This window comes from Shimia isoporae, from assembly GCF_004346865.1.
Lineage (GTDB): Bacteria > Pseudomonadota > Alphaproteobacteria > Rhodobacterales > Rhodobacteraceae > Shimia > Shimia isoporae.
The window spans coordinates 2326229-2383899 of the sequence record NZ_SMGR01000001.1 but is presented as its reverse complement, the minus strand read 5'-3'; the positions used below and the strand labels follow the sequence as shown (position 1 = coordinate 2383899).

Below are 57671 nucleotides of genomic sequence, written 5' to 3'. Positions count from 1 at the left end.
TTTCGTACGGCCAAAAGTGCCGATACCGTCGCTAATCGGGATGTGTTGGGTGGCATCTTGGCGGGCCTAACCGGCGTCCGACTGTTCTTGTGGCAAAATGCCAAGATGAGGGATGCCTGCCATGATCCAGTCCTCTACCGGATCGGGCCGTGCCTGACACTTGCAGGTGTTAGGGGTTTAGATGAACCTCCGGAAAGAGAAGATGGGTTATTGGGACCCTCCATGTCTTTTGGGGGGCTGATGCAAGCACTCATGTTTGCGCGTGCAACTATCGATACTTGATCTGTGAGCCAAATGCCCCTTGCTTTCGTAAAAGGGGACATGCTCTAACATTCTTACAATTTACACGAGATTAAGGCTTTCCATTCATGTCGGATGAGGTTCAACCGTCGTTTGGCGACTGGATGAGGAAAATCGAAGCCTTGATAAAGGAGGGGAACCTTGGCCCGGTTGCCGAACTTCTGCGACGCACTCCCGAGAAATGGCGCGAACGCCCACGTTTTCTGGCCTCAATTGCAAGATTACGTTTCAAAAGCGGTGACAGCTCTGGCGCGCTGAGCGCAGTTGAATCAGCGATACATGCTGGAGCATCTCAGCCTGGGATTTTTCTATTGAAAGCTGAGGTGCATAAACGCCTTGGGCAATCAGATGAATATCAGCAAACCCTGAAGTCAATGCTTGCACAGTTTCCGGGAAATCCGGTCGCTTTGAAGCGCCTGACGGTTCATCATCTAACTGAGAATAACCTCGGTGCTGCGCGAGCCTGCGTAGCCGAGTTGCCGGATACTCCGGACATGGCGGATTTTCGAATGTCAGTAGACTACCGAATTGCAGTGTGTCTTGGAGACGTGGGCGGAGTTGTGGCTGCTTTGGATCAAATTGCCTTGGGTGCTTTGGCTTTACCTGCACTGCCCGAGTTACGAGGTGTCCTTCTAGAAATACCAAAAGAAAAAAGGGACGAGCTGGTTCAAAAACTAACGGTTAAGTGGCCCGACCTGAGCGACAAAATTGAAACCAAGAGCTATTCCCTTACCGCCCGCTTGTCAAAACGCAGTGCTAAAGATCAGGCCATGGCTCTTGCTTTGGGGGGACAAACTCAAAAGGCACAAAACCTTCTCAAAAGAACTTTTCCGAATGGGAAGATGGATACGGGAACGATGGCGATGATAGATTGTCTGCCACCTGAGTCTTCGCAAAAGAGGCCCATTGTTTTTGATAACGGCGGTGATGTCGTTGCGAGCAAGAAAGGGAAAACTGGCACGACATTACTTGTGTTCACCGGCTTGCGGGATCGGGCCATGATGCCGATAGAGTTTATCGACAGGTTCTGTGCGGCAGAAGGGCATTCGGTAGTCTATATAAGGGATGTAACCCGTAGTGGGTTCATTGGGGGTGTACCGGCACTCGCCCAAGATTTTTCTGGGAGCCTTGCCGCCTTGTCAAAGCTGGTGGACGACTTCGACACGAAGAAATTACTGTGCTTGGGAACTTCGTTTGGCGGCTTCGGTGCTATTCGACATGCAATTCAATTGAAGGCTGATCGGGTCCTTGCCGCGTCCGCTCCGACAAACGTAACATCTGAGTTTTTGGCTGACATAGACGACAAACGTGGGCGTTTGGTGGCACGGCGTTTGCACAGGACCTTTCCTTTCGGCCGTCTAGACCTGCTTCCTGAAGTCGTTGCAGCACAAGGCCGGTGTCACATTGATCTATGGTTTGGCAGCGAACACGAGGTTGATGTGCAACATGCGCGTTATCTGTCGGATTGTCCCGGTGTCAGCCTATTTCCTATTTCCGAGCTGGGTGAGCATCTCTCGTTGCCACACGTAATCGCAAGCGGTGCATTCGAGGAGTTTCTCAATAGATGAGCCAAGTTGAAACCCAGTCCCGATCGGACCGTCAAAGAAGTTTATTCAAACGAATTGGGAGGCTCCAAACCAGCAATTACGACATAAGCAACACGTGCAATTTGCAGTGTGAGGGATGCTTGTACTTCTCTGGAGCGGGCACCGAGATCGCAAAAGCAGAGGAAGACGTTGGCGTTTGGCGGACGTTTTTTTCAGACGAAGCAAAACGCGGTGTAACTTTCGCATATTTGGGCGGAGCTGAACCCTCTTTGGCTCCGGATCGCATCCGAGCCTGCCACGATCACATTCCCATGGGTTGTATCTTTACCAACGGCACCAGGAAAATTCCTTCTGATATCCGATATAGAATACATGTCTCTCTGTGGGGTGACGATGAGAACTCGAAGACGTATCGCGGCGCTAGTGTAAATCGGAAGGCGATGCTGAACTATAGTGGTGATGACCGTGCGGTGTTTGTCATGACGCTCAACGCCCTAAATATTGGAGAAATCTCCACCGTTGCGCGCGCCTGCGAAGATCACGGATTGCCTTTGGTCTTTAGTTTGTTCTCACCAACGCTGGACTACAACAAGCGCATGACTGATGTGCACTTTGATGAAACCAATTACTTCCGCTTTAGCTCTGCGCAAAAAGATATGCGGCTGGACGATGACCTGCTGCTCCAGGCGCGAGATGCGATCTTTGAGGCCGCCGCGGTCTCCCCGGAAACAATCCGGATCTCGCCTGCTTTTATCAATTGGGTGACAGAAAAGGGCAGCCTTTATACCCTTGATGAAAGCGGGGTTGCAAAAGACTGTGGTAACAGGCTGACACGCCGCCACGTGCATTTCAACGCTGACCTAACTCGCAATAGCGAGAAGTGCTGTTCGCCGAATATTGATTGTAAGGACTGTCGCCCCTATGCCATGAGCCTTGCGACCTATTTTAGCCGACGGCGCCAAATGCCCAAAGACTGGGAAGATGTTTGGCACCATTGGTGCGATATCTTTGGCCCAGTTTAGTCTATTTCCAAAGGATGCCACCTAATCTGAGCTGATCCCAATGAGCAGAAAAGTCAGTGTCTGGGAGCTTGGATGTGCTTGGGATTGGCCGAAATTGGCATCAGTGACGTCGCTGTCAGTCTTCGGGTGCCGCAACGCGAGCTCAATGCCGAAATGGGCTTGAGTATCCGTCGTTGCTACCGGGCATATCCATTACCTTTTGCAGCGAAGGACCGCTTCCCGACCGCAATCTAAATCCCGGAAAGCGTTGGTGCTTTTCATGTGCGCGTCGCTCGACAACGGCGGTAGCGTGCTCCTGTAACCAAACAAAAGCTGCCCACATGGGGCAGCTTCGTTTGTTTGCGCGCTTTGGCTACGGACAGTTGGTCATTCCAGATAGAAGACTTGTTCCATCGAAGCCCACCATTCGCCTTCAGAACGCGTCTCAAGCGGTGTCTGCATTGGTCCGCAAACCGCCCACCACTTTTGGGTCGTTTCATCTTCCGCCATTGCAGCCATGTCGGCGGCAAAATCCGTTCCAGTGTATTCCCAGTAGCTAAACATCAGGTTCTCCGGCTCTCTCAGGAAAATCGAGTAATTTGTGATGTTTGATTTCCGGAGCTGCGCGAGCACTTCGGGCCAGACGTCTGCATGAAGTCGCTTGTACTCGGCTTTGTTGTCTTCGGTGAGGCCGATCACCATTCCCATTCGTTGAACCATTGTGCCTGATCATTCTCTTTGTCGTTAGAGGTCATAAAAGCGGGCAGCGTTAGCGCCCAGAATTTTTGCTCGGTCTGCTTCTGAAAACGGCGCAAGCGCGTCATCGACTACCCGTCGCCAAGTGCCATAGTCGCTCGCGAGGTTCACGACCGGCCAATCGCTGCCGAACATAACCTTGTCGACCCCAAAAGCGTCGAGTACGTGGCGCATAAAAGGACTGATGTCCTCGATCTGCCAACCGGGTCCGACTTCGGTCACGACTCCCGAAAGTTTGCAATGAACGTTGGGCAGGGTCGCCAGTTCCGATATCCCTTGAACCCAATCATGCGCCGGCGCTTTGGCGCCGCCCATTGCAGGTTTCGCAATATGGTCGACCACGATGTTCAACTCAGGATGCTTGACGGCGATCTTGTGTATTGCTGACAGATGCCTCGGTTGGATCAATGCGTCCAACCGAAGAGCGGTTCTTTCCATGTGGGCGAGGGAGGGGGCCACTGCGTCTTGCAAAATCCAATCAGTGTCTTCGATGGTTTGTAACATGGGGCGCAAGCCCTTTAGGATCGGGTTCTTGGCCAAACGATCGATCTCCGAAATGGCATTGTTGGCCGCAAGGTCTACCCATCCAACCACTCCGGCCACCCATTCGGTTTGTTCAGCAATGTCCAAAAGAAATTCCGTTTCCGCGACCGTATCAGTGGCTTGGACAATAACCGTCCTGTCAACGCCAGCGTTTGACAGAAGGGGCGCAAGATCGGCTGGACCAAAATCCCTGAAAATTGGAGCGACGCTTTCGTCGGGCCAAGGGTAGTCGCCGCGTGACAGTGTCCAAAAGTGTTGGTGGGCGTCGATGATCAATTGTCGTCTCCGATATAGCCTTCGTTGCGCAGATGTTGCCAAAGCGCGCTGGGCAAAGGGTGTTGGAATTGTGCGATGTTTCGTTTCAACGAGCCCGCCTTGGTCGTTCCAATCAGGGTCGATGCCACAATTGGGCTCTGGTCTGGGTATTGAATGGCCGCTGCCGGCAAAGGCGTTCCATGTGCCTCACAGACAGCCTGGATCTCAGCGACACGGTCGAGAATGGCCTGGGGCGCAGGGGCATAGTTGAAATGTGCCCCTGGCACAGGGCCAGTGGCCAGAATACCCGAGTTGAAGACGCCGCCGATAACCAATTTGATATTGTGTTGTATCAGCTTGGGAAAGAGGCGGAGCCGCGCGGATTGATCCAGAAGGGTATAGCGTCCGGCCAGGAGAATCAGATCCATGTCGAACTGCCCGATAAGCTCCTCGCAAATCTCCACGGTGTTCACGCCGAGCCCTACGGCCTTCACTGTCCCATTAGCTTTCAGTTCCTCAAGCGCCTTTATCCCGCTTCCAAGTAATTGGGAGCGGTGTTCTGCGGTATCGGTGCCTGCGTCCGGGTCGCCGATGTCATGGATGAAGAGAATGTCGATGCGGTTCAGCCCGAGACGCTGGAAACTGTCTTCCACCGATCTCATGATGCCATCATAGGTATAGTCGTAGTGCTGTTTGAACGGCCAAGCGTTGTGAAAACCGTTCACCACGGCCGGAGGATTTGCATCTGGTGACAAAATCCGGCCGACTTTCGTAGAAATCACCCATTCCTTTTTGTGGCGCAGAAAGTCACCCAAAAGGCTCTCGGATGCTCCATGACCGTAGTGTGGCGCGGTATCGAAATAACGAATTCCGCTGTCCCATGCTGTTTCCAGGACGTCCTGTACAGCTTCAGGAGTGACTGGTCGGTAAAGGCCGGCAATCGCTGCTGTGCCCAGAGACAGGCGATGTGCGTCAGTAAGCATGAATTTTCCTCAGTTCCGGTGGCAGCCGGGGTTTTCTTCGGAGCCGGCTTTGTAGGTTAGAACAAATTCTACGTGCCCAAGTTCTTCGGAAACGGTGCGCCCGCCAGCACCCAAGGCAAGCAGCTTGTCGTATATTTCTGTTCCAATTTCATGCAGTTGGGCACCGCCATCCAATACGCGTCCCGCATTTACATCCATGTCGCCCGACATACGCGCGAATGTTTCGGGGTTGGCGCATACTTTCAAAACCGGCGAAATCGCTGACCCCACAACTGATCCTCGTCCGGTTACAAAGATCACGGCATGCGCGCCGCAGGAAATCAGTTCAACGATCTCAGCATTGTCGTTGATATTGGGAAAGCCGAACCTCGGGGGGCCATCCGGTACTACATCCAGAAGGTACAGGCCTCCTGTCGCAGGCCGTTGAGCGGGACGGATAATGCCGCTGATTCCACTCTGGCCGGACTTGGCGTATGCCCCGAGCGATTTTTCTTCAATAGTGGAGAGGCCGCCGGTAGCGTTGCCGTTGGAAAACGACCCATAGCCCATGTTTGCGTAGTAAACGGCGGCTTTTTCGACGGTCTTTACGATCTCATTGCGCAAGCCGTCACCAATAGCGCGTTCCGCCATAACATGCTCGCAGCCGATCAGCTCTCCGGTTTCTTCAAAGATGCATGTGGCACCTTCAGCCACCAGACGGTCAAATGCGAGACCCGCCGCAGGATTGCCCGTTATTCCGGATGTGGCATCAGAACCGCCACATATCGTTCCGATCACCAATTCAGACACGTCCATTGGAATTCTGTCTTGCTGGTCCAAGTCGGCCTTCACGTTTGTGATCCAATTTCGGCCAGCTGAAACCGCTGACGCTGTGCCTCCCACGTCTTGTATTGTGACGACGTTCACCGGCCGGCCGGATGCACGAACAGCGTCTTCTAAAGTCCGTTTCTTGAAGTTTTCACACCCCAGCGAGACCAGTTGAACAGCGCCCACATTTGGGTGTGTACACAGCGCCTCCATCATCTGTTGCGCATAGTCGGAAGGAAAACACCCAGGAAAGCCAATCACTTGCACGTCGGATTCGTCGAACGGGCGCGCGATCTGCTTGCAAACATGATGTGCGCACTCCACCAAGTAGGCGACTAGGATCACATTGCGAATACCTTTGCGGCCATCTCTACGCGGCCAAGCCATCATTGCAGTCATAAATTACTCCATGATCTCGACCGCTGTGTAGCGACTGGACAGGTTGTGCACGTGTACATGTTCTCCAATACCAACATCTTCGGCCGCAAAACCTATGGGAAAGCCATATTTGACCACGTCCTTGCCTTGCGGAATGGGGGTCACGGCCAGCTTGTGACCGAGGCCAAGCGTTGCGGAAATGGTGACCGGTTCACCGGCCACCAGAATGACCTCACCGGCTGCGATTGTGGCTTTGAGAACTGCGATGTTGTCCCCGTTGGCAAGGACCAACAGGCGTGGGTCAAAAATTGCTTCGCTCATTGATCGCTGTCCCATGTGACGGAGTTCAAGAGGGTTGTACGCGCGGCCTTCAGATGCGTTTTGAACAACGCGAGTGCTTGGGCCCTTTCACCGGCTTGAAGGGAGCGGATAACGGCCAGGTGCTGCTCGGCTGCTGCATGGTTGCGTTCGCGCTCATCCTGTTTGTTCCAGCGGTAGTGATAGTGGAATATCACTGAAATCAGTTCGTAGAAGTCATCCACAAAACGGTTGCCCAACCCATCGGTCAATGCGCGGTGAAACTGTTCGTCCAATCTAGGGAAATTGAGGTACTCGGCGTCGATGTCTGCCAGAATCCGCTCATGATCCTCGACCAAATCAACCAGTTTGCGAAACGCAGGAGCGCTTTCACCAATCTCGACCATCTTTTGGAACGCGCGTAGCTCAAACATTTCCCGCACATCAAATAGCTCGATTGCAAACTCGCGTGTAAACCCGCGCAGCACCCAATGTCGGTTGGGTTCCTTCTCGATCAACCCAAACCTCGAGAACTTTATCAGACATTCACGCAGAACCGAGGTGCTGGCACCGAAGGCTCTCACCATTTCGCTTTCATGCAGGATTGCTCCGGGCTTCAAATCGCCGCCCAAAATAAACTCCATGAACTGTGTTTCGACCCGCTCGCTGGTCGACAGCGTTTCTTCTTTGGCGAAATAGTCCGCCGCCCGCGGTTTTCTCAGAACCATTTTGCTGCGCCCGGACCACCGGATCACTCCGATTTCGTCCAGATGCGTAAGTACCGCGCGGACAGTAGTGCGGCTGATCCCAAGGCGTTGGGTCAAGTCCACCTCCGAAGGCAACGTGTCCTCAACCGAAAGCGTCGCAACATAGTCGAGGCTTCGGTTCAGGCTGTCCTTGTAAGTTGATTTATCGCGCGACATGGAAATCTCTGATGGTCTTGGTGTGGTTCTAGAGTATTTACATAACGCCAAAGGTCGCAAAAGCGTCTTGCGAAGACATGCCCTTGCGGATCGCGTTGGCCACTTCGTTCTCCGTGGCGACTTTCTCCAACGCCAGAGCAATTGCCTCCTTTTCGGCCTCCTGAGGCACAATCAGCACGCCTTCATCGTCAGCGAAAACCAAATCGCCATCATTGATGCGAATGCCTTCGATGTCGATGGGAACCCGGTAGTCGATGACCTTGCCTCGGACCCCCTGATCTTGTGCAAAGGCGCCGCGGGAAAACACCGGAAACCCTAAGTGGAGGATTTCACTGGTATCACGAACGTATCCGTTCAGAATCGCGCCCGCCGCTTTCAGGTGCAACGCGCGGGTCGACATCAGCCCTCCCCAAAGCGCATATTCAAAGGACGAGCCTGAGGCGATGTAGATTTCGCCTTCCTTCAAATCATCCAGAGCCGCGAACATAAGACCAAACGGCATATCCGCCAGAGGTCCATGACCCTTGCCTTCTGGAAAGTCCGCTTCAAGCACAGTCATGGCTCTTCCTGCCAGCTTTGTACCTTGGGCAAGCGGTTTGATAGGCTGGGGCAAGAATTGCCGGCGATGGCCTAGCACATCCAAAACGTCGCCTAGTACCGCCGTAAACAACTTCTCTTTCATAAGTGCAAAGAGGTCTTTATCGGTCATTGGTGGCTCCTTCAAAATCCAGTCGCGCCGCCGCCATCGACCAGCAGCACCTGACCTGTGATATATTTCGCGGCAGGCGCACAAAGAAACGCACAGGCCCACCCGATGTCTTCAGGCGTGCCAAGGTGTCCCATCGGAATACGACTCATAATCTTGGCCTTGCGCTCGGGATCACCCTTTGTCGCTGTTCTGAAAACGTCTGTATCGATCCATCCAGGGGCCACCCCGTTCACCCGAATGCCTTTTTCGGCAAATTCCGCCGAGAGCGCGCGAATAACGCCGTTTATCGCTGTTTTTGCAATGGTGTAGCCGTGTACATTGGGCTGCCCGATGTAGGCGGTCATGGATGAGATGAACAGCACAGAGCCCGCTTTGCCAGCGCTTTCCATACGCGCCATTACGACGCGGCTCAGTTCCAGAGCTCCGCGTACATGAACATCAAAGACGCCGTCGAAATCTGCCAGCGACGAGTCAACGAAGCGCTTCTTTACCGTGTTGCCGGCATTGTTCACCAAAATATCAAATGTGCCGAAGTCTTTGTGGAGCTCGCCGGCAAATGCGCCGAGCTCTTCTGTTTCCGTCAGATCCAGAACACGGTACTGCGCTCCGTGACCGATCTCCTCGCATGCGGCATGCAATACATCCTCACGGCGACCGACAATCACCACTTTGGCGCCGCTTTGAGCAAGGCTCGTGGCAATTGATTTGCCCAATCCTGTGCCGCCGCCTGTGACCAGTGCGGTTTGACCGCTCAAACCGTATTGCTTTGCGAGCGTCGCATGTTCACTCATTTTCTGCGCCCTGCATGTCGACCAAGATTTTGAAAGTGTCGTGACGGTTTGCTTCCCAGTGTCCGAAAGCTTGATCGGCTTCTGACCAGAGAAAAACTTTTGAAACCAGTTGTCTGGACATGTCTGGGCTCTTCTCGAGAAATTCGATAACAGCCTCGAAGTCCACGCGATTTGCGTTGCGAGACCCCAAGATGTCGAGCTCTTTCAAATTGAAGAGCGCCGTGTTGTAGCTCACTTCGGTTTTGGCGTATCCGACATACACGACGCGACCTGCAAAACAGGCGAGGTCGATGGCGGATCGGAACGTCTCCGGTAGACCCACGGCTTCGATGACAACATCTGCGCCATGCCCATTTGTGAGCTCTTCTATGCGCGCGGACAGGTCCTCGCGGACGGGATTGATCACCGCGTCAGCCCCCATGGAAGAAAGGGTTTCTCGTTTGCTGTCGCTGATTTCAACCGCAATGACGCGTGCACCCGCGGCAATTGCACCCAAAATGGCGCCGACGCCGATCATGCCTGCCCCAAGCACCACCACCGTGTCTCCTTCGCACACAGCGCCACGGCGAACCGCATGAAAGCCGACCGAAAGCGGCTCTACCAGTGCCAAGTCCCTCATCGGCAATTTGTCGTTTAATATTAAATGCGTGTGAGGCACAGCAATTTGTGTGGCCATACCGCCGTCCCGCTGAACTCCAAGTGTCTGGTTGTGTTTGCATGCATTTGTGCGCGATTGCCGGCAGGCAGAACACCGACCGCAGGCAGTATAAGGAATGACCACGGCGCGACGCCCAACCATGGACGTTTCGGTCGGTACGTCTTCACCGGCTTGGAGGATTGTTCCTCCGATTTCGTGACCGGGAACGCGTGGCAGATTGGCCAAAGGGTTTGCGCCGCGAAACGTGTTGAGATCACTGCCGCAGAGCCCGACAACCCCGACCTTGAGTAGCACCTCGTCCGGACGCGGCCGTGGCGGTTCAACCGATTGAAACGCGGTTCTGCCAATTGATGTGATAGCCAGTGCTCGCATAAACGTCGGGGTCCATTGCATGAGTAGAGGAGGCTGTCCGCCGCTGGGCGGACAACCGATCTTGTTGCGCGTTACTTGAATTCTGCCACGTTGTCAGAGGTGATCAGAATGCCGTCGATCGGTGTGAACGCAGGCACACTTTCACCCTTGATCAGGCCGATCAGATTGGACACTGCTTCTGCGCCCATACGGGTATTGTCCTGTTTGATCGTCGCAGCCTGTTCGCCAGCCTCGATGGAGACGAGATTGGCAGGGTTGCCGTCAAAGCCGACGATTACGAGGTCTTCCAGTTTTCCCAGCTCACTGGCCGCAGATACGGCCGCTAGCGCGCCAGGGTCCCAAGCTGAAAAAATCGCTTTGATATCCGGGTTGGATTGCAAGAAGTTCACGGTCGTTTCATAGGCACAGGCGTCCTGCCAATCACAAATCTGGAAGATCACTTCGTGGCCTGCCGCCTCGGCCGCATTTTTGACGCCGTCACGGCGAGCGTTACCGGTTTGGTGTCCGGCGCTGCCACCCAGGATGAGAACTGTGCCCGCATCAAGTTGATCAACGATATAGCCACCGGCAATGGTTGCCGCCGCGAGATTGTCGGTCTGAACTAGGCTCGAGACATGGTCATGCTCAATTCCTGTGTCCACAGCGACAACCGGAATTCCCTTGCGTTTGGCTGAATCGAGTGACGCATCAAACGCACGGTTGTCTACGGAACCAATGATAATGCCGTCTACCCCCATGTTGATCGCCCGATCCACAGCGTCTTTCTGGGCGGCTGCGTCTGGAGACGAGGCGGTCAAATCGAGCAATTCTACGCCCATTTCGTCTGCCCGTGCCGCGGCAGCTTTCGCCACGCCGATCCAGAAGGTGTTGTCGGTGGAATAGCCTGTGTAGGCAATACGCAGGTCCGCAGCAAACGCTGCTCCTGCCATAGATACGCCGAGGGCAACAGTGGCTGCCATCGTTTTCAGAGCTGTCAGTTTCATGGGTCTCCTCCCTTTGATTTTGTTGCCCGGTCGCAGGCCGGACTTGTCCCGTGGGCGCTCCTCCTGCCCATCAGAATTCGTTTTTCGGTGACTTAGCGGGCAGGGCGTCGCCAAACGTCCCAGTAAACCGCGAGTATGATGATGATGCCGATTGCAATCCGCTGCACGGACGTGCCGACGCCGAGATACGACAGGCCAACAATGATCGTTTGCATAATCAGCATCCCGATCAGTGTCTTGCCAACCCCACCGCGCCCGCCAAACAAGCTGGTGCCTCCAATAACCACTGCTGCGATGGCAAAGAGTTCATAGCTTTGTCCGCGTGCAGGCATCGCAAAGTTCAGTTTGGAAACTTCCAAAATGGCTGCCGTCGCCGCCAGCAAACCACCAATCATGTAGTAATAAATACGGCTCTTGCGCACATTGACGCCGGAGAGCCGAGCAACTTCTTCGTTGCCTCCGACCGCGAACGCATGATTGCCCAGTTGTGTTTTCGTCAGAAACAACCCTGTCAACAATGCTACGCCAAACATGATGGTCATTGGCACGAGGTAGCCGGAGCCAAGCATCTGAAAACTCTCCGGAAACCGCGAAAGGTCGCGACCGCTGGCGAGGATTTCCGCGATCCCCTTATAGGCTGTCAGCCCACCTAAAGTGACGATGAATGCCGGAACTTTTGTAAGGACTTGTATTGTGCCGTTCAGGGCGCCCAAAAACGCGCCGGCTGCCAAGCCGATGATCACAGCGACCAAAACAGGCAGTTCGTACTCCGCCAACGCAATTCCAACGATGACCCCGACCACAGCGAAAATCGAACCCACCGAGAGGTCCAGCCCACCTGAAATCAGCACAACAGTGGTGCCGCAGGCGAGGATCGCCAGAATGGACGCCTGCCCGAAGATCGAAAGCAGGGTGTCTAGGCTGCGGAAAGGCTCCGATAGAATGAAAAACACGAGGTAAATCAGCACCAAAGCCGCAAGAACCTGCCAGATTTGCAGGAACTGGTGACGCAGAACATCGAAGCCAGAGCTCGTCGCGGACGGTGTTGAAATTTGGTTCGATGAGTTGTTTGTCATGTCACTCATCTCACGCGGCCCTGTCTTCCACGGCGCCAGTGATCAACCCGACAAGTGTGTCCCCATCGACGTCGCGGACATCCTTTACCGCCGCCAACCGTCCAAGCCGCAGAACCATAACCCGGTCGCAATAGTTCATCACGTGTTGCATGTTGTGGGTGATCATGATGACCGAAAGGCCATGATCTTTCAGCGAGTTGACCAAATCCATGGCCATCTTGCTCTCCCGAACGCCCAACGCCGCTGTCGGTTCATCCAGAATTGCGATGCGCTTGCCGAACATGACTGTTTTTGCAAGCGCCACTGCTTGCCTTTGCCCGCCAGAGAATGCTTCGGCCTCCCGGTAAATATCTGCAATTCGAATATCGAGTTTCTGGAACAGGCTGCGGATTTCCGCATCCATTTTGGGAAAATCCAAAGCCCCGAACAGGCGCCCGAACAGGTCTTCGCGTATGATTTCGCGACCCAGGAACATGTTCTTTGTTATTGAAAGCTCGTTCACGAGTGCGAGGTCCTGATAGACGGTTTCTATACCGGCTGCCTTCGCATCAGACGGCGAGTCGATGTGCACTTCCTTGCCGTCGATCTCAACAGTTCCAGCTGTTTTAGAAATCGCCCCAGTCAACGTCTTGATCAGAGTGGACTTTCCTGCGCCGTTGTCGCCAACCACGGCGAGAACCTCGCCCTGTCGTAATTCAAGGTCGACGTCTTCAAGGGCCACAACGCCGCCATAACGTTTGCTCAAGCCGCGCGCCTTCAGGATGGTGTTAGCACCCAGTGTTTGTGTCATCTGGTCCTCCCCGAAAGACGCGGAACGTCTAAATTTGGTTCTTACTCCATAAAAAACATTTTGCGAGTCGGTCAACGGTTTTTTTTATTTAAAATACATTTCTGATCTTCGCGCTGATTATGTTCAGTCATAAAACCTGTCCAATTCACGAAAATCTTTGGGTGTGTAGCCCGTGTGGTGTTTGAATTCCCTTGTGAGATGGGACGCACTGGAGAACCCGAAATCCTCGGCCAGTACCGCGAGGGGGAGGTGAGAGGTGTGTAGCTCCCTTTTTACCAGTTCCACCCGCTGTTTGCGGATGAAGTCCTGCGGCGCCATGCCGTAGGTCGCGAGAAATTTTTTGGAAAAGTAACTCCTGCTCATACCGGCGATCGCAGGTAGTTCCGATATTGAAACCCCGGTCCGCAAATTCTCCGATATGTGTCGCAACACCCCCGCCAGACGCTGCACATCTTTGCGTCGACGTCGGTCGTGCTCAGTTTCGCGTGCGCGAAAATGTGGACTGAGCAAAGTCATGATCTGACCCCGTAGGGACAGTTGGTGTGAAAAGCCGTCTTTGCCTACACACGCATCTATTCTGGTCATAGCATCCAGAGTCGCAGCCATGTCCATAACCGGAACTTCAACCGCCCAAGGGTGAAGGTCCAGTACGTCAATTCCTCCATCAATTGTCATTTTGAAGCAGATATTCAAAAGCCGCAGGCGCGAAGGGCAGCGATATCGGAAACTGGTCGTTGTCGGAAACAAATATGTGTGCCCGGACAGAAGGGTGCGTTCCGTACCGTTAAACACGACTTCTGCTTCTCCTCCCGCGATCAGATATAGCCGATGATAATCATCGTTGAGACGCAGGCCTTGCCACTCTGTCCCGTAGTCAGAGTTGTCAGAATGGTAGATTTCAAAATGAATGGGCCCGATGTCTGATGTCATCACTTGTCCTCCTGGAAGCAATCACATGAGAAATATAAGTATAGTGAATGTCAATAAATAAAGGGCGCAGACTTGAAAAGAAGACATGAATGAAAGTATTGGCGCATCTGGTGCATGGACAAGGTGTGCTGCGGAGTGAGAATGTCCCTACCATCGCCGAGTACCACTCAAGATCGACAGCCGCGGCGACACGGGAGGGAATATGATAATCGAATCGTTCGAAACCTGGATCTGCTCTAGGGATCAGGGGGTATTTGACGAGGCTCGCGAAGGAGCTGCTCCCATGCCTTGGAGCTATGGGGTTGGCAAGATCACCACCAGCGATGGCGTCGAAGGTTTGGCCACTTTCTGGGCCTCCCGATCTGGCGCTGTTACGGATGCATACCTCAAGGATGTGATCGCTCCCGTCATTTTGGGGCGCAACATCTCCGACCGAGAAAAAATCTGGCACGATTTTTGGAACATCGACCGTCACGGCGCCTTTTTTCCGGTGTTTCTGCCGGGGCCGATTGACGTTGCCCTATGGGATGCCGCTGCAAAGACCGCTGAGCTGCCTTTGCACCGATTTATAGGCAGCTACCGAACGAAACTGCCCGTCTATGCAAGCAGCCTGTGGCTCGAAACCGTCGAGGAATACGTTGAGGAAGCGCTGAAATATCAGGCCAAAGGGTTCAAGGCATATAAGATACACCCCTGTGGCCCGAGCGAAATGGACATGGAAATTCACGCCGCCGTTCGAGCCGCGGTCGGTGATGAGATGATCCTGATGTCCGATCCGGTTGCCGAATACTCTCTCAGCGAGGCAATTAAGGTCGCTCGGCAGCTTGAGCAGTTGAATTTCCGATGGTTCGAGGAGCCGTTCCGCGATTACGAGTTGGACAAATACGCCAAGCTCACGGCTGCGACAGATATCGAAATCGTTGGCACGGAAACCACGCGGGGCGGCCCATGGGGCATTGCTCAGGCAATCAAGTCGGATGCGGTAAATACGGTTCGCGCGGACGTAAGTTGGAAGGCGGGCATTACGGGAACGCTCAAATCATGTCACCTCGCAGAAGCGCACGGCATGAATTGCGAGCTGCATACGACCACCATGGGGCCGATGGATATGGCCAACGTGCATGTTAGCTGCGCCGTGCGTAATTGCGACTACTTCGAGCTCTTCGTGCCGGAAGAAACATTTCAGGCTCCGATGAAACAGTCTTACTACGAGTTCATCGACGACAATGGGGACATCCATGCCCCGGAACGTCCAGGTCTCGGCATAGACATCGATTGGGACCTCGTAGACGCCAATTGTGTGTCCCACAACAGCTTCAAACGATCAAAATAACGGCCCGAAAAGGGCCGCATGAGTAACAGAGGAGGAGAACTCATGACTTCATTGGTGAAAAAAACCACCGGATTGCTCGCGGGCCTGCTGATTGCAGGAGCCGCAAGCGCCGGAGAAATGAAAATGGCGTGGTACGCCTCTACGGTGCACCCCTATTTTGACGAGGTTCAAAAGGGAGTAGACCAGTTCGCCGCGGACTATGGCGTCGAAGTCACCAAACGTCTCGGACAGGATTGGACGCAGGACAATCAGAACGAAAACGTCACGGCCATGGCGGCACAGGGCTTCAACGCCTTCTCGATCTTCCCGTCTGACGTGGCTGGCGCCCACAGCCTTTACGAGGAGCTGGACGCCAACGGCATCACCATTGTCGATTTCGGCCAACCCACGCAACAGCCGACACCAGCCAAATTCTTTGTTGGCACGCAGCTGAAAGAGGCAGCGATGATCGCCACCGAACAGCTTATCCAGGCGATGGGCGGGAAGGGCAACATCATCAACGTGCTTGAGGTGCCCGGCGAGGCGACCCGTCTGCGACAGGAAGGCGTAGAAGAAGTTGTCGCGAAATACCCTGACGTACAGATCATTCAGACAGTCGGCGACCTTTCTTCAATCGAGGACAGTGTCGAAAAGGTACAGAACGCCATCGCGGCCAATATCGGCAAGATCGATGGCATGATCGCGACCGGATACACCCCGACAGTTGCGATTGCCCAACTGCTGACGGAATACCATGAGGGCGGCGGCGATAAGATCCACTTCTTCGGCATCGATACAGACGCCGTTGTTATGGACGCGATCCGCGCCGGCCACATCGATGGGACGATGGCACAAAACCCTTACGGTCACGGTTACATTCCGATGGTTTTGCTTAAGTTGATGGGCGAAGGTTATACCAAACGCGACGGCGTACATGCAATTGACGCCGGTGTCGTTCCGGTGACGGCGGCGAACATCGACACCTATCAGGACGACATCTCGGCACTGACCAAATCGATCATCGCATCGCTGGAAACCGAGTACCTTCAGAAATAAACCCACTGGGGCGGCCAAATACGCGCCGCCCCTTTCTGCCTTTGAGGAAATAAACGTGGCTCTCTCAACCCTGAAATCCGGCAAAGTGATCACTGGCGCAGATGCCGGCATCCTTGGTGCCGCCGGCGTGCTGATCCTGTTGTTCACGCTCGCTTCCGACAGCTTTCTGACGCAATACAATATTTTCAACCTGACAAGGACGCAGTCGCTCTACATCTTTGTCGCGCTTAGTCAGGCTGTCATGCTGGTGACAGGCAACATGAACCTGTCTGTTGGGGCCATAGCAGGCCTGACAGCCGTTGTGTTTGGGTATCTTGTGGACACGATGGGACTTCCGCTTCCCGCTGCGCTCGCAGGAGCCATGGCCGTCGCGCTGTTTTGCGGATGGTTCAACGGTTTCGTGATGACGACTTTGGGCATCAACTCCTTTATCGTTACGCTTTCCACGCTCTTTATCTTTACGGGCTTCGTTTACGGTATCTCCGAAGGATATTCCTATCGCGGCATCCCCAAGGAATTTGTCACCATCGGGCGCGGAAAATTCATGGGCCTGCCTTATCTCTTCTATCTGATGCTCGGAACACTCGCCGTCGTCTGGTACATGTTCCGCTATACCGTATTCGGGCGGCAACTTCTGGCGACCGGTTCTAACCAGGAAGCCGCGGAACTTTCCGGTATCAACACCCATCGCGTCATCATGGGCGCGAACCTTTTGTCGGCATTCTTTGCCGCCGTTGGCGGTCTTCTTTGGGTCTCCCGTCTTGGCACAGCCCAACCTGCCATTGGTCAAAACTGGCTGATCATTTCCTTCGCGGTTGCGATTATTGGCGGAACGGCGTTGCAAGGGGGGCGCATAACGGCAATTGGTCTTTTTGGCGGTGGCCTGATCATGGTGCTGATCAAGAACGGCCTCATTCTCGTGCAAGCCAACGTCTATTTTGAACAAGCCTTCCTCGGCGCAATCATTCTGCTGACGATCCTTTTGGATCGAGGCCGTGAAATCTGGGCGCGGAAGGGTCGCAAGAAATGACCTTGGCGCTTTCCAACATTTCCAAGTCCTTTCCGGGGGTGAAAGCCCTGGATGATGTTTCAATCACTTTCGAACCAGGGCACGTGCACGCGCTTCTTGGCGAAAATGGCGCCGGCAAGAGCACGCTGATCAAGGCAATTTGTGGAATCCACAAACCTGATCAAGGCAGCGTTTCACTGGATGGTAAGAAGCTGTCTCTTGGGTCGCTCAAGGAAGGTATGGCCGCCGGTATCACCATTGTTAATCAGGAAATCCAAGTCTTTTCCGAGAGTTCGATCGCGGAAAACATTATGATGGACAAGCTTGAAATCTATCGCAAACGCGGCGGTCTGGACTGGGCGCAGATGAACCGTGACGCTGCCCAGTATCTGGCAAGAGTAGGTCTGCACCTCGATCCGGAATTGCCGATCGGAGGATTGAGCGCGGCGCAAAAGCAACTAGTGCAAATTGCAAAGGCGCTCAGCCGCGAGGCACAAGTGATCCTGTTGGATGAACCTACATCATCTATCACCGCCAACGAGGTCGCAAAGCTCTTTGAGCTGATCCACGAATTGCGGGACAAGGGGATCACCATGATCTTTGTCTCTCATAAGCTCGAAGAGGTTCTGGAGATCTGCGATATGGTTTCCGTGCTACGTGACGGTCGACATGTTGGCACGCGCCCGATTGCGGAGATGGACAAGGAAAAGATCATCGAAATGATGATCGGCCGTCGCATCCAACTAGAGAACTTCGGGGCCTTGACTGCCGATGACACTGTTATCGCACTGCGAGCCAATGGCGTTACCTCGGACGGCCTCATAGAAGACGCCAGTTTCGACCTGCGCAAAGGAGAGATCCTGGGTTTTTACGGGCTCGTCGGCGCTGGGCGGTCCGAGTTGGCCAAAACCATTATTGGTCACTACCCCAAAACACGGGGAAAACTGTTCAAGGATGGGCTGGAAATCCATGCAAAAAGCGTTGGGGAGAGCATCCGCAAGAACAGCATCGGTTATGTTTCGGAGAACCGCAAAGAAGAGGGGCTTTTTCTCGACTTTGATATCGAAACCAACATGACAATCACGATCTGGAAGCGCTTGCGTAATGCCATTTCCCGAAAGATCGACCCAAGGCGTCAACGCGAGATGGCAGACGGGATGATGGACGCTCTCGATGTGCGTGCAACCGGAGTGGATCAGCTTGTCGGAAATCTCTCAGGTGGCAATCAGCAGAAGATTTCTATAGCAAAATGGCTGGCCGCCGATTGCGACATTCTGATTATTGATGAACCCAGTGTCGGCGTAGACGTCGGTGCCAAGTCTACGATTCACAAGATCATTTGGGACCTTGCGAATGAGCAGGGTAAGTCCATCATTCTGATATCTTCTGACATGCCTGAAATGATCTCTCTCGCGACCCGTATTCTTGTTTTCAAGGAAAAGCGCATTACGGGCGAAGTGGATGGAATTGCAACTTCAGGCCTACCTTACGAGGACGTCAGCCGCGAAATCGGGAGGCTAATGGCATGACCGGTTCGCCTTTTGATCTTGATGGCAAGATCGCGCTGATCACTGGAGGTGGTAGCGGCATCGGGTTCGGAATTGCTCAGTGTTTTGTAAATTCCGGCGCCCGTGTTCTGTTGATCGGTCAAACCGAGTCCAAACTTGCAGCAGCGGTCGAACAGCTTGGCGATTCTGCGAGGTACTTCGTAGCCGATGTGACGAACGAGGCCGCTTGTCGGTCAGCGGTTGATTGTTGTGTCGACATGTTTGGCGGTCTGGACATTCTGATAAACAATGCGGGCAATCACCTAAAAAAGTCGCTCTTGGAAACCTCGCAAGCTGACGTTCAGAGTGTTTTGGATGTCCACGTGCTCGCCGCGTTCAATCTAACACGTCTGGCCTTGCCAGCGCTGGCGGAGAGAGAGGGCAGCGTTCTCTTCATTGCATCAATGGCATCCTACCTCTCGATCCCGCAGGTGATCGGATACACTGCGGCTAAATCAGCCGTTTTGGGATTGGTGCGCGGCACAGCTGCGGAGGCCGGCCCAATGGGTGTCCGAGCAAACGCTATCGCGCCGGGATGGATCAGTTCAGCCATGACGGACGCCGCGCTCAACAATGACCCACCTCGCAAGGCAAAGATCCTTTCCCGAACACCTTTGGGTGGCATGGGCGAGCCATCAGACATTGGATGGGCCGCTACTTATCTTTCATCTCGCGCCGCGAAATTCGTCACAGGTCAGGTGTTGGCCGTGGACGGTGGCGCAGTCTCCGGATTCTGACACAATGCGCGCTTTTTATATCGACGGCCCGGGCCAAACCCGTTTTGGGACTGCCAATGTTCCCGTACCCGGGGTAGGTGACATCTTGTTGCGAGTAGAGCGGATCGGCCTTTGCGGGTCGGATCTCAACACTTACCGCGGGCGAAACCCATTGGTGAGTTATCCGCGTATACCCGGGCATGAAATTGCGGCGACCATTGTAGAAACCGGTGCAGATGTGCCCGAGAAATTCTTCGTCGGACAGGCTGTCACTCTCAATCCCTACAAAAACTGTGGCAACTGTCCTGCCTGCGTTTCAGGGCGGATAAATGCCTGCCGCAACAACCAAACGATGGGAGTCCAGCGCGAAGGTGCGCTGACCGATATGATTTCCGTGCCGTGGCAGCGGATTGTGACTTCCAGCGTTAGCGATCTGAACCACTTGGCCTTGATCGAACCGATGGCCGTAGGTTTCCACGCCGTAAGCCGAGCCGAAGTCGCAAAGGGCGAAGTTGTGGCCGTGTTCGGATGTGGTGCCATTGGCCTTGGTGTGATTGCCGGTTGCGTTCGGCGCGGCGCCGAGGTGATTGCGATCGACATCGACGATGACAAACTTGGGGTCGCAAAGAAAGTTGGAGCAACCCATGTGGTCAACAGTCGTAATACCGACGTAATACCGACGCTGAACAGCCTGACGGAAAACCGTGGTGTTCCTGTGGCCATTGAGGCTGTCGGCCTCGCGGAAACCTTCACCGCCTGCGTCGACGTTGTCGCTCCGGTCGGGCGCGTTGTCTATATTGGCTATGCAAATACTCCGGTCACCTATGAAACCAAGTTGATCCTGACCAAGGAATTGGACGTCCTCGGCTCACGTGGTGCATTACAGCAAGATTTCGAGGATGTGGTCTCATTCGTGGAAAGCGGCGCGTATCCGTGTGACGAAACCATCACTCAAGTCTTCCCTTTCTCGAAGGCAAATCAAGCACTTGAGATGTGGGATGCTATGCCGTCAAAGATCACTAAGCTGATTGTGAGGCTATCCGAGGAGGATGCTTATGCTGGATGAGCGTCACCGTCTTTCCTTCGGTTGCTCGGCTCTGGCCGGTCTATACCATCCAATCTCCGAGGCTGGCTCCCGACAGGTCCTTCAAGCAGCCTGGGACGAAGGTTTCCGGTATTTCGACACAGCGCCACACTATGGAAATGGAATGTCTGAACGGCGCGTAGGCGATTTTCTGAGAGACAAGGACGGATGGCTTCTTTCCACCAAAGTAGGCCGAATACTCACGCCGGATAGATATCCCAGGACACCAACAAACGGGTTCTTTAACCCATTGCCTTTCCAACAACATTTCGACTTCTCATATGACGGCATCATGCGGTCTGTTGAGGGTAGTTTTCAGCGCCTTGGTCTAAATCGTATCGACATTCTCTATGTGCACGACATAGGTGATCCAGCTGTTGGCACCGACACGCCGGAGCACATCTCGAGTCTTCTGGAAGGTGGCCAGCGGGCACTTGTCGAGCTCAAATCAAGCGGTGTTATCAAGGCCTTTGGCTTGGGCGTGAACACAACAAGAATCTGCGAGGATCTGGTCGGTCGGATGGATCTGGATTTGATCCTGCTCGCCGGCCGATATACTTTGCTCGACCAGTCCGCGACCAAGCGACTCTTTCCACTTTGTGCGGCGCACGATGTCGGTATCGTAATTGGCGGCGTCTACAATTCCGGAATTCTGGCAACCGGAGCCATCGAGGGAGCGTTTTTTGACTACGCCCCGGCCAATACCGACGTGTTGGAACAGGTGCGTGAACTGGAAGCAATCTGCGCGCGGTTCGAAGTTCCGCTCGCAAGCGCAGCGCTTCAATACCCGGCGCGCCATCCGCTAGTGGCGTCGACACTTCTGGGCACGTCCAAGGTTTCTTCCGTTTCCAGAAATCTGAGGTCCTGGTCACATCAAATTCCCGAGGAATTATGGAGCGCCCTCGAAGCGAAATTTGAGGCGCAATCGCAGGTGTGTAAACCGGAACACACAGGTTTTCCGGAAGATACCAAAAACGGGTAAGTTCGCTCGCGCTCCAGCCCAAGATTGAATAATACATTTAGCTGCTGCATTGTCCGCTCTATGGAATTCTTGGACTTCGGACATAACCCGTGGCTAGTCGCCGTATCATTCGTCGTGGCGCTCGTTGCGGGTGCAACTGGGTTGTCGCTGACGCGCGATCTATCTGAAAAGTCAGTTTCACAACGGAAACTGGCTGTCGCCTTGGGTGCAATCGCGCTGGGGGGCGGCATTTGGTCGATGCACTTTGTGGCGATGCTAGGTCTAAAGTTGCCTATTCTTTTCTACTACGACGCAGCGATTACCCTGGCGTCTGCCCTCATAGCAATACTGATGGTCGCTCTGGCGTTGGTGTTGCTGCACTTCTTTCCACGAACACGAATGACCATTGCCGCATCGGGTGCAATTGTTGGGGCTGGGATATTGACCATGCACTATGTGGGTATGGCAGGCATGCAGTTGTGTCGCCCGATTTATACTGGGGCAGGGGTGATAGGATCGTCCATTTTGGCGATTGCTCTCTGCATTTTAGCAATTGGAGTTGCCTACAGCGTGCGTTCCAACAGGACGATTGTCATCGGTACCTTTTGCTTCGGTGCTGCTGTTTTCTCGGTGCATTTCCTTGCCATGAGCGGGACCAACTTTGTCGCGCTAGAAAACATTCGGGAATTCGGCCCCGTGATAAGCAACGAGGTTATGGCGGTAGGTGTGATTTTGTCGAGCTTTGTAATCTTCGGCGCCTTTTTGTGGGTCGGAACTACCTACCTTGAGCCCGCGCATAGTGGAATGGCTCAGGAGGTGACTTTCACCCCCGAATATTCTGCGAAAGACTCACAAACCGCCAACGAACCTGCGATTGTCCGAATCCCATGTGAGCGCGACGGCGGAAAGGTTTTCGTCGCGGCGCCAGACGTGGTTTTCGTGCGTGCTGATGGGCATTACACCCAGGTTTATACAACAACAGACAAGTACTTCTGCGTCTGGCCCATCACAGAAGCCGTTAAGCGGCTCGTGCCGACTGGGTTTCTAAGGGTTCATCGAAGCTATCTCGTAAACCCTCAAAAAGTCGTTCGTTTCGAGCGAGGCAAGGACAAGGGTCAGTGTACATTTGGCGAGAACAACCTGCCACCCGTTCCGGTCAGTCGGTCAAATTTGAAAGACGCGCAATCCGCCTTCGGGTGAAAGCTGCCGCATCAGGCGCAGTTCGTGCAGGCTCAGGCGCATTTCGTGCAAAAGTCGCGAAAACAAGTTGCTAAGTGAAGATTTAGGTTAGTCGCGGACGCAGCCTCCTCCCAGCCAGAAATATTGCTGAAGGGAGGAGAGGCAATGATTCCAGCTGCCTTTGAATACTACAGGCCGACAGATATGGCCGGAGTGTTAGCCGTGCTCGAGGAGCACGGTGACGATGCACGTGTTATTGCGGGCGGACACAGTTTAATTCCGATGATGAAGCTTCGGATGGCAGATGTTCCCCACCTGATAGATTTGCAAGACGTTGATGGACTGTCCGGCATAAACGTCGAGAGTGACCGTGTGATCATCGGAGCCATGACCACTCAACACGACATTATCGTCAACGACTCGCTCGCTGCCGCTGCGCCGATCATGCGCGAGGCGTCTTTGCAGATTGCCGACCCTCAGGTGCGCTACATGGGCACGGTTGGAGGCAATGTCGCCAATGGCGATCCGGGCAATGACATGCCTGGCTTGATGCAGTGCCTCGACGCCACATTTACATTGGTAGGCCCAGATGGAGAGCGTACTGTCGCCGCGCGTGACTTCTATGAAGCCGCTTATATGACCGACCGGGAGGACGATGAAGTCCTGACTGCCGTGTCTTTCGCTGCGCCCAAAGGCGGCTACGCCTACGAAAAGCAGAAACGCAAAATCGGCGACTATGCCACTGCTGCTGCTGCTGTGCTGATCACCAAGACAGATGGCGCATGCGCTGCGGCCTCCATTGCGATGACCAACCTGAGCGACACGCCTATCTGGTCCGAAGCCGCCGCCGAGGCGCTGGTGGGCACGTCCTTGGACAACGCGGCCATCGCCGCCGCCGTTGCCGCCATGCTGGGTGACATCGACCCGACCGACGACAACCGAGGCCCGGTCGAATTCAAACGCCACGCCGCAACCATCATCCTGCGCCGCGCCATCGAAACAGCCTGGTCGCGGGCCTGAGGGAGAAAGACATGTCCAATAAGAAACACATCAAAATGACCGTGAACGGTGAGGAACAAGAATTTCTGGCCGAACCACGCGAACTGCTGATCCATACATTGCGCGAACGGCTGAACATTACCGGTCCGCACATCGGGTGCGAAACCTCACACTGCGGTGCCTGCACCGTGACGCTGAATGGCAAATCGGTTAAATCCTGCACCGTCTTTGTGGCGCAGGCCGACGGGGCCGACATCACCACCATCGAAGGACTTGGTAATCCCGATAGCCTGCACGTGTTGCAGGAGTCGTTCAAAGAGCACCACGGGCTGCAATGCGGCTTCTGCACGCCGGGTATGATCACCCGCGCGTCCAAGCTCTTGGAAGAAAACCCGAACCCAACTGAGGAAGAAGTGCGCTTTGGCATGGCGGGTAATATCTGCCGCTGCACCGGCTATCAGAACATCGTGAAATCCATCCTCGCCGCCGCGAGCGAGATGAATGCAGCCAAGGAGGCGGCAGAATGAACAAGGAGCTATCCCGCGAGGAACGCGCCGACGCGCTGGGCGGCATGGGCTGCAAGCGCAAACGGGTCGAAGATGCCCGGTTTACCCAAGGCAAAGGCAACTACGTCGATGACATCAAGTTGCCCGGCATGTTGCAGGGCGACTTCGTGCGCTCGCCATACGCGCACGCAAAAATTGTCTCGATTGACGCCTCCGCCGCCTTGGCGCTTGACGGCGTGATCGCCGTCTTGACCGCCGAAGATCTGGCGCCGTTGGGGCTGCACTGGATGCCTACTTTGGCGGGCGACAAACAGATGGTGCTGGCCGATGGCAAAGTGCTGTTCCAAGGTCAAGAAGTGGCCTTTGTTGTCGCCAAAGACCGCTACATTGCAGCGGACGCCGTGGAACTGGTCGAGGTCGAGTACGAAGAACTGCCGGTTCTGACTGATCCCTTTGCCGCTATGGAGTCTGATGTGGTTCTGCGCGAAGACTTGCTTGGCGAGGGTGGCTCGCTGCCCGATGGCGCACACGGTCCGCGCAAACATCACAACCACATTTTCACGTGGGAAGTGGGCGAGAAAGACGCTACCGAACAGGTGCTTCAGGAGGCCGATGTGGTGGCCGAAGAGATGGTTTACTACCACCGTACTCACCCATGTCCGTTGGAAACCTGCGGCTGCGTTGCCTCCATGGACAAGGTGAACGGTAAGTTGACCCTACACGGTACGTTCCAGGCGCCACATGCAATCCGCACCGTGGTCAGCCTCATCTCCGGCATTGAGGAACACAACATCCGAGTGATCTCGCCAGACATTGGCGGGGGCTTTGGCAACAAGGTGGGCGCATACCCCGGTTACGTCTGCTCTGTTGTCGCTTCCATCGTCACCGGCGTTCCGGTGAAATGGGTCGAAGACCGGATGGAAAACCTGATGACCACCGCCTTTGCCCGCGATTACTGGATGAAGGGCAAGATCTCCGCCACCAAGGAGGGCAAGATCACCGGCTTGTGGTGTCACACCACAGCGGATCATGGCGGCTTTGACGCCTGCGCCGATCCAACAAAATTCCCGGCTGGATTCATGAACATCTGCACCGGGTCTTATGACATCCCAACCGCCTATCTGGCAGTGGATGGCGTCTACACCAACAAGGCACCGGGGGGCGTGTCCTACCGCTGTTCCTTCCGCGTGACCGAGGCGGCGTATTTCATCGAGCGGATGATCGAGATCCTCGCGATAGAGTTGAACATGGACGCGGCCGAGCTGCGCCGGATCAACTTCATCAAAAAGGAGCAGTTTCCGTATCAATCCGCGCTAGGCTGGGAGTATGACTCCGGTGATTACCACACCGCGTGGGACAAGGCGCTGAAGGCAGTGGACTATGACGGTCTGCGCGCGGAACAGGCGCAGCGGGTCGAGGACTTCAAGGCGGGCAAAACCCGCAAGCTGATGGGAATTGGCCTGACGCATTTCACCGAAATCGTCGGTGCAGGTCCGGTCAAGAATTGCGACATTCTTGGTCTCGGGATGTTTGACAGCTGCGAAATCCGCATCCACCCAACTGGCTCCGCGATTGCGCGCCTCGGCACCATCTCACAAGGACAGGGCCACGCGACCACCTTTGCGCAAATCCTCGCAACCGAGATTGGCTTGCCAGCGGACAGCATCACCATTGAGGAAGGCGACACTGACACCGCGCCTTATGGTCTCGGCACATATGGCTCGCGCTCCACGCCTGTGGCCGGTGCAGCCACAGCGATGGCTGGTCGTAAAATCCGCGCCAAGGCGCAGATGATTGCGGCTTACCTCTTGGAAGTGCACGACGATGATGTCGAGTTTGACGTGGATCGGTTTGTGGTCAAAGGCGCGCCTGAGAAGTTCAAGACGATGAAGGAAATCGCCTTCGCCGCATATAATCAGGCTATTCCGGGCATTGAGCCGGGTCTCGAGGCGGTCAGCTACTATGATCCGCCGAACATGACCTATCCGTTTGGTGCCTATGTCTGCGTCATGGACATCGACGTGGACACCGGTGTGACCGAGATCCGCCGCTTCTATGCGCTGGACGACTGTGGCACACGCATCAACCCGATGATCATCGAAGGGCAGGTGCATGGCGGCCTCACCGAAGCTCTGGCCGTCGCGCTGGGGCAAGAGATTGCTTATGATGACATGGGCAACGTCAAGACCGGCACGCTGATGGACTTCTTCCTGCCCACCGCGTGGGAGGTGCCGAACTACGAAACAGATCACACCGTGACGCCAAGTCCGCACCACCCAATTGGGGCGAAGGGCGTCGGCGAAAGCCCTCATGTGGGCGGAGTGCCCTGTTTCTCCAACGCCGTGAACGACGCCTTCCGCGCCTTTGGCCTACGCCACACGCACATGCCGCATGACCACTGGCGGATTTGGAAGACCGCCAACGGGCTTGGTCTGCACGGGTAAAAATTGGCGCGCGCGGTCAGGCATCGCGCGCGCCCCGACGCATCGAGGCTCTCATGACTTCTTGGACCGACCTTCAATCTGCCCTCGCGGCGGAAAACTATGTGGCATCCGATGATCTCGCGGTGTCTCTGCACCTCGCCCTGTCACTGCAGCGTCCTTTGTTGCTTGAAGGCGCAGCTGGCGTGGGCAAAACCGAAGTCGCGCGTGTGTTGGCGGCGGCTCAAAACACCAAACTGATCCGCCTGCAGTGTTACGAAGGTCTAGATGCGGCCCAAGCCATTTACGAATGGAACTACCAGCGCCAGTTGCTCGCCATCCGCGCCAGTTCAGAAGCGGGCGAAACCGGAAAACAAGTCGAAGACCGCATATTCTCGCGTGAGTACTTGCTGGAGCGGCCTTTGCTGGCAGCAATCACGCAGGCGCAAGCCCCGGTTCTGCTGATCGACGAGATTGATCGCGCAGACGAGGAGTTCGAAGCCTTCCTTCTGGAAATCCTAGCAGACTACCAAATCACCGTGCCTGAACTGGGCACCATCACAGCGACCACGGTGCCCACCGTAATCCTGACCTCCAACGGTACACGTGACCTGTCGGACGCGCTGCGCCGCCGGTGTTTGTTCGCCTATGTTGACTACCCCGACCGCGAAACAGAATTGGCAATCCTGCAAGCGCGCTGCGCCGGAATTGAAACACGCCTCGCAGAAAAGATTATTGGCTTTGTGCAAACCCTGCGCAAAGAAGACCTGGAAAAAGTGCCAGGCATTGCCGAAACGCTGGACTTCGCCGCAGCACTCATGGGGTTGGGCATTGCTGACCTAACCGCCGACCCCGCCGCGCTGCAAGCCACCCTCACAACTTTGCTAAAAACGCAAAGCGACCGCGCGCATATCACGACCGAGGTGGCGCAGCGGATCGCGGGGAAGGCCGCATGAGCCGTGTCACCCGTTTTGCTGGCCGCGACCCGGGTGCCACCGCGCGCATGGCAGGGTTCATGGCGCATCTGCGCGAAAACGGCCTGCGCCTTGGGGTTCAGGAAACCGAAGCGGCCCTCACCGCGCTCACCTATGTGGACGCGGCCCAGCCCGCTGAAACCCGCCGCGCGCTCAAAGCCATTTGCACGGGTTGCAAAGACGATGCGCAACAGTTCGACGCGTTGTTTGATAGCTTTTGGATGGACGCAGGCCGCGTGCGCACCAAGGTCATGCCGAAAAGGACGGCGCCAAGCAAAGGCGACGACAGCGTGCATTCCTCCCGCAACGCCAAAGGCGAAGACGCCGGTGGTGCAGGGGATGCCACTGCGCCCGAGGCAGGGCAAGGTGAGGCTGAGAATGATGGCGAAGGCAAGCTCATCGCCACAGAGATGCGCAACCTCTCACGTCGCGACTTGCGTGACCTGATACAGCCCGAAGACATTGCCGAAGCCGAGGCTATTGCGCGACGGCTCGGGCTTGCACTACGCGACCGGCGCTCCCGTCGCCGTGTGGCGGCCAACAAAGGCGACCGCCTGCATTTTCGCAAAACCATCCGGCGCAGCTTGGCCACGGGTGGCGAACCGATCCGGCTGATCCAGCGCAAACGTCCGGATCGCAGCCGTAAAATCGTCGCGCTCTGCGATGTGTCGGGCTCCATGACCGTCTACGCGCAGGTCTATCTCGCCTTTTTGGCGGGCCTCATGCGAGGCGATTTCACCGCCGACGCTTATCTGTTCCACACCCGCCTTGTGCGCATCACCGAAGCGTTGCGCGACAAAGATGCCATGCGCGCTATTGGCCGCATGTCTCTGATGGCGGATGGCTTTGGCGGCGGGTCAAAAATTGGCGAGAGCCTCGATACTTTCGCCCACACCTACGCTCGCAAGTTTGTAGATGGCCGCTCAGTTGTGATGATTTTCTCGGATGGCTACGACACGTCGCCGCCCGCGCATATCGACGCCGCCCTTGCAACCTTGCGCAAACGCGGCTGCCGCATCATCTGGCTTAACCCCCTCAAAGGCTGGCGCGACTACCAACCTGTTGCCGCGGGCATGGCCGCTGCCTTGCCGCACCTTGATCGATTTGCCGCTGCCAACACGCTGGCCGATCTGGCGGCTTTGGAAATGGAGCTTGTGACCCTATGACCCCTGCCGAGCTTTTGTCCACCGACCTCGCCCAGACCGCCACTGACCTACGCGCTAAAGACGAACCCTTTGCTTTTGCCACCATCGTGCGCACCGCAGGCACCACCGCCGCCAAACCCGGCGCTAAGGCGATCATCGGCGCGGACGGCACCATACTGCAGGGGTTTCTTGGGGGCGGTTGCACGCGGGGGGCTGTACGCCGCGCAACGCTCGAGTCGCTCGCTACTGGCGCGCCGCAGCTTGTGTCAGTTGCGCCTGAAGATTTCCTCAATGAAATCGGCGTCAGCGCTGGGACAATGGTGGACGGCGTGACCTACGCCCGCAACGGTTGCCCCTCTCGCGGCACGGTGGACATCTTTATTGAGCCATGCTTGCCCATGCCGCAGCTTGCGGTGCTGGGCACATCCCCGGTTGCCGAGGCGCTCGCGCAACTGGCGCCCCAGTTCCATTGGTCTGTGTCGCGCTCTGGCGACGCCCCCGCGTTCTCGGGCAAACTGCGCGCCATAGTGGTTGCCACGCAGGGGCAGGGGGACCTTGACGCGCTCAAAAACGCGCTCACCCAAGACGCCAGCTATGTGGCCTTTGTGGGCAGCCACAAGAAATTCGCCGCGCTGTCCACAAAACTTGCCGATGCTGGCATCGCCCAAGTGGACATCACCCGCGTTTCTGCCCCGGCAGGTTTGGACATCGGTGCGGTCACGCCCGAAGAAATCGCGCTCTCTATCCTGGGCGAGCTGATCCAGCACCGCCGCCAATCGGTCGAAAGGGGATCGTGATGTGTAATCTGTTGCACCGTCTTGCCCGTCGCTGTGCGCCCTCCCAGGAGCAGGCAGAGCTGCTGGCCAAAATCAAATTCCCCTGTTGTTGACGAAAGAAAGGACAAGCCATGGAGTTGGTTGATGAAATCACAATTGAGGCGCCAATCGAGGAAGTCTATGCGGCGCTCAATGATCCGGAGGTATTGAAGCGTTGTATACCTGGATGCGAGGAGTTGATCAAAAAATCTGAGAACGAGCTGGAAGCCAAAGTCGTTCTCAAAGTTGGCCCTGTAAAAGCCAAGTTTTCTGGCGAGGTGGTTCTGAACACAGAAGGCGCTCCAAGCGCTTTTTCCCTTTCCGGCCAAGGCAATGGCGGCGCGGCAGGACATGCCAAGGGGGGAGCAGACGTCACCCTGACAGCTGAAGGCGGGCGAACGATTTTGCGCTACGAGGCCAAAGCGGCCATTGGTGGAAAACTGGCACAGCTTGGCAGCCGCCTAATTCAAAGTACGGCTAAAAAGTTAGCTGCAAAGTTCTTCAAGTCTTTTTCCGATGTTATGACCGAAGAAGCGGTCAGCTAGGAGCGAAACGGAACAAAGCGATCGGCCGGTGGCTTAGCCACTGGCCGTTCCAAGCCTCTCTATGTTGGCAAGTAATTTTGAGACGGTCATTAGCGCGGAACCGGTCGCCATTACCATTTGTGGCAAAATCATCCATTCCAGTGTCCACGCAGTTCCTGAACGTTCCTGTTCGTGGTGCGACGCCATGTGCATTCCACTTAATTGGATCGCGTTGTACTGAGCCAGAGCTACCAAAACTTCCGCCTGTATTGGGTTTTGCTTGTGAGGCATTGCGGAGGAGCTCCCGCCGCCTGAAAGGGTAACCTCATCGATCCCCTGTTGCGACATAAGCATCAAATCCTGACCAATTTTTCCGGCGCCCCCTGTAAGCAGCGAAAGCCAGTTCGTAAAGTCCGCAATTGCGGTACGGTCAGTGTGCCATGGAGCCGCGTTTTCAAGGTCAAGTTTAACAGCCATTATGTTGGCCACTTGATCGGCATGTTCTCCCCAAGGGGTTCGATCGCCGACTGCTCCACCAAGTTGGAGGCGCAAAAGGTTTTTTCGTATGCCCGGATATCGATTGGTGCAGCTTTCAAAGGGGGCCCTCCACCCATTCAGACGATCGGCGACTTGAATGGGCAACGCGGCTTGCATCCGCGTTCGTCCTATCAAGTCATTTTGACCGAAGGAGGAGTCCAGTCTGCTCAACTGTGAGAGGACATGGGTTAGCCTTTGCTCGAAGATTTCCAGGACCCTGCGCAAGGATAGAACCAGAGCTGTGTCAATGACGTCTTGAGAGGTCATCCCCTTGTGGAGTGCTTTTCGGGCGCGATCCGGAAGTCCCTTGGCCAACTCGCTGACCAGAGTTGGAATAACGAGCCCGTCTTTGGCTGTGCCGTCTCGGAGAGCGGTAATTCCAACCGCTGCTTTTGATAGATGTTTTCTCACTTCGGCCGCGTCTGCCTTGTGGACAATTCCTGTTTCGGCAAGAGCCTCAGTATAGGCGTTTTCGACTGCAATCATCTCCGAAAGGGAGTTTTCAGCGCTCAGGACTTGCCGAATTTCTTCGTCGTCAAAGAGACCGCCAAGCCATGGATGCGTGAATACGTCTGTCATTTAAAGGCCTTTGAGACGAGTGGTTTGAATTGTTTGAAGTGAAATTTACGTTGGGGACAGCTCGAGCATTTCCCGAGCTTGTTCGCAAGTTGCTACGGGTCGCTCGTATTTCTCGCAAAGGGTAACAGCGCGTTGGACAAGGGCGGCGTTGGACGGCGCCAGCGCGTTCTTGTTCAAGCGCACGTTGTCTTCCAGCCCGGCACGAGTGTGACCTCCCGCAGCAATGGCCCACTCGTTGACCGCGATCTGATTAGCCCCGATACCTGCCGCACACCATTCGGCCTGTGGCGCCCGCTCGGTTAATATCTTGCGATAGAATTCAAAAACTTCCCTGTCTGCTGGCATGGCGTTTTTCACGCCCATGACAAATTGCACATAAAGTTTGCCCGGCAAAACACCTGCGCCATGCATTCGGATAGCTTGCAATACATGGCTGAGGTCGAAGGCTTCTATTTCCGGTGTCACTCCGTAGGCTTTCATTTCGCTTGCCAGCCAATCCACCAGATCTGGCGGGTTTTCATAGACCCGTGTGGGGAAATTGTTGGATCCAACCGACAAAGACGCCATATCCGGTCGCAATGGCAACATGCCTCCACGAGCTCGCCCTGCGCCGGAACGCCCACCAGTAGAAAACTGGATAACCATTCCTGGACAGTGTTTTTCCAAACCTTCCTTGAGCAGCGCGAATTTTTCAGGATCGCTGCTCGGCGTTTCGTCATCGTTGCGGACGTGTAAATGGGCGATACTGGCACCAACTTCGAAGGCTTCATGGGTGCTTTCGATTTGCTCTGCGACGGTCACCGGGACCGCTGGGTTGTCGGCCTTTGTTGGAACCGAGCCCGTGATAGCGACGCAAAGAATGCAGGGTTTTGCCATTTCGGAGTACTCCGCGTTCAAATGTCAAAGAAAACTGTTTCGTTCAAGCCTTGGAGGACGACGTCGAAACGATAGGTTGTCTTTCCTTTGGTTTCGGAGCGTTTCGCCAAGAGAGTTGCACGTCTGTTTTCTGGTTCGATCAGGTTGAGGACCGGATCTGTAGCGTTCAGGTCCGTTTCATCCTCAAAATAGAGGCGAGTATTAAGGCCAATGTTGATGCCGCGAGCCACAATCCACATCGAGACGTGCGGGGCCTGAACTTTTCCATTTCGACCTGGCGTCGATCCTGGCTTTATTGTCTCAAAGGCCCACTTGCCGGTTTCAAAATCGGAAATGACGCGGCCAAATCCGCTGAAGCCGTCCTCGACTGCGGAACTATCGTTGGGGTCGACATACAGTCCTTTTGAGTTCGCTTGCCATGTTTCTATTAGGACGTCTTTGATCGGGCTTCCGCTACCATCAATCACAGATCCTTCGATGCGAATGCGTTCGCCGCGGGCGTTAGGACCCGCAATGTCAGCGCCGAGCTCTCGCCTGTAGATGTCAAATCCGGCGGCACCCGGTGCAAGTCCAATGTGAACGTATGGCCCTGCAGTTTGAGAAGGCGTTTCCTTGAGGTAGTCCAAGTCCTGCGCCATTAGTTCCCCTCCAGCCGGTTCTCAAACAAGGTTGAGCGGCGGCCGCGCAAAACAATATCGAATTTATAAGCGAGGCTGTCCAAGGGGACTGATGCGTTCAGGTCAAGCGGCGCCACCAACATGTCGATGGCTTTGGAGTCCGGAATCGTCTTTATGATTGGGCACTTGTCGATCAATGGGTCACCTTCAAAATAGCATTGCGTAACCAGACGCTGCGCAAATGCTTCGCCAAATACCGAGAAGTGAATGTGCGCTGGTCGCCAATTGTTGACCCAGTTGCGCCACGGGTACGCTCCAGGCTTGATAGTTCGGAAGAAATAGTACCCTTGTTCGTCAGTCAGCGTTCTGCCGCACCCTCCAAAATTGGGATCAATAGGCGCGAGATAGGTGTCTTTTTTGTGCCGATATCGACCACCAGCATTTGCCTGCCAGATTTCTACAAGCGCGTTTGGCACCGGGCGCCTGTTTTCATCCAGTACCCTTCCATGCAAGATGATCCGCTCGCCGATCGGAGACTCTCCTGAATTTGCGAAATTTTGAATCAGGTCTTTGTCCAACGGATCGATGTCGGCATGCCCGAACCGCGGTCCTGTAAGCTCGCTTACAGTGTTTTCTAGCGAGATCAGCGCGTATTGTGGGGAGCGTGCGACGCTGGTCTTGTAGCCCGAAGACAAGGCAGAGGGCTGCCACTCACGATCGCGCTGGTAGTATTCAGCAAAGTTGTCCATCGCTCAGCTGTCCTCCGAATCCATCTCCGCAAACGTCTTTTTCGCGAGTTTGAGCGCGTGATTGGCTCTAGGCACTCCAGCATAAATTGCTACGTGTTGGAAAGTCTCAAGCACGTCCTCGCGACTTGCGCCCGTGTTTGATGTGGCGCGAACATGCATTGGGATCTCATCGAAATTTCCCAGTGCTGCAAGCAGTGCCAGCGTTAGCATGGATCTCTCGCGATCGCTTATACGCCCTGATGCCCAAACCGTTCCCCAGGCCCCCTCTGTTATGAGGGTCTGAAACGGTTCGTCGAAGTCCGTTTGTGCAGATCGTGCGTGGTCGACATGCGTGTCGCCAAGGATTTGTCGGCGTTTCTGATCGCCTGTTTCGTAACGGTTTGTCATAAGTTCCCCTTTTCTCGCTAGTAGGGCAGACCAACGTAGTTCTCGGCGAATACCTTTTGGGCTGACAGGCTTTCTCTTAAAAATTCAACGTCTGCTTGCTGCATCTTGATGTCGAACTCTGTTTGGTCCGGAAACCTGTGAAGCAAAGTGGTCGTCGCCCAACTAAAGCGCTCCGCCTTCCAAACGCGGGCGAGTGCAGTTTCTGAATACCGATCAAGTCCGGACGGATCTTTGTCGTGATAATGCTGAACCAAACCATTGAGGAGATAGTGGACGTCGCTTGCAGCGGTATTCAATCCCTTTGCGCCGGTTGGCGGAACGATGTGGGCTGCGTCTCCGCAAAGGAACAAACGTCCCCAGCGCATGGGTTCGGTTACAAAAGACCTTAGCGGTGCAATAGACTTTTCTATGCTGGGGCCTGTGACGAGTTTGTCTCTGTAGGCTTCCGGTATGCGACGCTTGAGTTCTTTCCAGAAAGCTTGGTCGGACCACTTGGCAGCGGAGTCCTTCAGGCTGCATTGAATGTAGTATCGGCTGAGGTTTGAATTGCGCATAGAACACAAGGCAAATCCACGTTCTGACCCGCTGTAAATCAATTCCTCATGTACCGGAGGCGTTTCGGACAAAACACCAAGCCACCCAAACGGGTAAATCTTCTCGTATTCGTTTCGAATGGAACCCGGGATTGTCTGGCGGGAAACACCATGGAACCCGTCGCATCCAGCAACGAACTCGCAATCGAGGCGTTTTTCTGTGCCCGCGATCTGGTAGGTCACAAACGGCGCATCGGTGTCTGCTCCGTGAATGGCAACGTTTTCGGCTTCAAATACCAAATGCCCATCTGTGTTTTCCCGTGCTTCGTATAGATCCCGAGTAACTTCTGTTTGGCCATAGACCACAACGTGTCGACCAGTGAGTTCTTTGAAATCGATTCCGAATTCAGAGTTGCCGTAGGCAATCACGGCTCCATTGTGTACAAAACCTTCTTCGTCCAATCGCTTGCTAACTTTGGCTTCGCGCAACAAGTCTACAAACCCGGTCTCAAGAACTCCCGCACGAATTCGACCAAGTACGTAGGCTTTGGTCTTGCGCTCCAGTACGACCGTGTCGATCCCATTTAGATGAAGCAAATGACTCAGCAATAACCCAGAAGGCCCACCTCCGATAATTGCCACTTGAGTTCTCATTTCTCGTCTCCTTGAAACAAGTATTGAATGACAGTTTTGGGCAAGTAAAATGATATTTTTCGGCTTATAGTTTCTAAAAATGGAAAGTAATCCAGTGATCGATCAACGGATCAAATTTCGCCACATCCAGTGCTTTGTCGAAATCTGCCACGAGAAAAGCCTGAAGGCGGCGGCGAAAAAGTTGTTCCTTACCCAGCCCGCAATCTCAAAAACTCTTCGGGAACTTGAGAGTATTCTTGATGGAGTGCTGCTGATCCGAAACAGAGGAGGAGTATCGCTCACACCCAAGGGAGAGGTGTTTTATCAGTTTGCTGAAATGTCACTGCAGGCTTTGCAGCAGGGCTTAGATGGTGTGCAAGAGGTCTCGGTCGGCGGAAATAAGCGCCTTTCGGTTGGTGCATTGCCCTCAGTGGCCGCGCGTTTGATGCCGGACGTTTCTTTAGAGTTTGCACAGCTTGCTCCCCAGACTGTGTTGCATGTTCTGGACGGTCCTCACGGCTTCCTTGTCGAGCGACTGCGACTGGGGGAACTTGATCTTGTCATTGGGCGTTTGGGGCAACCTGAAACTATGGATGGAGTGTCGTTCACACAACTCTATGAGGAGCGCGTAGTTTTTGTGGTCAGACCGGACCATCCGTTGATTCAAAATCCAGATTTGATGTTGGTTAGAGATTTCCCTGTAATTTACCCGTCAAAGGGTTCAGCTATCCGGTCACTTGTAGACCGATTTTTGATCGCTCATGGAATTGGCGGTTTGGATCAGCAATTGGAAACTGTCAGTGGCGCGTTTGGTCGTGTTCATACGCAAAAAACGGATGCGGTTTGGATCATTTCCGAAGGCGTTGTTGCTAATGAACTTGCTGCTGGGCGATTGGTTGCTTTGCCCTTTGACACCAGCATGACCCACGGTCCGGTTGGACTAATGTATAGGCACCATGACGGCTTGTCGCCTCACGCAAGGGTTTTTGAACTTGCCGTGGAAAAGGTTCTCAAAGCGGGCGGTCCATTGGGCGCCGCAAACACAATTCCAAAATAGGCAATCTGAAGATGGTTTTGCCGGATTTTGCACTTCAATCCTAATCGCACGGAAGGCTTCAAACAGAGTGTTATCCACGGTTCGGTGGTATGATGTGGCCGCTGCAAGGATTTGAGGTAATTCGTCGAAAAGATTTAAGAAACTTCAAAAACCGGATTGCGTGAACGCACGATGTTCGCGCAAACTCTTGCGGCGCTGAACCGAATTGCGGTTTCGCAAATTGATCTGACTGGAGGAAAAAATGAAGTTTAGAAAACTGCTGGTGTCGGTAGCGTGTTCGGCCCTTTTTGCCGCGGGAGCGCAGGCTGAGGGCCTCAAAGTCGGTATGATTACTACTCTTTCCGGTGGTGGTGCCGGATTGGGCATCGATGTGCGGGATGGTTTTATGCTTGCCGTTGAGCAATCCGGCCGGGACGATATTGAGGTTGTGATTGAAGACGACCAACGCAAGCCAGATGTTGCCGTTCAGTTGGCCGATAAGATGATCCAATCCGAAAAGGTAGATGTGCTGACCGGGATCATTTGGTCCAACCTCGCGATGGCAGTTGTCCCTGCGACGGTTGCACAAGGCAAATTTTATCTTTCACCAAATGCGGGTCCGTCCGCATTGGCGGGCAAAGGTTGTAACAAGAACTATTTCAACGTTGCATGGCAGAATGACAACCTACACGAGGCGGCTGGCGCCTACGCAAACTCTGCAGACCTGAAAAACTCCTTTATCCTCGCGCCGAACTATCCGGCAGGCAAGGACGCGCTTACCGGTTACAAGCGGTTCTACGAAGGTGATCTGGCTGGTGAGATTTACACCAAATTGGGACAGACGGACTATGCCAGCGAAATCGCGCAAATCCGTGCGTCCGGTGCGGACAGCATCTATTTCTTCTTGCCGGGTGGTATGGGTATTTCGTTCCTTAAACAATACGCAGACAGCGGGGTAAACCTTCCGGTTGTAGGTCCTGCTTTCTCGTTTGATCAAGGCATTTTGCAGGCTGTTGGCGCAGCTGCGCTGGGTGTAAAGAACACCTCTCAATGGTCGAAAGACATCGATAACGCCACAAATGCGGCATTCGTAGAAAGCTTTGCGGCCAAGTACGGGCGTTTGCCTTCACTTTATGCAAGCCAGGGGTTTGATACGGCTAATTTGCTGATCTCTGCGATGGGAAGTGCTGATGTTGCAGATCAAGATGCGTTCCGCGCAGCTTTGCAGGCAGCTGACTTTGATAGTACGCGCGGTGACTTTGCGTTTGGTCCGAACAATCACCCAATTCAAGACATCTATGTCCGCGAAGTCGTCCAAGAAGGCGATGTTTTCACAAACAAGATTGTGTCGGTGGGCCTAGAGGATCACGGCGACGCATACGCTTCTGACTGCAAAATGTAATCAGCTCAGTTCCGCCCTGTTTTATTGACAGGGCGGAAGCCTGGACAAATGGGGAAGACATGTCCTGGATACTCTTGGTGGAGCAAACGCTGAACGGATTGCAGTTTGGCGTGATGCTTTTCCTTATGGCCGCTGGTTTGACGCTGATTTTTGGGGTTATGGGGCTCATCAATCTCGCACATGGATCGCTTTACATGGTCGGTGCCTTCGCTGCGGCTGCCGTAGCTGGTGCGACTGGATCATTCGGGCTGGCACTCGCGGCAAGTTTAACCGCAGCCGCATTGGCGGGCGTTGTGATTGAGACAACAGTGATCCGGCGGCTATATGACCGTGACCATCTGGACCAAGTTTTGGCAACATTCGCATTGATCTTGATTTTTTCTGAGGGAACAAGGTGGCTTTTTGGCTCCTTTCCTCTCTTTTTGGATCGGCCTGAATTCCTTGCCGGAACGGTTTCTCTGCCTTTTGGCATCGAATACTCGAAATATCGTCTGTCGCTGATTGGTGTCGGTCTTGCGGTCGCAGCAGGGCTGTTCTGGATGATCGCAAAAACACGTATCGGAATTCAAATCCGAGCGGGAGAAAACGACCGCGAGATGATTGGCGCCTTGGGGGTCGACATTTCAAAACTTTACACGCTTGTTTTCGCGCTTGGCGCGGCGTTGGCCGGACTTGCCGGAGCCTTGATCGGCGCAATCCAATCCGTTCAGGTGGGGATGGGAGAACCAGTTTTAATCCTTGCTTTTGTGGTGATTGTCATCGGTGGTATCGGCTCAATCCAAGGCGCTCTTGTCGGTGCAATTCTGGTTGGAGTGACCGATACTTTGGGAAGTTTCCTTCTGCCCAAGGTGTTTTCTCTTTTCCTCGCACCGGCAGCAGCCACGTCCGTTGGTTCCTCGCTGGCTTCGATGGCGATCTACATACTGATGGCTGGAGTGCTTCTGGTGCGACCAAAAGGCTTGTTCGGAGGCGCATGATTTGAAGCGAGAACGCTACCTGAATTTTGCCCTTATGGCACTTTTGCTGTTTGTGCCGCTCTTGGCCTGGTTACTGGATGAACCTTTTCTGATCACTTTGACTACGCGGGCTGTGATCTTTGCCATCGCAGGTGTCGGGTTGAATCTCGCCTTAGGGTTTGGCGGATTGGTCAGCTTCGGCCATGCGGCTTTTTTTGGTCTTGGTGGATACGCAATGGGTATTTTGGCGCATCACGCTCAGACCTATACACCATTGATGGAATGGCCCTTGGTCATAGAGGGTACTAAGTCGATGCTCGTTGTCTGGCCCGTTGCAATTTTGACTGGTGCTTTGGCTGCACTGGCCATCGGTGCGCTGAGTCTGAGGACATCGGGAGTCTATTTCATCATGATCACGTTGGCATTTGGCCAGATGCTTTTTTACTTCACGATCAGTTGGTCCGCCTATGGCGGCGAGGATGGTTTGTCGATTTATGTGCGCAACTCATTTCCAGGCCTGAATACAATGGACCCGATCCAGTATTTTGCGATCTGCTACGGGCTGCTTCTCCTTGTCCTGTTCGGTGTTTCACGCGTCTCTGGCTCGGCGTTCGGATTGATGCTGCGCGCTGCGAAGCAAAACGAGGAACGGGTTCAGGCGGTTGGACAGACGCCATATCGTTTGTACCTTATTGCGTTCACGATCTCCGGTGCGATCACTGGATTGGCCGGGGCATTGTTCGCAGACCTGAACAGGTTCGTGAGTCCGACTATGTTGAGCTGGCAGGTGTCTGGCGAGATCATGGTTTTTGTAATTCTGGGAGGTGTGGGGCGCGTTTACGGACCGGTTGCCGGTGCAGCCTTGTTCATACTGCTAGAGCACACGCTTGGCGGGTTGAGCGAGTATTGGCACGTATATCTCGGTGCCATCCTCTTGGGAGTTGTTCTTTTTGCCCGAGGGGGGCTTTATGGGTTGCTCGCTGGGCGGGAGGTCGCGCATGACTGATCCCGTTTTGGACGTTCAAGGTGTGACCAAAGCTTTTGGCGGACTGGTCGCGAGCAAGAACATAGATTTGGACCTTCGTCAGGGCGAGATACACGCACTTATCGGTCCAAACGGAGCCGGGAAGTCCACCCTTGTCCAACAAGTCACAGGAGGCCTTACGCCAGACAGCGGGCGGATTGTGTTCGATGGTCACGACGTTGGCGCAATGTCGACAGCGAAGAGGGCGCAATTCGGCATGGCCCGGACCTTTCAAATTTCATCCTTGGCCATGGAATACACTGTCTTGCAAAACGCCATGCTGGGTGCGTTGGGGCGAAAGGGCAAGGTGTTGTCGTTTTTCAAGAACGTTATGAGGGAACTGGATTTGCGTTCGGCAGCTGAACTGGCTTTGGAACAGGTTGGTTTAAGTGATTTTCAGTCTGTTCGCACAGCCGACCTTTCACATGGTCAACGTCGACAATTGGAAGTCGCAGTCGCATTAACTTTGTCACCCAAAGCTTTTCTTATGGACGAGCCAATGGCGGGAATGGGTGCTGATGGATCACGCAGCCTAATTCGTATTCTGGATGCTTTGCGAGATCGTGCGCCGATATTGTTGATTGAGCACGATATGGATGCTGTTTTTGCATTGGCTGATAGGGTCAGCGTTTTGGTTTACGGTGAGATTATCGCGACAGGATCAGTGCATGAAATCCGAGCCAACCCGGACGTGAGAAGAGCTTATCTGGGGGAGGAAGTTGGATGAGCCTTTTGACCATGTCCGGTGTGTCTGCTTTTTATGGACCGTCGCAGGCATTGTTCGACGTCAATTTGAGCGTGGATCAAGGCGAAGTTGTCGCGTTGATGGGGCGCAACGGCATGGGCAAGTCAACGACAATCAAGGTGATCTGCCGGTTGCTACAACACCGAGGCGGAGATGTGACGCTGGATGGCTCTAACATCTCTGGAGTCCCGTCCTATCGAGTCGCCCGAATGGGCGTTGGTTTGGTGCCCGAGGGGCGTCGTTGTTTCAAAGATCTGACGGTATATGAAAACCTTGTCGCGGCTGCGAGAAGGGGGGAGTGGGATTTTGAGTTGGTTACCGAGCTGTTTCCTCGCTTGAAAGAGCGTAGAGACCAGGCCGCAGGTACACTGTCTGGGGGGGAGCAACAAATGTTGGCAATTGCTCGCGCCCTTATGACTAACCCACGGTTGCTCTTGCTGGATGAGGCCACTGAGGGGCTTGCGCCCGTGGTTCGTCAGGAAATCTGGGCTGCGATCTCGAACCTAAAGGCAAACGCGGGGCTTACAATTTTGGTTGTCGACAAGTCCCTATCTGAGTTGCGCCAAATTGCGGACCGAGGTGTTATCCTTGAGAAGGGGAGATCCGTCTGGACAGGGCAATTTGACGAACTAACTGAAGAACTCAGTGACAGATATTTGGGCGTTTGACCTAGATTTCGACTAAGGCGCCGGGAGCTTGGATCACTTGTGCAGACAAAGCACAGCCCAATTCCACCGCGAGTTGTGCCGTTTCTTCGCGCATCAGGGATGTCAAAACCGCAGCATTGAATGCGTCTCCGGCGGCGGTGGTGTCGACAATCTTGGTCACCGATTGCGGGGTTACTTGCTCTGTCTGGCCATTTGAATGCGCAATCAGAACTTTCCCCGGGCCATCTTTGACGATGACAGTTCTGCAGCCGAGATTGAGATAACGAGTGGCTGTTGCGTTTGTTGACGCATCTTCGAACCAGCTTGCTTCGTCTTCGTGAGACGGCAGCAAAATATCGGCGTGACGTGCGGACTCACTGACCCAATGCCGCATGGTTGCCGCATCTTCCCAAAGGCGTGGGCGCAAGTTGGGGTCGAAAGCAACTGTTGCGCCCGAGGCACGCGCTTTCGCTACAGCGTCGAGCAAATGTTCCCGGCCGCTATCCTGCAGTATCGCCACAGTGATCCCACTAAAGAAAACCGTATCGCCTGGGCCGGAAATAGGGAGCTCCGTCAATGTCTCGGCTAACCGACGTGCAGCCGCAGCAGAACGCCAATAAGAAAAGGAACGTTCACCATCTTCGGTTTTGATCAAGTAAAGACCGACGGACGCGTCTGGAAAGATTTGCATCTCGGGAATGATACCGCTCGAACGTGCAAATTCGACAAGGCCTTCGGATGCTGCGTCGTCGCCGACGGCTGAAAGAAAGGCGACTTCGGTATTCTCGTCCGCCAGTCGAGCGGCATACCAGGCTGTGTTGAACGTGTCTCCTGCATAGCCCATCTTGAACAGCCCGTTTTGGGTTGGGGCCATCTCAACCATGCACTCACCGATGCAAAGTAGTCGTTTGTTCATTTTGGACGGTCCTCGAAGTAATTGGGGTTCTTGGCACGGATGTCTTCAAAGATAGGCATCAAGCTGAAAAGGTGTTGGGAAAGTCGTTCCCTAGCTGCGGTTTCGTCTCGCGAGCCCAAGGCCCCAACAATGTCCTTGTGTTCAGCAAGGGCAGCCGGACCGTTGTCGGGCAAAGAAAGGTGACGCGCACGATCCATATGGCTTTTTTGTTCGCGAATGAGGGGCCAAATGTCTTCGCGTCCGGCAATCCGACAAATCGCAAGGTGGAAGTCTTCGTCCAAGGAGAAGAAGCGGGTACCGTCTGAAGCAGAAACAGCGTTTTCCTGAGCTCTTGTCAGCATGTTCAGATGTTCTAGATCGGAGGTTGTCAGTCGATTGATGGCTTCTGAGAGGCAGGCCGTTTCTAGCGCTGTACGTACGAAGGCTGCACTTTCGACGGCTTGCAGGGAGATACGCGACACCAATGTTGCGCGCTGTGGTCGAATTTGCAGGAAGCCAAGTTGAGAAAGTCTGAAAAACGCGTCTCTGACAGGTTGGCGCGACACATCCATTCGATTTGCAATTTCGGCTTCGGATACTTTGCTTCCGGGTTCCAGCGAAAGGTCGACAATTGAAGCGTGGAGCGCCTGAAATACCTGCTCTGTCGCGCTTTGCGGAGGCGAATGAGTGGGTGACTGGATTGGTACATTCATGAATTTATTGTCGATTTTACATCTGGCAGACTAGCATATCAGTTGGTAGTGGTATTCTCATGGATCTACAACCACAAAATCAGTTCGGGAACTTTAGCCTATCCTTGCCCCTTGCGGGATTGTGGGAGCCGCGGCGTTCAGCACTTCCTTGGCGAAGCCCGCAGCGGATTTGTACTTGGCCATAAATTCCGAGCGTTCTGAAGGGGAAACGACCTTGTCGATGTCGTCAAACACGCCGCCGCAGCGGTCATGAACCAAGCTTAGAAGGCCGAAGGGCCCAGCCTGCCGGTTTCGCAAAACAAGGTCGGAAATAGGGCCATGCAGTTCGTCATTGTAGGCTTCCAGCGCGTCAGGCGAAATGCCGAGTTGTAGCAACTTGGCGCCCAGAATTCGGGCGTCGATGATGGCCTGACTGGCCCCATTTGAACCCGTTGGATACATGGCATGAGCCGCATCCCCCAAGAGTGCGACGCGGTTGTCGATCCATGTGGAAACCGGATCGCGATCAATCATTGGGTTCTCAAAAACAGCGCCGGCTGCCGAAATGAGATCCGGAACGTTCAACCAATCGAAAGTCCAACCCTTGAAGGTCTTCAATGGGATGTTCGCCGCGACTTGCCGGAACCAAGACGAAGTGTCGAAACTTGCCGGATCATCGTGCTGAATTTCAGCTATCCAGTTGATTAAAGCCAGTCCGGTTTTGGGGTCAGGGTGAGAAATCGGGTAGATGACCATGCGCTGATCGGGGCCTCCTAGGCCCACAAACGAAGCACCGGAACGAAGCGGGCGCGCCCAACTGGTTCCTCGCCACATCAAAGCGCCCCCCCAATGAATTGGCGGCTGTGTTGGATGCATCTGAGCTCGCACTGCAGAGTGTATGCCGTCGGCACCTACCAGCAGGTTCGCTGACAGTGTCTTTTTCCCCTCGGCGGTTTCAAAGACGGCTTCAACACGGTCGTAGTTTTGCCGGTATTCAATAAACTTGTGGTCAAGCAAAATGGCCTTGTCGCCCGCCAGCGTTCTGAACCTTTCGTAGAGCGCCATATGGAATGCTCCACGATGTACGGCATATTGCGGCCAATGGTAGCCGGCGGCTTCTCCGCGGAGTTCGGCATAGATTTCCGAACCTTGACGCCCGACGAGAGTCCACTCCTCAATCGCGCGGCCAAACCCGTCAAATGACTCTCGAGAAAACCCAAGATCGAGGAGTTCTCTCACGGCATTGGGTTGCAGGTTGATGCCAACCCCCAGTGGTTTCATCTGACGCGACGATTCGCACACAACGCAAGAAACACCGATCTGATGCAGTGTGAGCGCCAAAGAGAGGCCGCCAATACCACCTCCAGCGATAAGGATATCTGCAGGTCTCATTTTTTGATGCTCAGCCGGATTTTCATTCCATTACTGTAACTTATTCGCGGTCTTCAAACCAATGCGGCGAGGAGTCCATCTTTGCCCAGCAACTGGTTGGCGTATTTAACCTAAAATTGTCCGATATTGCCAAATGTTGCGCGCGCGTTGTTCACCGAAGATTAGGATTCTCGGGCGATTTCCTCTGTCAGACAAAAGTCCCAACGGAGCCTGAAAGTGCTGTCCCCTGAACAAAGAGCCAAATGGCGTAGCAGATTGTTTTCCGTACCTACGCTCTTCTTTTTGAGCGCGGTGATCACTTGGCCTTTCCTTGCCGAGTTCGAAGCCTTTGAAGTCTTTTACCAGTTCAGCCGATCCCACGAAAACTGGGAACTGGACGAGATTGCTATGTTGGGCTTCAACCTGCTGATCGCATTGGGGTTGTCGGTTTGGTACAAGTCACGCAGGATCAAGCGGCTTGCGGAGTACCGCGAGTTGGAGCGCAACCGCGCTGATGTAAATGCTCGCCACGATCCGTTGACCGGGTTGATGAACCGCCGCGCCTTTTACGAAGTTGTTGAGAACCTCAGCGCAGAGGCGCAAGATGCATCCGGACCACGGTATGTTGCCCTTGTCGATCTGGATCGCTTTAAACCGGTCAATGACGTACATGGCCACGCAGCAGGCGACGCAACATTGATAGCAGCGGCTGAACGCCTGCGGGAAGAAGCTGGTGCCGGTGGTGTTGTGGCACGCTTGGGCGGCGACGAATTTGTGCTGGTGTTTGGACCGGCGATGGACGCTGCATCGGTCGAACGCGCGGCACGCCGTATCCTTCGCAGCGTTGAGCAGCCGATCCCGTTTAATGGACAAAGTATTCTTGTTGGCGCGAGTATTGGTCTTGTCCAATGGGATCAGGACCGTGGACTTGCCGAAATGATGCGCCGTGCCGACCATGCGCTCTATCAGGTCAAGGCGGGCGCCCGCGGAAGCTTTGCCTGGTATGATGAGGATGCGGACCGTCAATCTCGTGATCGTGCCGAGATTGCCAGTGATTTGAAGCACGCGGTCGAGAACCACGACATTGTCCCATTCTTCCAACCGATTGTGCGTATCGACAGTTCCGAATTGGTCGGCTTTGAAGTGCTGGCACGCTGGACGCATCCGACACGGGGCAACGTTCCCCCCTTCGTGTTTATTGAAATTGCCGAAGACAGTGGATTGATCGGGCCGCTGGGTATGGCGCTGTTGCGCAAGGCCTGCATTCATGCTGCTGCCTGGCCGGAAGAGCTCTCTATCTCCTTCAATATTTCGCCCATCCAGTTCCGAGAAGGTGCACTGGTTGAGAATGTGCAGAAAGTTTTGAAGGAGACCGGCTTCAAGCCGAGCCGTCTGACGATCGAGATCACGGAAAGCTCCGTCATCGATGACTTCGAGATTGCCCGCAAGAAAATCGACGCCTTCAAAGCGTTGGGGATCCAGATTGCTCTCGATGACTTTGGCACCGGCTATTCAAGCCTTGCTTGCCTGCGGAGCCTGCCGTTTGACCGGTTGAAGATCGACCGCAGTTTCGTCACCGATATTTCGGAACAGCGTCAGAGTCAGCAAATCGTGTCCGGTATTCTTTCGTTGGCGTCTGGGCTGGAGCTGGATGTGACAGCTGAGGGCATCGAAACGGCAGATGATTTGACATATCTGCAGGGGCTGCATTGTTCACTTGGACAAGGGTATTTCTTTGAAAAACCTGTCCCTGCTGAACAGATTTCCTGGCTCTTGGAGACTGAGTGGTCCGACAATCACGTTATGTCTCAACCGGATGTGCGTGCCGCCAGTTAAGGCGCACGCACTTCAATCTTTGTTTTGAAACCGCCCTGTGTCAGTTCTGCGCAGGGCGGTTTTGCATTGACCGGGGCATTTCGGAGAACACCTCGTTCCCGTTTTCGGTCAGAATTACGATCTCCTCAAGCCGAACGCCAAACTGTCCTGGGACATAAATCCCGGGTTCGATGGAGAAGACGTTGCCGGTTTCAAGCACAACATCTGACGAGGCGGTGATGTAAGGTGGCTCGTGCACATCAACGCCGAGTCCGTGGCCGGTACGGTGCAAGAAAAGGTCACCATACCCCGCGGCTGAGATAACGTCTCGCGCGGCGGCATCGACTTCGCTTGCCTTTGCCCCCGGCTTGGCGGCGGTGAGTGCGGCTTTTACAGCCAGTTCCACAGTCGCGAAAACGTCTTCGTAAGTTGAGTTCGGCTGCCCAAAATATCCACAGCGCGTCATGTCGGAGGGATAACCGTCGAGGCGGCAGCCCGTGTCTATGAGGACGGCCATGTCCTTTACCAGCTGCGTGTCGCCCGTGTGGTGATGCGGGAACGCGCCGTTGGCACCGAAGCCGACGATGGTAAACTCTGGTGTTGCGCCATTTGCCTTATAGTGACCGCGAATGATGTCTTGCAGATCCCGCTCTGTCATACCTTCTTTCAAACTGTCGAACGCGATCTGTACGGCTTGGTCATTCAGCAGATGCGCGGCCTTGATCGCCGCCTTTTCGCTGGCGTCCTTGCGACTGCGGAGCAGGCCGACAGTGTCGTCTGTAAAACGTCGGTATTGCGTCGGCAAAGCGTCGGTGAGCCTAAAGGCGAAATCGGCACGCATCGTTTCGTCAATGACAATCGAAGGGTCGGTTTTCTCAGCAACGCCGACATGCGAAAGAAGTCGTGAAAGTGCTTCGCTCGGACCCTCGTCGTCCTTCCAAGGGAAGAAAGGGAGTTCGGTCATCTGACGAGCACTGTCTGCATTGAGGGATGGCATCAAGAAACCTGCTTCCTTGGGGCCGACCAGCAACATCACGGGACGCTCGTCGCCGTGCGGATTGACGCCGGAAAGCCACGCCATGTGGGTGGACGGACCAAGCGCCACGAGATCAGTATTTGTCTCTTCCATTCGGGCCCGCAACGCGGCGATGCGATCAGAATAATTGGCGTTGGTCATGAGCATTCTCCAGTGAACTGTTGTTCAGTTGTCGCGCATGAATTCTGCGTTCGCAATGGGCTATAGAGAATTTGCTCGGAAAGCGCCGTTAGCGCTGACAGGGCCTGGCTTGTTTGCTAGAGACGAGAAGAGCAGGGGAGGCCACAGTATGAAACGTTCGCGCATCAACCAAATTATGGCAGAGGCCGGCGATATGATCCGTCGCTACGGTTTTGTGCTGCCTCCATTTGCGCATTGGACGCCCGAAGAGTTCGTGTCGCAGAAGGATGCGGCCCGTCACGTAATCAATGCGCGTTGTGGATGGGACATCACCGACTATGGAGACGGGCGTTTTGACGAGATGGGGCTGTTCCTGTTCACTTTACGGAACGGTTTGCTTGGGGACCTGCAACGGGGCGGTGGCATGTGTTACGCGGAGAAACTGCTGATTTCGAAGCAGGACCAACTCAGCCCGATGCACACACATGTGATCAAGGCAGAGGATATTATCAATCGCGGCGGTGCCACATTGGTCGTCGAGCTGTTTGGCTCTGATGACGATGGGAATTTTGCTGAAGACCGCGGCGGTGTCGTGATGTGCGATGGTATCAAGCGCAACTATGCGCCTGGCGAAAAGCTGCGGTTTGAACCAGGTGAGAGTGTGACGCTGATGCCAGGAGACTGGCATGCATTTTGGGGCGAAGGAGGGGACGTTTTGATCGGGGAGGTGTCTACCGTAAACGACGACGAAACTGACAACATCTTCCGAGAACCTATCGGACGTTTTGCCGACATCGAGGAAGATGAAGCGCCTACGCACCTATTGGTCAGCGATTATCGGAAGTGGCTCGGCTAAGCCTCTCAGATTTGCCGTGTTTGCAAACTGTCTCGCGTTGCGACAGCGTGAAGCAACTCTCACAGTGATCCCCTGAAACAATTGATACAATTTGAGGTAGTGACCTGAACGGAAAAATGGGGTTCGCTTGAGTTGGTCTGCTTTCCATTGGGTTGAGAAAACCGATTGGGAAGCAACTCCGGAAAGGTTGGGCGCAACAAATGGAGACGAGCATTAACACCCGCGAGCCGATTTCTTCGGTTTTCGAGGCCGTAAATGTGCTCGACGAGGGGTTTGTGCTTTTTGACCGAGACCTCAAGCTGGTGTTCGCGAACAAGAGCTACGCCGAAATGCTCGGTCCGCACCGAGATGTCTTGGTCCCCGGAACCCCGATGCAGAATATTATCGGTAGTGCGGTAGCCAGCGGACATGTGACGATCCAGCGCGGCGCCGAACAGGGGATGCCGGCATTTATGGAGAAGCTGAAATCTTTGGAAAGCGCGCAGATAGAAGTGCGTGTTGCCGACGGCACGGAGCGTGAGATCAGTCTTACGCGGTTGAGCGATGGCGGGCTTGTGGGCAACGTTAAGGATATCACCCATCAACGCACGACAGAGGCGCGCGCGCGCGAATTGCTGAACAAGGTTATCGACGCCGTAGAATTCGGGATCGCGCTTATTGACGATGATGACCGTCTTGTGTTCGCCAACCAACGATTTCGGGAAATGGTCGATCCAGAAGACCATTTCTTGAAACCCGGCATCCCAATCCAAGAGGTTTATGAACGCTCTATCGAAAAGGGAAGCTTTAGGGCGCCGGAAGGTATGGCGTGGGAAGAGATGCGCGCCGAATTGAACAATATGATCCGTACTGCGGCGAAAGGGTTTTCCCTGACGAGCTCAGCCGGACGGGAGATTGTCGGAAACGTTTATGAAACTGTTCTTGAGGGACGTCTGCTGACGCTGGAAGACGTTACAGATCAGCTACGGGCAGAGCGGCTGTTCACGGACGCCGTTGCGCGATTGCCGGTCGGTGTGGCGATTGAGGAGGCTGACGGTAACCTGTTTCACTGTAACGAGGCGTTTTCCTCTCCCTTCGGCTATCAGCCAGCGGACCTTCTGGCGCTTGCGGACAGCGAGAGATTTTCAACACTTGCGCCGCAAATCGCGTCGATTGCGGGTCAGGATGTCGGGGACCGGGGTGTTGAACTTTTCGGAGAAGCCATCCGTGCGCAACGCGAGACACTCAAACCTATGGAAGTCTGCTTCCGCAACGGGCGCCACTATCTTGTCGAGCGGGCCGCAACCGAAGATGACGGGCGCGTTGTCGTTGTCACGGACACCACCGCCCTGAAAGAAGCTGAGAAACGCAGTCAGCAAACGCTGAACGACACCATTCAGTCGCTTGAAGAGGGGCTTGCGGTTTTCGATACGGATACCGGCTTTGTCTTGGGAAACCGGCGATTGCGGGAGATGTTCTTTGAAACCCTTGCTCCTCCGAGCGAAGGCGAGCAGCTGTCGGCGCTATGGAAGCGATTGGTTGAAGGGCGGGTGATCGCGGTTCCCGAAAATCTGACTCCGGAAGCGTACGTTGCTGATCTTGATCGTTTCGCAACTGAATTTCGAAAGCGAGAAACTATCCATCTGGTCAATGGGCGCACACTTTTGGCATCCACTCACTGGACGGAGAAAGAGCGCTATCTGTTGTCATTCGTGGACGTAACCGAGCAGCGCCGAGCTGAGGCGGAACAGCGAGAAGCGGATCTTCTTTTGCACAAGATCGTCGACGCTTGTCCGGCGAATTTCCTCGTTTCGCGAATTGACGACGGCAAGATCATCTATTGCCCTCCGCCTTCGCGGGAACGATTTGGCGAGATCGAAACCACCTTGAGTTTCTTTTTGAGCCCTGAAGATCGACAAGCTTATCTGGATGCACTTTTGCCAACCGGTTCTTTGGATGATTATCGCGTTCAGTTCCGACGGGCGGACGGATCAATCATGCAGGGCATTACGGCGGCAAGAGTCACCGAATATAAGGGCGAGGATGTGATCGTGTCCTCTACCCGCGATATCTCCGATCTTTTGGCCATGCAGGAAGAATTGCAACTGCAACGCGACGCTGCGCATCAGTCGGAAAAGCTATCTGCACTTGGCGAGTTGCTGGCCGGCGTTGCTCATGAGTTGAACAATCCACTATCGATCATAGTGGGGTATGCCCAGATGCTGGAAGGGCGGCTTGAAGATCCGACGTTGTCAAAGCGGGTCGACCGTATCGCCGAAGCCGCAGAGCGCAGTTCAAAAATTGTTCGCGCTTTCCTCGCAATGGCGCGGCAGCGCCCAACCAAAGTAGAGCAATGTTCTTTGAACGATATTGCGCTGACAGCACTTGATGTCGCGGGTTACGGACTGCGCACGAACGGCACCAACGTTGTCACAGAGCTTGACGACGATTTGCCGGATGTTGACGGGGATGTTGATCAGTTGGTGCAGGTTTTTTCAAACCTGATTGTGAATGCCGAACATACGTTGGCGCCGCTTGGAGACAGGGGCGAGCTTTTGATCCGGTCCTATTTTGATACAGAGCATGGCCAGTCGGTGGTGGAAATTCGCGACAACGGTTCTGGAATCCCCGAAGCCATTCGCGCGCGTATTTTCGAGCCCTTCTTTACCACCAAGGATGTTGGCAAGGGCACTGGAATTGGTCTGGCGTTTAGTCACAGGATCGTTGATGCCCACGGAGGGCAACTGGATCTGAAGTCGGTCGAGGGGGAACGCACAAGTTTCTTTGTCAGGCTCGATGCAGAAGGTAGCAGGGATGCCTCCGAGGGGCGAATTCCGGAGCCGTCCAAAGAGAATTTGGCCCGTCGGGTGCTTGTTGTCGATGACGAGGAAACCGTGGGGGAGCTTATCTGCGACATGCTGGAAGAGTTGGCTTGCGAGCCGGTCTTGGTGACCGATGCCAAAGAGGCATTGGAGCTGTTGGTCCATGAACCGTTTGATCTTGTTCTGAGTGATTTCAAAATGCCGGGAATGAACGGTGCCGACTTTTATAGCGAGATCGCTGTATCCTTGCCGCACTACGCCCAAAGGATCGGGTTTGTTACCGGGGATACGCTTGGCAATGATGCATACAGGTTCTTTTCTGAGTTGAAACGGCCGCATATCGAGAAGCCAATCTTGCGTGACGAACTCGAGAGCCTTGTCGAAGGTCTGTCCAAAGCGGGAGATGTAAAATGATCTCTGGCAGCGAGGCAAAGACCATTCTCGTTTGCGATGACGAACCGCATCTGCGCGAGATGTTGTCGGAGTACCTTTGCGAGCGGGGCTTTGGTGTGAAGCAGGCCGAGAATGCAGATGCGTTGTTTGAGGTGATCGAGCAGACACCGCCGGACATTGTTATTCTTGACATCAACATGCCTGGAACGGATGGACTTACTGCTCTGCGCCAACTTCGTGTGGACTCGGCTATTCCGGTGATCATGTTGTCTGCCGCGGGCGAAGTTGTTGACCGGATTGTGGGCCTCGAAATGGGGGCGGATGACTACGTTGCGAAACCGGTCGATCTGCGTGAGTTGGAGGCGAGGATCAAGGCCGCGCTCAGGCGACAGAGTTTTTCCGCTGCCGAGCCGGACGTGCCAATGAGGGCAACCGGCAGGGTTCCTTTTGGCCGATGTGAGTTGGATTTGGACGGCGCGAAGTTGTTCGGTGAGAACGGCGAAGAGATCAGCATCACCGCGATGGAATTCAGTCTTTTAAGGGTCTTTGCCCAGAACCGCGGAAGAGTACTCAATCGTGACCAGCTTCTGGAGCAGGCGCATGATAGGGGATGGGAGCATTTCGATCGTTCAATTGACCTGCGGATTTCTCGACTGCGCCGCAAGATTGAGGTGCATCCCAGTAAGCCAGACACAATTCGAACGGTTCGAGGCATCGGATATATTTTTGACTAGCGTGTTTCCGATTGTTGGTCGCAAAGAAATGGCGCGAGACACTGTCTCGCGCCTTCTTTCTGTCGGGGGCAGCGTCCATCAGATCAGGAAAAGATCTCCCTCGGTCAGATCGATATGGCCCAGCAGGGTCAGGGACAGATCTGTGGTCAGCCCATTCCCATCGCGCATGTAGATATTCGTTACATCGCCATAAATGTTGCTCTGGGTTTGCTCGAAGTACACTTCTGCGCCCGGAGTGTTGGAGAACCCGTTCTGCTCTCCGAGGAAGTCAGCGCCTCCAAAGTCCTGGAACACCATCAGGTCGCCGCCGGAAACGAAATCCTCGATGATGTCGTTCGGTCCGCCCGATGTGCCGCCGCTGTCTCCGGTTTCGAAGTAGAACACGTCAAAGCCAGCGCCACCGGACATATAGTCACCAATTTCGCCCGCTTCGTTTGTGCCTCCGTAGATGGCGTCATTGCCGCCGCCGCCTTGAATGTAGTCGTTGCCGACCTGACCATAGAGTTCATCGTCGCCTTCGCCGCCAAGAATTGAGTCGTTCCCGCCGTCGCCATCGATGCTGTCGTTGCCGGTGCCTCCATTCATCTGGTCGTTGCCGCTGCCACCTGACATGAGGTCACGGCTGGCACCGCCGTTAATGATGTCGTTGCCCTGCGCGCCAACCATGACGTCAATGCCGCCGCCACCTTCCATGTGGTCGTCACCGAGACCGCCTTGGAGGAGGTCGTTGCCAATGCCGCCGAAGACCTGGTCGTTGCCTTCGCCACCGAAGATGGTGTCCGCACCATCATCACCCCAAAGCAAATCGTTCCCGTCGCCACCATCAATGCTGTCGTTGCCGTCTTCTCCGCGCACAACATCAAAACCCGTACCGGTTTCTATACGGTCGTTGCCGACGCCACCCCAGATCATGTCCATTCCGATGCCGCCGTAGATAACGTCGTTACCTGAGCCGCCTTCGATCGTGTCATCGCCCTGGTCACCCGAAATGACATCATTTCCGGTTCCGCCGTAGAGGGCGTCGTCGCCTCGCATTCCAAGGATGAGATCGTTGCCGGTACCGCCGTATGCAACATCGTTGCCGTCGTAGAGGAAGAGATCATCGTCACCCCAGAGGCCCCAGACGCGGTCTACGCCGTTGGTGCCGTGATACAAGTCCGCTCCGCCGTAGTCGATCCAGATGCTGGCAGGCGTGATGGTCAATCCGTCGGGAATGAGGGGAGACAGTGGTGCCAGAAAATTCAAAAAGGAAGTGAAGCGCGCCGCGAGTTCGGTGTCGATTACGAACGTGGGCTCCGTCGGTTCGGGGCGCTCCTCCTCACGCGGATCGTCCGCCTCTCGGATTGGCTCGTTAGTATCGGGTGCAGGTTCCGCTGGTGGCTGTTCTCCCCTGCGAGCCTGCGGTCCACGACTATCTTCTTCAGTTTGCCGTGTTTCGGCCTTTTCAGCACGGTTGGCTCGGCCATTCCAAGCCAGAGAAGTGGAAAACGGTTTTAGAAATTTGAACGCCATCTGAATGACCCCCTTACCAATGAACTACGTTTGTCCGATGTCTGGCGGTTGTGCTGCCTACATCAGATCTGTGATGGGGATGTTTTGACGCTCCTGTGTGTCACGCGAACTTCGCGAACCCATGAGTTTTGTACGCTTTGTATCAGTCGGAGCCTCTTGGAAGCCGAAACTGACACAGTTGATACACAGGCGGTCTATTTGGCGCGCGCTGCTGCTCCGACGAACGAAAAAAGCCGCCAGGGGTTCTGGCGGCTTTCTGAGCGGTTTTAAGCGGTCAAACTTAATGTGGCAATTGAGATGCCTCGCGGGCGAGGGCTTCGATTTCAGCCCACTTGCCGCTTTTTACTAACGCTGAGGGTGCAACCCAGCTACCGCCTGCGCAGACGACATTGGGCAGGCTCAGATAGTCGGTTGCGTTTTGCGGGTTAACGCCGCCTGTCGGGCAGAAGCTGATCTGGGGCAGGGGGCTGGCAAGAGACCCGAGGAATTTCGCTCCGCCTGCCGCTTCGGCCGGAAAGAACTTCAACATGGAGTATCCACGTTCCAACAAAGCCATAGCTTCGCTTGCGCTGGCCGAGCCAGGCAGCAGGGGTAAGCCTTCCGCTTCGCAAGCTTCCAGCAATGTATCGGTTGCGCCGGGGGAGACACCGAAAGTCGCGCCGGCGTCCTTGGCGGCCTTAACGTCATCAGGTGTAAGGAGTGTGCCGGCGCCGACCATGCCGCCTTCAACCTTGGACATGGCCGCAATCACATCAAGCGCCGCCGGCGTTCGCAGAGTGACCTCAAGGGCGGGGAGGCCACCCGCAACGAGAGCTTCGGCCAACGGCTTGGCATGCGCGACGTCGTCTACCACGAGGACTGGAACAATCGGCGCGGCCTCGCAGATTTTGCGGGCTTCAACGGAGGCTTGTTGGGGAGTGATCGGCATGTTTTTAGAATCCAAATACGGTTGCGCCGGTGTCGGCGGAATTCACGTTGTTGCGGAACAGGCGGAAAAGCTCGCGACCCGTTCCGGATTGATAGGAAGAAAGATCGGCAGTGACCACATCCCGATCCAAGAACCCGTCCGTCAGGACTTCCAGATCGCCCGTCACAGCATCGACACGCACCAAATCGCCGTCCTTTAGTTTTGCGATTGGGCCGCCATCCAAAGCCTCAGGGACCACATGGATTGCAGACGGAATCTTGCCGGAAGCGCCGGACATGCGCCCGTCCGTCACAAGAGCAACCTTCTGACCGCGGCCTTGCATGATCGACAGGAACGGCGTCAGAGAGTGCAGTTCCGGCATGCCGTTGGCCTTGGGGCCCTGGAAGCGCACGACGATTACAACATCCTCAGTCAATTCACCCTTTTTGAAGGCGTCCTTTGCTTCTTCCTGATCGTGGAAGATGCGCGCGGGGGCTTCGATAATGCGGTTTTCCTCGGCCACTGCAGAGACTTTCATGACTCCGGTGCCAAGGTTGCCGGTCAGGCGTGCAAGACCGCCCGTTTCCTGAAACGGCTTTGAGGCGGGCCGCACAATCTGTTCGTTCAGGCTTTCTTTGCTTCCTTCGCGCCAGGTGAGAGCGCCGCCGTCAAGGAAAGGCTCCATGATGTAGCTGCCAATCCCTTCGCCCGTGACAGTCTTGGTGTCGGGGTGCAGATAGCCGGCGCCAAGCAGTTCGCGGATCATGAACCCCAGACCGCCAGCCGCGTGGAAGTGGTTCACGTCCGCGAGCCCATTGGGATAGACGCGCGACAAAAGCGGCACGACGTCGGACAGTTCTGCAAAGTCCTGCCAGTCAAGGATCACGCCGCCGGCGCGTGCCATGGCGATCAGGTGAATAAGAAGGTTGGTCGAGCCGCCGGTGGCCATCAGACCTACAATACCGTTTACATATGCCTTTTCGTTGAGAACGTCGCAAACTGGCGTGTAGTCATTGCCGAGGGCGGACAAGCCGAGTGCCCGTTTGGCGCCTTCACGCGTTAGTGCATCACGCAGGTCGGTGCCGGGATTTACGAAAGACGAGCCGGGCAGATGCAAGCCCATGAACTCCATCAACATCTGGTTCGTGTTGGCGGTTCCGTAGAATGTGCATGTGCCGGGGCCGTGGTAGGCGGCCATTTCCGATTTCAAAAGCTCGTCGCGACCGATTTCGCCGGCAGCATATTTCTTGCGGACTTCGGACTTCTCATCGTTGGAGATGCCAGAAGTCATCGGTCCGGCCGGTAAGAAAACGGCGGGCAAGTGGCCAAATACCTGCGCGCCTATGATCAGGCCCGGCACGATTTTATCGCAAACCCCGAGGTAAACCGTGGCGTCAAAAACGTTGTGGGACAATGCGACCCCGACGCCCATGGCGATGGCATCCCGCGAGAAGAGGGAAAGCTCCATCCCTGCTTCACCCTGTGTCACGCCATCACACATGGCGGGCACGCCTCCCGCGACCTGCGCGGTACCGCTGATCTCCCGAACGGCTTCCTTAATCGCATTGGGGTAGGTTTCAAACGGCTGGTGAGCGGACAACATGTCGTTGTAGGCGGTTATGATCCCGAGGTTTCCGGCACCTTTTGTGGCCAAAGTCGACTGATCTTCCCCCGCTGCGGCGTAAGCATGCGCCTGCCCGGAGCAAGACAGGTGAGCACGTGCGGGGCCTTGCTTGCGAGCCTGATCCATGCGTTCAAGATAGGCCGAACGGGTTAGCGCGCTGCGGCTGATAATGCGGTCCGTGACCGCCTGCACTGTTGGGTGGACCGGCATAGTGCCTTCCTTCCTGATTTTACAAATCTTCTTTAGCTTCAGTCGCCGATCGGGCGCCAGCGCCTTCCGTCGCGGTGAAGCAGCATCAACGCCTCTTCAGGGCCCGAACTGCCGACATCATAAGGCACTGGTTTTTTGCCGCTTTCCTGCCAAGCAGCGATCAGCGGATCGGCCCAGCCCCAGGCTGCCTCGACTTCGTCACCGCGCATGAAGAGGGTCTGGTCGCCGCGGATCACGTCCATGATCAGGCGCTCATAAGCGTCCTGTGTATTCAGGTCCGAGCCAAGGGCATCGGCAAAGGTCATGTCCATGTCGACTTCGGTAAGGCGCATGCCGCCGGGACCCGGTTCCTTGATCGTGGTGCGCAGGGTGATGCCCTCGTCCGGTTGCAGGCGGATGATCAGGGCGTTGCCTTTGCGTCCGTCCATCGGGTTGGGAAAAATCATGTGTGGCGGATCACGGAAGACCACAGTGATCTCGCTGACGCGGTCGCGTAGGCGTTTGCCTGTGCGCAGATAGAACGGCGTGCCAGCCCAACGCCAGTTCGCAATTTTGAGCTTCATTGCCACAAAGCTCTCGGTGCGCGAGGCGTCGTTTTCTACATCCTCGAAATAGCTCGGCATGTCTCGGCCGGAGCGGTATTGACCACGCACGATGTCTTCGCTTTCGACCGGATCCAGCGCTTCTATTACTTTCACCTTTTCGTCGCGCACAGAGTTGGGCGCAAACTTGGAGGGGGGCTCCATCGCCGTCAGACACAAGAGTTGCATCAGGTGGTTTTGCACCATGTCGCGCATGGCACCGGACTGGTCGTAGTATCCGCCGCGTCCGCCGACACCAAGGCTTTCTGCGACGGTGATCTGCACGTGATCGATGTGGGTGGAATTCCACAGCGGTTCAAAGAGCGAGTTGGCAAACCGCAGCGCCATCAGGTTCTGCACGGTTTCTTTACCGAGGTAGTGGTCGATGCGATAGATTTGTTCTTCGGCAAAGTGGCGCAACAGATCGGCGTTCAGCGCCTTGGCGGACGCGAGATCGTGGCCAAAGGGTTTTTCGACCACGATGCGGGATTGCGGCGTTGCCACGCCATGTTTGCTTAGTCGTTCCGCGATTGCACCAAAGAGTGATGGCGAGACCGACAAGTAGAACGTGCGGATCACATCGTCGCGCAAAATGTTCTTGAGCGCCGACCAACCGGTGTCTCCGGTGGCGTCGATATGTACGTATTCCAACCGTTCAAGGAAGGCCGCGACAGTGTCAGCAGGACGCAGTTCCTCAGGCAAGAATTCAGCAATGGCTGCGCCGATAACCTTGCGGAACTCGGCGCTGTCAAAATCGGATCTCGCAGAGCCGACAATGCGGGCTTCTTCGGGCATTTGACCCGACTTGAAGCGAAGAAACAGGCCCGGCAGGATTTTGCGCCGGGCCAGATCACCCGTCGCCCCGAAGATCACCAGATCAAAGGGCGAAACCGGGATGACGCGAGCGACCATGTGTTCTTATCCCTTCAGCAAGGCGCCAATGCGGCGGCCGGTGTCGAGCATGCGGTTGGAGAACCCCCACTCGTTGTCGTACCAGCTTACCACACGCACAAGGCCGTCGTCTGTGACGGATGTTTGTGCCGGAGCAAACACCGAA

At 55.0% G+C, this 57671-nt stretch carries 55 protein-coding genes (1 of these 55 cut by a window edge); 27 read left to right on the top strand and 28 right to left on the bottom strand.

What is annotated here, in order from left to right:
* Positions 1–368 precede the first annotated feature (368 nt).
* Together BXY66_RS11670 and BXY66_RS11665 are read left to right on the top strand one after the other, a co-directional pair.
* Positions 369–1868: a tetratricopeptide repeat protein gene (locus tag BXY66_RS11670; protein ID WP_132860276.1), complete on the top strand. Its 1500-nt coding sequence runs from the start codon at positions 369–371 to the stop codon at positions 1866–1868.
* Complete coding sequence (locus tag BXY66_RS11665; protein WP_132860275.1) at positions 1865–2869, top strand: hypothetical protein; 1005 nt, start codon at positions 1865–1867, stop codon at positions 2867–2869. Before BXY66_RS11670 ends, BXY66_RS11665 begins: the two co-directional genes overlap by 4 nt.
* 366 nt (positions 2870–3235) lie before the next feature.
* On the opposite strand, the gene BXY66_RS11660 is transcribed toward BXY66_RS11665, so the two are convergent.
* From BXY66_RS11660 to BXY66_RS11600, 13 genes are all read right to left on the bottom strand, one after another.
* Entirely contained in the window at positions 3236–3568 is a 333-nt protein-coding gene (locus BXY66_RS11660) for an L-rhamnose mutarotase (protein ID WP_132860274.1), read from the bottom strand.
* A 24-nt stretch (positions 3569–3592) separates the two neighbouring features.
* The gene (locus BXY66_RS11655) at positions 3593–4423 is read right to left on the bottom strand and encodes an amidohydrolase family protein (protein WP_132860273.1); all 831 of its coding nucleotides are present in this window, start codon (positions 4421–4423) and stop codon (positions 3593–3595) included.
* Positions 4420–5385 (bottom strand): aldo/keto reductase, encoded by a 966-nt coding sequence (locus BXY66_RS11650; RefSeq protein ID WP_132860272.1) that lies wholly within the window; start codon positions 5383–5385, stop codon positions 4420–4422. The genes BXY66_RS11655 and BXY66_RS11650 overlap by 4 nt, the downstream gene beginning before the upstream one ends.
* A gap of 9 nt (positions 5386–5394) precedes the next feature.
* Entirely contained in the window at positions 5395–6591 is a 1197-nt protein-coding gene (locus BXY66_RS11645) for a UxaA family hydrolase (RefSeq protein WP_207911309.1), read from the bottom strand.
* Positions 6592–6594: 3 nt separating this feature from the next.
* A complete protein-coding gene (locus BXY66_RS11640; protein ID WP_132860271.1) occupies positions 6595–6891 on the bottom strand; it encodes a UxaA family hydrolase in 297 nt (98 codons plus the stop codon).
* Complete coding sequence (locus BXY66_RS11635) at positions 6888–7790, bottom strand: GntR family transcriptional regulator (protein ID WP_132860270.1); 903 nt, start codon at positions 7788–7790, stop codon at positions 6888–6890. Before BXY66_RS11635 ends, BXY66_RS11640 begins: the two co-directional genes overlap by 4 nt.
* Before the next feature lie 37 nt (positions 7791–7827).
* Positions 7828–8499 (bottom strand): RraA family protein, encoded by a 672-nt coding sequence (locus BXY66_RS11630; protein ID WP_132860269.1) that lies wholly within the window; start codon positions 8497–8499, stop codon positions 7828–7830.
* Positions 8500–8510: 11 nt separating this feature from the next.
* Positions 8511–9290: an SDR family NAD(P)-dependent oxidoreductase gene (locus tag BXY66_RS11625; protein WP_132860268.1), complete on the bottom strand. Its 780-nt coding sequence runs from the start codon at positions 9288–9290 to the stop codon at positions 8511–8513.
* A complete protein-coding gene (locus BXY66_RS11620; protein WP_243694352.1) occupies positions 9283–10341 on the bottom strand; it encodes a zinc-binding alcohol dehydrogenase family protein in 1059 nt (352 codons plus the stop codon). Before BXY66_RS11620 ends, BXY66_RS11625 begins: the two co-directional genes overlap by 8 nt.
* 50 nt (positions 10342–10391) lie before the next feature.
* On the bottom strand, positions 10392–11303 hold the full coding sequence (locus tag BXY66_RS11615; protein WP_132860266.1) for a sugar ABC transporter substrate-binding protein: 912 nt from the start codon (positions 11301–11303) through the stop codon (positions 10392–10394).
* 92 nt (positions 11304–11395) lie between these two features.
* Entirely contained in the window at positions 11396–12388 is a 993-nt protein-coding gene (locus BXY66_RS11610; RefSeq protein WP_132860265.1) for an ABC transporter permease, read from the bottom strand.
* A gap of 1 nt (position 12389) precedes the next feature.
* Positions 12390–13169, bottom strand: coding sequence for an ATP-binding cassette domain-containing protein (locus BXY66_RS11605; protein ID WP_132860264.1), 780 nt, complete (start codon positions 13167–13169; stop codon positions 12390–12392).
* Positions 13170–13292: 123 nt separating this feature from the next.
* Complete coding sequence (locus BXY66_RS11600) at positions 13293–14099, bottom strand: helix-turn-helix domain-containing protein (RefSeq protein WP_132860263.1); 807 nt, start codon at positions 14097–14099, stop codon at positions 13293–13295.
* Between the two features lie 283 nt (positions 14100–14382).
* Between BXY66_RS11600 and BXY66_RS11595 the strand changes: the two genes are divergently transcribed.
* The 15 genes from BXY66_RS11595 (at position 14383) to BXY66_RS11525 (ending at position 30367) form a co-directional block, all read left to right on the top strand.
* Positions 14383–15432, top strand: a complete 1050-nt coding sequence (locus BXY66_RS11595; protein WP_207911308.1) for an enolase C-terminal domain-like protein — start codon at positions 14383–14385, stop codon at positions 15430–15432.
* Between the two features lie 42 nt (positions 15433–15474).
* Positions 15475–16467, top strand: coding sequence for a sugar ABC transporter substrate-binding protein (locus BXY66_RS11590; protein WP_165929161.1), 993 nt, complete (start codon positions 15475–15477; stop codon positions 16465–16467).
* A 55-nt stretch (positions 16468–16522) separates the two neighbouring features.
* Positions 16523–17497, top strand: a complete 975-nt coding sequence (locus tag BXY66_RS11585; RefSeq protein ID WP_165929160.1) for an ABC transporter permease — start codon at positions 16523–16525, stop codon at positions 17495–17497.
* On the top strand, positions 17494–19005 hold the full coding sequence (locus BXY66_RS11580) for a sugar ABC transporter ATP-binding protein (protein WP_132860259.1): 1512 nt from the start codon (positions 17494–17496) through the stop codon (positions 19003–19005). The genes BXY66_RS11585 and BXY66_RS11580 overlap by 4 nt, the downstream gene beginning before the upstream one ends.
* Positions 19002–19760, top strand: a complete 759-nt coding sequence (locus tag BXY66_RS11575) for an SDR family NAD(P)-dependent oxidoreductase (RefSeq protein WP_132860258.1) — start codon at positions 19002–19004, stop codon at positions 19758–19760. Before BXY66_RS11580 ends, BXY66_RS11575 begins: the two co-directional genes overlap by 4 nt.
* Before the next feature lie 4 nt (positions 19761–19764).
* Entirely contained in the window at positions 19765–20805 is a 1041-nt protein-coding gene (locus tag BXY66_RS11570; RefSeq protein ID WP_132860257.1) for a zinc-binding alcohol dehydrogenase family protein, read from the top strand.
* On the top strand, positions 20795–21805 hold the full coding sequence (locus BXY66_RS11565; RefSeq protein WP_207911307.1) for an aldo/keto reductase: 1011 nt from the start codon (positions 20795–20797) through the stop codon (positions 21803–21805). Before BXY66_RS11570 ends, BXY66_RS11565 begins: the two co-directional genes overlap by 11 nt.
* 60 nt (positions 21806–21865) lie before the next feature.
* Positions 21866–22984, top strand: coding sequence for an MHYT domain-containing protein (locus tag BXY66_RS11560; protein ID WP_132860255.1), 1119 nt, complete (start codon positions 21866–21868; stop codon positions 22982–22984).
* A 144-nt stretch (positions 22985–23128) separates the two neighbouring features.
* Positions 23129–23983 carry an FAD binding domain-containing protein gene (locus BXY66_RS11555; protein WP_132860254.1) on the top strand — a complete coding sequence of 285 codons (855 nt, stop codon included), beginning with the start codon at positions 23129–23131 and terminating at the stop codon, positions 23981–23983.
* 11 nt (positions 23984–23994) lie between these two features.
* Positions 23995–24489: a (2Fe-2S)-binding protein gene (locus BXY66_RS11550; protein ID WP_132860253.1), complete on the top strand. Its 495-nt coding sequence runs from the start codon at positions 23995–23997 to the stop codon at positions 24487–24489.
* Positions 24486–26912, top strand: a complete 2427-nt coding sequence (locus BXY66_RS11545; protein ID WP_132860252.1) for an aerobic carbon-monoxide dehydrogenase large subunit — start codon at positions 24486–24488, stop codon at positions 26910–26912. Before BXY66_RS11550 ends, BXY66_RS11545 begins: the two co-directional genes overlap by 4 nt.
* Positions 26913–26965: 53 nt before the next feature.
* Positions 26966–27844 carry an AAA family ATPase gene (locus tag BXY66_RS11540; RefSeq protein ID WP_132860251.1) on the top strand — a complete coding sequence of 293 codons (879 nt, stop codon included), beginning with the start codon at positions 26966–26968 and terminating at the stop codon, positions 27842–27844.
* Entirely contained in the window at positions 27841–29028 is a 1188-nt protein-coding gene (locus tag BXY66_RS11535; protein ID WP_132860250.1) for a vWA domain-containing protein, read from the top strand. Before BXY66_RS11540 ends, BXY66_RS11535 begins: the two co-directional genes overlap by 4 nt.
* Positions 29025–29804 (top strand): XdhC family protein, encoded by a 780-nt coding sequence (locus tag BXY66_RS11530; RefSeq protein WP_132860249.1) that lies wholly within the window; start codon positions 29025–29027, stop codon positions 29802–29804. Before BXY66_RS11535 ends, BXY66_RS11530 begins: the two co-directional genes overlap by 4 nt.
* A gap of 110 nt (positions 29805–29914) precedes the next feature.
* Entirely contained in the window at positions 29915–30367 is a 453-nt protein-coding gene (locus BXY66_RS11525) for an SRPBCC family protein (RefSeq protein WP_132860248.1), read from the top strand.
* A gap of 33 nt (positions 30368–30400) precedes the next feature.
* On the opposite strand, the gene BXY66_RS11520 is transcribed toward BXY66_RS11525, so the two are convergent.
* From BXY66_RS11520 to pobA, 6 genes are read right to left on the bottom strand one after another with little or no spacing between them, the layout of a single operon-like run.
* Positions 30401–31462 (bottom strand): 3-carboxy-cis,cis-muconate cycloisomerase, encoded by a 1062-nt coding sequence (locus tag BXY66_RS11520; protein WP_132860247.1) that lies wholly within the window; start codon positions 31460–31462, stop codon positions 30401–30403.
* A 45-nt stretch (positions 31463–31507) separates the two neighbouring features.
* Positions 31508–32338, bottom strand: a complete 831-nt coding sequence (locus BXY66_RS11515) for a 3-oxoadipate:acetyl-CoA acetyltransferase (RefSeq protein WP_132860246.1) — start codon at positions 32336–32338, stop codon at positions 31508–31510.
* 17 nt (positions 32339–32355) lie between these two features.
* On the bottom strand, positions 32356–32976 hold the full coding sequence (gene pcaG / locus BXY66_RS11510; RefSeq protein WP_132860245.1) for a protocatechuate 3,4-dioxygenase subunit alpha: 621 nt from the start codon (positions 32974–32976) through the stop codon (positions 32356–32358).
* On the bottom strand, positions 32976–33704 hold the full coding sequence (gene pcaH, locus BXY66_RS11505) for a protocatechuate 3,4-dioxygenase subunit beta (protein ID WP_132860244.1): 729 nt from the start codon (positions 33702–33704) through the stop codon (positions 32976–32978). The genes pcaG and pcaH overlap by 1 nt, the downstream gene beginning before the upstream one ends.
* Before the next feature lie 3 nt (positions 33705–33707).
* The gene (gene pcaC, locus BXY66_RS11500) at positions 33708–34091 is read right to left on the bottom strand and encodes a 4-carboxymuconolactone decarboxylase (RefSeq protein WP_132860243.1); all 384 of its coding nucleotides are present in this window, start codon (positions 34089–34091) and stop codon (positions 33708–33710) included.
* A 17-nt stretch (positions 34092–34108) separates the two neighbouring features.
* Complete coding sequence (pobA, locus tag BXY66_RS11495) at positions 34109–35278, bottom strand: 4-hydroxybenzoate 3-monooxygenase (RefSeq protein WP_132860242.1); 1170 nt, start codon at positions 35276–35278, stop codon at positions 34109–34111.
* A 79-nt stretch (positions 35279–35357) separates the two neighbouring features.
* On the opposite strand from pobA, the gene pcaQ reads away from it, so the two are divergent.
* The 6 genes from pcaQ to BXY66_RS11465 all read left to right on the top strand — a co-directional run bounded on the left by pcaQ (position 35358) and on the right by BXY66_RS11465 (position 41088).
* A complete protein-coding gene (gene pcaQ / locus BXY66_RS11490; protein ID WP_243694351.1) occupies positions 35358–36314 on the top strand; it encodes a pca operon transcription factor PcaQ in 957 nt (318 codons plus the stop codon).
* Between the two features lie 241 nt (positions 36315–36555).
* Positions 36556–37695, top strand: coding sequence for an ABC transporter substrate-binding protein (locus tag BXY66_RS11485; protein ID WP_132860240.1), 1140 nt, complete (start codon positions 36556–36558; stop codon positions 37693–37695).
* A 59-nt stretch (positions 37696–37754) separates the two neighbouring features.
* Positions 37755–38672, top strand: a complete 918-nt coding sequence (locus tag BXY66_RS11480) for a branched-chain amino acid ABC transporter permease (RefSeq protein ID WP_132860239.1) — start codon at positions 37755–37757, stop codon at positions 38670–38672.
* Position 38673: 1 nt separating this feature from the next.
* Entirely contained in the window at positions 38674–39657 is a 984-nt protein-coding gene (locus BXY66_RS11475) for a branched-chain amino acid ABC transporter permease (protein ID WP_207911306.1), read from the top strand.
* Positions 39650–40402, top strand: a complete 753-nt coding sequence (locus BXY66_RS11470) for an ABC transporter ATP-binding protein (RefSeq protein WP_132860238.1) — start codon at positions 39650–39652, stop codon at positions 40400–40402. Before BXY66_RS11475 ends, BXY66_RS11470 begins: the two co-directional genes overlap by 8 nt.
* Entirely contained in the window at positions 40399–41088 is a 690-nt protein-coding gene (locus BXY66_RS11465) for an ABC transporter ATP-binding protein (protein WP_132860237.1), read from the top strand. Before BXY66_RS11470 ends, BXY66_RS11465 begins: the two co-directional genes overlap by 4 nt.
* A gap of 1 nt (position 41089) precedes the next feature.
* On the opposite strand, the gene BXY66_RS11460 is transcribed toward BXY66_RS11465, so the two are convergent.
* From BXY66_RS11460 to BXY66_RS11450, 3 genes are all read right to left on the bottom strand, one after another.
* The gene (locus BXY66_RS11460; RefSeq protein WP_132860236.1) at positions 41090–41983 is read right to left on the bottom strand and encodes a sugar kinase; all 894 of its coding nucleotides are present in this window, start codon (positions 41981–41983) and stop codon (positions 41090–41092) included.
* Positions 41980–42675, bottom strand: a complete 696-nt coding sequence (locus BXY66_RS11455) for a GntR family transcriptional regulator (protein WP_132860235.1) — start codon at positions 42673–42675, stop codon at positions 41980–41982. Before BXY66_RS11455 ends, BXY66_RS11460 begins: the two co-directional genes overlap by 4 nt.
* Positions 42676–42768: 93 nt before the next feature.
* Positions 42769–44046 (bottom strand): flavin-dependent oxidoreductase, encoded by a 1278-nt coding sequence (locus BXY66_RS11450; protein ID WP_132860234.1) that lies wholly within the window; start codon positions 44044–44046, stop codon positions 42769–42771.
* Positions 44047–44301: 255 nt separating this feature from the next.
* Here BXY66_RS11450 and BXY66_RS11445 point away from each other — a divergent pair, with 255 nt between their 5' ends.
* Positions 44302–45861, top strand: coding sequence for a putative bifunctional diguanylate cyclase/phosphodiesterase (locus BXY66_RS11445; RefSeq protein WP_132860233.1), 1560 nt, complete (start codon positions 44302–44304; stop codon positions 45859–45861).
* 40 nt (positions 45862–45901) lie between these two features.
* On the opposite strand, the gene BXY66_RS11440 is transcribed toward BXY66_RS11445, so the two are convergent.
* A complete protein-coding gene (locus BXY66_RS11440; protein WP_132860232.1) occupies positions 45902–47017 on the bottom strand; it encodes a M24 family metallopeptidase in 1116 nt (371 codons plus the stop codon).
* A gap of 148 nt (positions 47018–47165) precedes the next feature.
* Here BXY66_RS11440 and BXY66_RS11435 point away from each other — a divergent pair, with 148 nt between their 5' ends.
* The 3 genes from BXY66_RS11435 (at position 47166) to BXY66_RS11425 (ending at position 51780) form a co-directional block, all read left to right on the top strand.
* Complete coding sequence (locus tag BXY66_RS11435; RefSeq protein WP_132860231.1) at positions 47166–47852, top strand: D-lyxose/D-mannose family sugar isomerase; 687 nt, start codon at positions 47166–47168, stop codon at positions 47850–47852.
* Positions 47853–48052: 200 nt separating this feature from the next.
* Positions 48053–51067 carry a PAS-domain containing protein gene (locus tag BXY66_RS11430; RefSeq protein WP_132860230.1) on the top strand — a complete coding sequence of 1005 codons (3015 nt, stop codon included), beginning with the start codon at positions 48053–48055 and terminating at the stop codon, positions 51065–51067.
* Positions 51064–51780, top strand: a complete 717-nt coding sequence (locus tag BXY66_RS11425; protein WP_132860229.1) for a response regulator — start codon at positions 51064–51066, stop codon at positions 51778–51780. Before BXY66_RS11430 ends, BXY66_RS11425 begins: the two co-directional genes overlap by 4 nt.
* A gap of 78 nt (positions 51781–51858) precedes the next feature.
* Here BXY66_RS11425 and BXY66_RS11420 read toward each other — a convergent pair whose 3' ends face one another.
* From BXY66_RS11420 to gap, 5 genes are all read right to left on the bottom strand, one after another.
* Positions 51859–53292 (bottom strand): calcium-binding protein, encoded by a 1434-nt coding sequence (locus BXY66_RS11420; RefSeq protein WP_132860228.1) that lies wholly within the window; start codon positions 53290–53292, stop codon positions 51859–51861.
* A gap of 280 nt (positions 53293–53572) precedes the next feature.
* On the bottom strand, positions 53573–54220 hold the full coding sequence (eda, locus tag BXY66_RS11415) for a bifunctional 4-hydroxy-2-oxoglutarate aldolase/2-dehydro-3-deoxy-phosphogluconate aldolase (protein ID WP_132860227.1): 648 nt from the start codon (positions 54218–54220) through the stop codon (positions 53573–53575).
* A 4-nt stretch (positions 54221–54224) separates the two neighbouring features.
* Positions 54225–56033 (bottom strand): phosphogluconate dehydratase, encoded by a 1809-nt coding sequence (edd, locus tag BXY66_RS11410; protein WP_132860226.1) that lies wholly within the window; start codon positions 56031–56033, stop codon positions 54225–54227.
* A gap of 38 nt (positions 56034–56071) precedes the next feature.
* Positions 56072–57526, bottom strand: coding sequence for a glucose-6-phosphate dehydrogenase (zwf, locus tag BXY66_RS11405; RefSeq protein WP_132860225.1), 1455 nt, complete (start codon positions 57524–57526; stop codon positions 56072–56074).
* Positions 57527–57532: 6 nt separating this feature from the next.
* A protein-coding gene (gene gap, locus BXY66_RS11400; RefSeq protein ID WP_132860224.1) for a type I glyceraldehyde-3-phosphate dehydrogenase crosses the window boundary here: on the bottom strand, positions 57533–57671 show its 3' end. The gene runs 869 nt beyond the window's last position; the window shows 139 of its 1008 coding nt (coding positions 870–1008); its start codon lies off the right edge, out of view — the gene reads right to left on this strand; its stop codon occupies positions 57533–57535.

Coding starts and splice junctions, on each gene's coding strand:
- BXY66_RS11670 (WP_132860276.1), top strand. CDS start 369: ATGTCGGATGAGGTTCAACCGTCGTTTGGCGACTGGATGAGGAAAATC.
- BXY66_RS11665 (WP_132860275.1), top strand. CDS start 1,865: ATGAGCCAAGTTGAAACCCAGTCCCGATCGGACCGTCAAAGAAGTTTA.
- BXY66_RS11660 (WP_132860274.1), bottom strand. CDS start 3,568: ATGGTTCAACGAATGGGAATGGTGATCGGCCTCACCGAAGACAACAAA.
- BXY66_RS11650 (WP_132860272.1), bottom strand. CDS start 5,385: ATGCTTACTGACGCACATCGCCTGTCTCTGGGCACAGCAGCGATTGCC.
- BXY66_RS11645 (WP_207911309.1), bottom strand. CDS start 6,591: ATGACTGCAATGATGGCTTGGCCGCGTAGAGATGGCCGCAAAGGTATT.
- BXY66_RS11640 (WP_132860271.1), bottom strand. CDS start 6,891: ATGAGCGAAGCAATTTTTGACCCACGCCTGTTGGTCCTTGCCAACGGG.
- BXY66_RS11635 (WP_132860270.1), bottom strand. CDS start 7,790: ATGTCGCGCGATAAATCAACTTACAAGGACAGCCTGAACCGAAGCCTC.
- BXY66_RS11630 (WP_132860269.1), bottom strand. CDS start 8,499: ATGACCGATAAAGACCTCTTTGCACTTATGAAAGAGAAGTTGTTTACG.
- BXY66_RS11625 (WP_132860268.1), bottom strand. CDS start 9,290: ATGAGTGAACATGCGACGCTCGCAAAGCAATACGGTTTGAGCGGTCAA.
- BXY66_RS11620 (WP_243694352.1), bottom strand. CDS start 10,341: ATGCAATGGACCCCGACGTTTATGCGAGCACTGGCTATCACATCAATT.
- BXY66_RS11615 (WP_132860266.1), bottom strand. CDS start 11,303: ATGAAACTGACAGCTCTGAAAACGATGGCAGCCACTGTTGCCCTCGGC.
- BXY66_RS11610 (WP_132860265.1), bottom strand. CDS start 12,388: ATGAGTGACATGACAAACAACTCATCGAACCAAATTTCAACACCGTCC.
- BXY66_RS11605 (WP_132860264.1), bottom strand. CDS start 13,169: ATGACACAAACACTGGGTGCTAACACCATCCTGAAGGCGCGCGGCTTG.
- BXY66_RS11600 (WP_132860263.1), bottom strand. CDS start 14,099: ATGACATCAGACATCGGGCCCATTCATTTTGAAATCTACCATTCTGAC.
- BXY66_RS11595 (WP_207911308.1), top strand. CDS start 14,383: ATGCCTTGGAGCTATGGGGTTGGCAAGATCACCACCAGCGATGGCGTC.
- BXY66_RS11590 (WP_165929161.1), top strand. CDS start 15,475: ATGACTTCATTGGTGAAAAAAACCACCGGATTGCTCGCGGGCCTGCTG.
- BXY66_RS11580 (WP_132860259.1), top strand. CDS start 17,494: ATGACCTTGGCGCTTTCCAACATTTCCAAGTCCTTTCCGGGGGTGAAA.
- BXY66_RS11575 (WP_132860258.1), top strand. CDS start 19,002: ATGACCGGTTCGCCTTTTGATCTTGATGGCAAGATCGCGCTGATCACT.
- BXY66_RS11570 (WP_132860257.1), top strand. CDS start 19,765: ATGCGCGCTTTTTATATCGACGGCCCGGGCCAAACCCGTTTTGGGACT.
- BXY66_RS11565 (WP_207911307.1), top strand. CDS start 20,795: ATGCTGGATGAGCGTCACCGTCTTTCCTTCGGTTGCTCGGCTCTGGCC.
- BXY66_RS11560 (WP_132860255.1), top strand. CDS start 21,866: ATGGAATTCTTGGACTTCGGACATAACCCGTGGCTAGTCGCCGTATCA.
- BXY66_RS11555 (WP_132860254.1), top strand. CDS start 23,129: ATGATTCCAGCTGCCTTTGAATACTACAGGCCGACAGATATGGCCGGA.
- BXY66_RS11550 (WP_132860253.1), top strand. CDS start 23,995: ATGTCCAATAAGAAACACATCAAAATGACCGTGAACGGTGAGGAACAA.
- BXY66_RS11545 (WP_132860252.1), top strand. CDS start 24,486: ATGAACAAGGAGCTATCCCGCGAGGAACGCGCCGACGCGCTGGGCGGC.
- BXY66_RS11540 (WP_132860251.1), top strand. CDS start 26,966: ATGACTTCTTGGACCGACCTTCAATCTGCCCTCGCGGCGGAAAACTAT.
- BXY66_RS11535 (WP_132860250.1), top strand. CDS start 27,841: ATGAGCCGTGTCACCCGTTTTGCTGGCCGCGACCCGGGTGCCACCGCG.
- BXY66_RS11530 (WP_132860249.1), top strand. CDS start 29,025: ATGACCCCTGCCGAGCTTTTGTCCACCGACCTCGCCCAGACCGCCACT.
- BXY66_RS11525 (WP_132860248.1), top strand. CDS start 29,915: ATGGAGTTGGTTGATGAAATCACAATTGAGGCGCCAATCGAGGAAGTC.
- BXY66_RS11520 (WP_132860247.1), bottom strand. CDS start 31,462: ATGACAGACGTATTCACGCATCCATGGCTTGGCGGTCTCTTTGACGAC.
- BXY66_RS11515 (WP_132860246.1), bottom strand. CDS start 32,338: ATGGCAAAACCCTGCATTCTTTGCGTCGCTATCACGGGCTCGGTTCCA.
- pcaG (WP_132860245.1), bottom strand. CDS start 32,976: ATGGCGCAGGACTTGGACTACCTCAAGGAAACGCCTTCTCAAACTGCA.
- pcaH (WP_132860244.1), bottom strand. CDS start 33,704: ATGGACAACTTTGCTGAATACTACCAGCGCGATCGTGAGTGGCAGCCC.
- pcaC (WP_132860243.1), bottom strand. CDS start 34,091: ATGACAAACCGTTACGAAACAGGCGATCAGAAACGCCGACAAATCCTT.
- pobA (WP_132860242.1), bottom strand. CDS start 35,278: ATGAGAACTCAAGTGGCAATTATCGGAGGTGGGCCTTCTGGGTTATTG.
- pcaQ (WP_243694351.1), top strand. CDS start 35,358: ATGGAAAGTAATCCAGTGATCGATCAACGGATCAAATTTCGCCACATC.
- BXY66_RS11485 (WP_132860240.1), top strand. CDS start 36,556: ATGAAGTTTAGAAAACTGCTGGTGTCGGTAGCGTGTTCGGCCCTTTTT.
- BXY66_RS11480 (WP_132860239.1), top strand. CDS start 37,755: ATGTCCTGGATACTCTTGGTGGAGCAAACGCTGAACGGATTGCAGTTT.
- BXY66_RS11470 (WP_132860238.1), top strand. CDS start 39,650: ATGACTGATCCCGTTTTGGACGTTCAAGGTGTGACCAAAGCTTTTGGC.
- BXY66_RS11465 (WP_132860237.1), top strand. CDS start 40,399: ATGAGCCTTTTGACCATGTCCGGTGTGTCTGCTTTTTATGGACCGTCG.
- BXY66_RS11460 (WP_132860236.1), bottom strand. CDS start 41,983: ATGAACAAACGACTACTTTGCATCGGTGAGTGCATGGTTGAGATGGCC.
- BXY66_RS11455 (WP_132860235.1), bottom strand. CDS start 42,675: ATGAATGTACCAATCCAGTCACCCACTCATTCGCCTCCGCAAAGCGCG.
- BXY66_RS11450 (WP_132860234.1), bottom strand. CDS start 44,046: ATGAGACCTGCAGATATCCTTATCGCTGGAGGTGGTATTGGCGGCCTC.
- BXY66_RS11440 (WP_132860232.1), bottom strand. CDS start 47,017: ATGACCAACGCCAATTATTCTGATCGCATCGCCGCGTTGCGGGCCCGA.
- BXY66_RS11435 (WP_132860231.1), top strand. CDS start 47,166: ATGAAACGTTCGCGCATCAACCAAATTATGGCAGAGGCCGGCGATATG.
- BXY66_RS11430 (WP_132860230.1), top strand. CDS start 48,053: ATGGAGACGAGCATTAACACCCGCGAGCCGATTTCTTCGGTTTTCGAG.
- BXY66_RS11425 (WP_132860229.1), top strand. CDS start 51,064: ATGATCTCTGGCAGCGAGGCAAAGACCATTCTCGTTTGCGATGACGAA.
- BXY66_RS11420 (WP_132860228.1), bottom strand. CDS start 53,292: ATGGCGTTCAAATTTCTAAAACCGTTTTCCACTTCTCTGGCTTGGAAT.
- eda (WP_132860227.1), bottom strand. CDS start 54,220: ATGCCGATCACTCCCCAACAAGCCTCCGTTGAAGCCCGCAAAATCTGC.
- edd (WP_132860226.1), bottom strand. CDS start 56,033: ATGCCGGTCCACCCAACAGTGCAGGCGGTCACGGACCGCATTATCAGC.
- zwf (WP_132860225.1), bottom strand. CDS start 57,526: ATGGTCGCTCGCGTCATCCCGGTTTCGCCCTTTGATCTGGTGATCTTC.